This window comes from Rhodococcus sp. P4_F3_2, assembly GCF_056401335.1.
Map to the genome: position 1 here is coordinate 1 of NZ_JBFUJN010000030.1, position 57671 is coordinate 57671.

Consider the following 57671-nt stretch of genomic DNA (forward strand, 5'->3'; position numbering starts at 1 on the left):
GTACACGAACATGTTCGTAACGAACATGTTCGTTGAGTCACGTGAAGATGTCACGAATCACATGCTGATGTGAATGGGCTACATGCCCGTACCGCCGGAGAGCATTGCGATCGTCAGCAGGATGCCGCCGACTATGCCCACGAGCGGGCTGTCGCTGTTGAGTAGCCAGTCGTTCAACGATCCCATGAGCGCCTCTTTCGGGTTTCGATCTGCCGACGGTCGAGCTTATCGACAGATCGAACCCGATATGTCACGTTTGTCGGAATTGTCGATCGGACCTGAAGTGATCAGCCGTAGACGTTGTCGGGGCTGATCAACTTGGTGATCGGTACCATCAACGCGCTGGTCAGATCAGTCTCGCCGTCGATGTCGGTGTTGATGAAGACAACCAGGGTGGTGTCCTTCTCGGGCAAGTAGACCGAGACTGTCTTGTAGCCGGGCAGGCTTCCGTTGTGACCGATCCAGCCACCGCTGTTGAACAATCCGAGTCCGTAGCCGGAGCTGTCGTCCCCTTCGCTCAAGTTCACGGTCTGCAGGCGCTGCTTCTGAGTGTCGTCGGTGAGGAGATCGCCCTTGGCCAGCGCCGGAACCCAGATGCGCATGTCGTCCAACGACGAGATCATTGCACCCGCGGCGCCGCCCCACGACGGATTCCAGTCCGTCGCCGCGGTCACGGATTCGTCGAGCGTTTGGTTGGTGTAACCCTGTGCGTGTGGTGTCGGGAACGCGTTGGTCGTGGGAAAGCTGGTGTGCTCCATGCCGAGTGGTGTCGTGATCTTGGTGTCGATGACGTCCGACAGTTTTGAGCCGGAGACCTTTTCGATCACCATTCCCAGCAGAATAGTGTTGGTGTTCGAGTAGTCGACGGTGGTCCCTGGTCGAAGTTGGAGTGGGAGGTCCTTGACGTATCCGACGAGTTCCTCCGGTGTGAAAGTTCGGCGAGGATCCGAAAGATATTCCATCACAAACTGTTCAGACGTCGTGTAGTCCACGAGGCCGCTGCGCATCCCTGCCAGATGACGCAAGCTGATCGCATCACCTTCCATGACCCCGTCGACGTACTGGGAGATCGGATCGTCGAGACCGATCTTTCCCTCGTCGACCAATTGCAGCAGGGCGGTGACGGTAAATGTCTTGGTGACGCTACCGATCCGGTGGTAGAAGTCGGTCTCCATCGGTGCCTTGGTTGCAGTGTCGGCGACTCCTGCAACCTTCACATAGTTGCCGTCGGGTCCCCAAATGCCCACCATCGCACCGGGAATCCCCGTCGAATTCACCGCAGCGTCGATGATCGAATCGAGCTGGCCGGTGATGGCAGAGTCCATGACCTTGTCAGTGGTGGATGTGGGATTGTCTGCGGATTTGTCCGTGCTGCAGCTGATTACAGCGCCGGCAACCATGGCGCTGCACAGGCCGACAAGCATGATGCGTCTTGCTCCGGTTTTCATGAGTCGAACTCTGCCTGTCCGAGGGCACTCACACATCGACCCCGGGTACGGCAGACGCAGTCCCCAGGTACCTCCTCAACCGGTACCGGGGGACTACGGAACCCTGGCCTGAACCCTTGACTTGGGTCAGAGCCCGCCGTCGAAGAACGCCGCCAGCGCCGGTGCGGGGTCTGCCGCGGTGCCCATATTTGCTACGCCGACAACGATCAATCCCAGCGTGAACAGTGCAGTGAAAAGGCCTATCGACCCCGATATGAATCTCGTCCGCCTGTCGGATCGTGCCGTTCTCGCGAAGCGTGCCCACACGACCACAGTCACGGCCAGTGATATTGCTGCCGCGATCAGCGCGATCACCGCCATGGCCAAGTGATACCGCGCGAAGTCGCTGATCATCAGTTCGAGGGCGGGACTTTGCTGATTTCCGGTGGCCGTCGACTGAGCGAGCTGTTGTCGGACCTGCCCGACAGTTTCGGAGAGTGCCCCATCCGTCTGGGCCACGGGCAACATCGAGATCAGCGAAGAGAAGGGTGCGACAACACCTTGGACATTTGCCATCACGAGTACCGAAGAGAACAGCGCGAGGAGCGTGACCAGGCCTCCCGCCGAGACGAATGCGAGTTTCTTTACAACCGTCAGAGAGCCGGCGTTCACGAACGACGCCTTGACCATGCGGCCGAGTGCGAGCAGAACCGTCAGCAGGATTACCGCGATCACAGCCTTGGCCACGTGGTAACGCAGCCAGTAGTCGACAGCGGACTCCAAGCTCGGAGAGAAGGCTTGGACACCGGAACTCCAGTATTCGACGAACGCGGCGCGGACCGTCTCGACGAGTTCCCCCTCGCCTGCGTACCCATCGCCCGGCCTACTCGTCAGCATGCCCGGGGCGAGAACGAAGGCAGCGGAGAAACCGGCGACCAACGCGATCAACGCGGCGATCTTGCGACCGGAGGACTGCGTCGAGCGCGTCGGCCCCGCAGTGTTGTGCAGTGGAGAGTTGTGCAGTGGGATTCCTCCAGCGTGATGAGCGATCATCTGGTCACCGTCCACAAGGTCATGTCAACGAGTGTAGAAATCGGTACACCGGACTTCATCGTTCGAGAGGATGATATTTCCGGTGATGGCGTCCGCCCGCCGTCGCCGCTGCCGTCGACATCCCCTCAGCACTCGACGACATTGACGGCGAGTCCGCCTTCACTGGTTTCCTTGTAACGCACGGACATGTCGTTTCCGGTTTGGCGCATGGTTTCGATGACGGTATCGAGGCTCACTACATGCGTCCCGTCACCCAGGTATGCGAGCTGAGCTGCGGTGACTGCAGTCGAGGCGGCTACGGCATTTCGTTCGATGCAGGGGATTTGGACCAGGCCACCAACCGGATCGCAGGTCAGCCCCAGATGGTGTTCCATGGCAATCTCAGCTGCATTCTCGATTTGTCGTGGTGATCCGCCCATGACAGCGCACAAGCCGGCTGCCGCCATCGCGCAGGCAGCTCCGACTTCACCCTGGCACCCCGCCTCCGCACCCGAGATCGAGGCATTCGCCTTGATGATCGATCCGATTGCGGCAGCGGTGAGGAGAAAGGTTCGAACGTCGTGAACGCCTGCGCCCGTCGCACGTATGTGGTGATAGAGCACCGCCGGCACGATGCCTGCGGCACCGTTCGTCGGAGCCGTTACCACGCGGCCACCTGCTGCATTTTCTTCGTTGACCGCCATGGCATAGACGGTCAGCCACTCGCGTGAGGATGGTGCGCAGTTACGTTGTTCCAGTTGAATGTTCGCAGACCGTGCTCTTCGGCGAACTCCGAGACGCCCGGGCAATACACCTTCGGTCTGGGTGCCGCGTTCGATGCATGCGCGCATCGCGGACCAGATCGCGTCGATGCCGGCGAATGCCCGATCCTGGCCATGCATCGCGATTTCGTCCGACAGTGCCAGCTCGGCGATGGTTCCGGAGCCGCATTCCGCCAGTAGCTCTTTCGCGGTTCGATAGCGTGAGTTGATCGAATGCGCGCTTGCTTGCGTCTCCGTTCCGGCGCGCAGTACGAATCCGCCACCGATCGACAGATATGTACTCGTACAGACGATTTCGTTACCCTTGAAGGCTGTCAGTGTCATCGAGTTGGGGTGCCCGTGACGGCGAACGAGTGGCTCGAACACCATGTCCTCGCGAGTGAACACTACGTGTTCGAGTGAGCCACCGACGAGCATCACCGATCCGCCGTCCGACAGTTCGGCCCAGCGCCCGTGAACGTCGGTCGGCTCGCACGTTTCAGGATCCAACCCACGAAGTCCCGCAATCACCGCGTCGGGAGTGCAGTGACCTATTCCGGTGGCGGCGAGAGAGCCGTGCAGGTTGCAGCGAATTCGGTCGACCGACGCGGTCAAGCCGGCGGCGGAGAGCTCGCCGCCGAAAGTGTGGGCGGCGCGCATCGGACCGACCGTGTGTGAACTGGAGGGTCCGATGCCGATGGAGAAGAATTCGAGAGCGGAAACATAGACGCCGGTGGTGCTCATTCGGCGCTCGTGACGGTGGTCGCTCCTGACTCGCGCTGGGCCGCAATCGTCAGGAGGTTGGAGCGCGAGTCCCCGGTTGCGGCTCGGATCACTGTGCGCGCCATTGCGATTGCTCCGTGCAGAACAGCTTCGTCGCCCGCTGCGGAGCGGGCATCAGCGGCAAATTCGATAGTGTGAGGAACTCCGGTGACGCCGCGCAACGCGATCATCGGGTGGATCGAGGGGACCACCTTCGACACGTTGCCCATGTCCGTCGAGCCGCCGGTCAGGGGAGTTCGGGCGGCCGCGGTGCGGCCCAGGCTCGCGATCTCCTCGTCCCAGATCGTCGCCAGCACGCGATGTTGAACAAGCTCCTCGTAGCGCGGTTCGGCGCGTTCGGTCGACCAGGAGCAGTCGCTGGCCACAGCTGCGCCCTCGAAGCAGGCGAGCATGCGACGCTTGGCGTCCAACAGCACGTCGAGTTCTGCGGCCCGAACTTCCGCTCGCACCAACGTCGAGGCCGGAATGATGTTTGTTGCTTCGCCGCCGTGCTCGACGTAGGCGTTGAGCCTGACGTCGGACGGAAGTTGTTGACGGAGAAGTCCGATGGCGACCAAGGCGATCGTGGCGGCGTCACCTGCGTTGATGCCCTTGTGTGGCGCAGCGGCCGCGTGTGCGGCTCGTCCGGTGTAGGTCACGTCGAACCGGTCGACTGCCTGCGTTCCGGTGACGGTGCAACTGACGTCTTCACCTGCAGCGCCGTGGACCATGATCGACATCGCCGCGCCCTCCCATGCGCCACGTTCGAGCAGCAAGACTTTCCCGCCGCCATGTTCTTCGGCCGGCGTACCGAGAAGGACGACGGTCAGGCCGTGTTCCTCCGCGACCTCTCCGAGCGCGATAGCTGCTCCCAGTCCGGCAGCGGCGATGACATTGTGTCCACACGCATGACCGATGTCGGGAAGGGCGTCGTACTCGGCGCAGACTACGACGCGGAAGGGGCCGGAGCCTCGCACAGCTTCGAATGCCGTCTCGAGGCCGTAGGCGGCGCGAGTAACCGTGAAGCCGGCTTCCTGTGCGGCGTCCGCCAAGAGGGCGGACGCCCGATGCTCTTCGAATGCCAGCTCTGGGTGAGCATGGATCGTGTGGCTGACATCGATGAGGCGTGATGCCCACTTCTCGATCGTGCTCGAAACCGAGTCTGTGTGGGTGAGGGTGTCAGCGATGGACATGGGTATTGCTTCCTTTCAACATCTTTGGTTCTCTGTGTCTTCGGATCGCGGTGTCTTCAGTTCTGAGCGTCTTCGGGTGCAGTTCTAGTGCCAGAGGCCCAGCGCGAACTCCGCGACGACCACGGAAAGTAGGTAAGAGGCGAGGATCGCGACGATTCCGACGGGCACGATCTTCCAGCCGATCGTCTTGAGCAAGGGAAGGTCCTTGCCGAGGCTGAGACCTGCGACAGTCAAGGTGAGGGTGCAGATCGAGAGAAAGTCGACAGTCCCGACGGTGCTCGAGACGAAATCACCGATGGGGGACCACGGTGTTGTCGCCAAGGCGCCGATGGTGATGATTGCGATCATCGCCGCGATCTTGCCGCGCGTCAGGCGGGCCACGCCGACGCCCAGGAGCAACAATCCGGTGAGGATCAGGTAACCGACGATGATCGATCGAGATACGCCACCCGCTGCGATCGAGGAGACGATGACCCCACCGACGAACAGAATCGGAACGATGGTGGTCAGCGGCACGGTGACGCTCGGCGCAACCGCTCGTGGGGCAGTGTCGGCTTTCCGTTCGCTGGTCGACTTCGAGCGCTTGGTGAGTGCGCCGTAGATTCGATCGGCAAGGGGGAGTGCGACATACATGCCGACATACACGCCGAGGAGGCCGGTGATGATGTTGGATGTTGCCGCTACGGCGAGTACCTGGTCGGCCATCTCGGGGTGTGCCGAAACGACGCTGGCGGCAGCGGCAGCCATCATCGAGCCGGATCCGACCCCAGCACCCATCGCCAATGCAAGGGGGTCGAAGATGTTGAAGGATGTCGCCAGCGACGCAATCAGGCTGATCAGCACGGCACCGAACAGAGTGCCGAAGACGTACATCGACAGGACACCACGGTACTGGTCGGAATCGGGACCGTAGCGTTCACTGACCATCGCGAAGGACCCCTCGCGGTCGATGGAGAAGGTGGCTCCGACGGTGGCCGGTCCCATCCGAAGGAGTACCGCCAGCGGGAGTGCGAGAGCGATAGTGCCGAACAAGTGCCCCAGTTCCTGCAGTAGCAGGGCAGGGCCCGCCTCGAACAGCAGTTGGATGTTCGGGCCGATGGTGAAAGACAGTCTTGCGCAAAGCAAGAGAACAGCCAACCCCATGATTGCCGAGGCTGCGGCCTGAAGATCGAGGCCGAGAGGTTTCCACTTCTGACTCGAGACGGCACCGCCGGCAATCAGTCCCCACACCATGGGCAAGATCGTGATGGCGGCAGCGCCGACAGGAATCACTGCGGGGCCGATCAGTTGGGCACCTGCCGCAAGCGCGAGGAGCAGAATCGCCACGATCCACAGGCGTGGCGACCTCAAGGCGAAAACGACCTTTCGCGTCGCGGTTTGATCGCTGACCGGAGAATCGTCATGCGAGACAGGGAATGCTTCGGTCATGTCGGTGTCTTTCTCGAGGGGGCGAACGAACGCAAGAAGCAAGCGTTCTCGAGGTTCAGGATTTGGTGGACTATTGATGTGATGAAGTTAGGATCGATGCGTTTCGATCCTGTTTCGGTGCAGCATTCTTTTGAAAGTGAGGTCCTCGGTGCAGGATCAGGTGCTCAAGGACGAAGATCTTCGGCTGTTGAACGCACTGCAGATCAGGCCGCGAGCCTCGTGGTCCGAGCTTTCACGCGCGATCGGTTCCGACCCGGTCACCCTGACCAGGCGTTGGGAGCGTCTGCACTCGCAAGGGATAGCGTGGATCGCTGCGTACCGTGGGGGTCCCATCGTGTCGGCGACCGCACTGCTCGAGATCGAATGCGCACCGGCACAGACCTTGAGCGTGGCCGAACAGATCGCGCACGATCCCGAAGTTCTCACAGTCGATCTCACAACCGGCAATCGGGATCTACTCGTCACGCTCACCTGCACTGACCTCGATCAATTGTCCAGGTATGTCTTGGAACGAACACGATCGCTGCCGATGGTCACTGCGATGCGAACTCAGATCGTGTCCTCGGCGAATTCCGACGCACGAAACTGGCGTCTACGTGCTCTCGATGCGGAAGAAATTGCCGCGCTCGAGTCGGCCCCGGCGGCGAAGAGTCGTGGGGTACGCGCCAGCGAAGAGGAACAGTCGAAGCTGTTCGACATCCTTTCTCGCGAACCACGAATTACCGTCTCGGCCCTCGCTGCAGCCCTCGGCGTCACGCCGGCTCGCGCCGGGGCGCTCCTTTCTCACGAGCTGTCGACGGGGCGCCTGGTCGTCCGCACGGAGATTGCTCGGCCCTACTCCGGCTGGCCGGTCTACGCCTGGTATTTCTTACGTCTCGAGGGGCGAAAGGAAGCCATTGCTCAGCGCCTTTCCCTCCTGCGTGAGGCGAGGCTTGTTGCTTCGACGATCGGCAGCTACGACATCGCATTGGCGGTGTGGCTGCGCTCGATCGACGACGTGCAGCGTTTGGAAGGTTATCTCGCCGAGCAGTTTCCGGGCGTATCCGTGGTGGACCGGTCGATCGTCCTGCGTACGCCGCATCATCTACATCGAACAATCGATGTGTCGGGTCGAAGCATGCCGAAGCACGGGTGATCCGTAACGCGTTCGCGCGGATCGGGTGCTCTCCGGTTACTGGGGGATCGCCACGTCGACGATCAAGCCGTAGTGATCGGAACCTTCGATCTCGATGCGCTCGAGAGACTTCGCCTGTGCACCCCGCAGAAGTACATGGTCGATGCCGACGATCGCGGGAAATTTTTTGTCCGCCGGGTAGGTGCGAACGATGCCGACTCCCAATTGGTCTGCGGTATCGGAGTAGCCGACGTCGAGAAGGTCACGGAATTGCTTGTGCGTGAAGGTCGTGTTGAAATCGCCACTGACGACGACGGTTCCCTCCGCGGCAGCGGCGTCGAGCGCGTTTCGCAWAGTGCTCAGCTCGGCAGTCCACACGTCGGGCGGGGTCACGTACGCCGGTCCGGGGTGAACCGCCAGAAGGGTGAACGGGGTTGAGAATCCCACTTCGGCAACAAGATTGGTAGGTCCGAAGCCGTTCAATTCCCGAGTTTCCGTCAGCGGATAACGACTGTAAATACCTGCGCCACCCCCGCCGGCCTCGTCCGGTACCAAGTAGTGATGCGGCAGCAGTTGCTCGAGCCCTTGATCTCTCAGAGAGCCTTCGAGTGATGTGGTCAGTTCCTGAACCGTCAGGACATCGACTGCCTTCTCACGCACCGTCGCAGTCAAACTGACGGGGTCTGCCTGCCCGAAGAGAAGGTTCGCTTGCATTACACGCAGAGACGGCCCGTCGATTTCGGAACTGTTTGCTACATACAGTGGACTGATCACCGACGCGCCCACCGCTGTCAGTACCACCGAGATCGCCAGCAGGATCCAGCGGCGAAAAACCAGGCATATCAGGGACGCTGCGAGTGTGACTGCAAGCAGCATCGGGACAAAGGAGGCCACGGCGATCAACGGGTTGATCGGCTTGGTGGAGTACAACGAGATCAGCGCAATGACACCGACGGCAATCCCACCCACCCCGGCGACCTGAGCGATACGGCGAGCCGGAACGTTGTCCGTCGTGAATCCCATACCAAACGGTACCTAATGCAGCTTAGGCTCCCGATTGCCTGGCGTTGTCAGTCGCCGGTTCGGGTGCGGAATGCGTTCACGGCCGCTTCGATGGTCGGGTAGAAGTGCGTCGAATCGAACCTGTCGCCGACCCCGAATCGGATGAGTCGATCCTTGATCGGACCTTTCATCTCCGCGAATGCCAATCGAATTCCTTTGCCCTCCAAAAATGTATCCAGATCGACGAGTTCGTCGACGGCGGTCGTGTCGAGCCCGGTGATCGGCTCGGCGGCAATGACCACCCATTCGACCGGGTCGGGTGCCTTGGCGACGACGGAGCGAACGTACTCGTCGAAGATCTCGCCATTCGCGAAAAACAGTGGTGCGTCAAATCTCACCAACACGAGGCCGGGGATGCGATGTCCGTCCGGGTGGCGTTCGACGTCGTGGAATCCCGCGGGTTCGCCCGTCTCGACGAGTTCGGTTCGATGTGGCTGCCATACCTGCGCGATGACCGCTACGAAGGAGAGTCCGATCGCAACAAGGATGCCTTGAAGCACCCCGACCAGGGCAACGCCCAGAAACGCCGCGACGGCGAGGCCGAATTCCACGGTGCTCATGCGCCACATGCGGACCATGCCGCCCACGTCGATCAGTGCACACGCGGCGACGATGACGACGGCGGCCAGTGTTGCATCGGGCAGATATGCCGTCAGTCCGGGAGCGACGAGGACAAACACCAGGACGGCGAGTGCTCCGACGACACCGGCCAATTGTGTATGCGCCCCACTCTGTTCGGCTACCGGCGTCCGTGATCCGCTCGCCGATATCGGAAATCCGCCGAACRGTCCGCCGGCCACGTTCGCGACACCGATCGCCTTCATCTCGGTACTGCCGTTCACGTCCTCGCCGTGTCGGGCGGCGAAGGTGCGCGAGAGAACGCCGGTGTCGGCGAAGGCAATCAGCGCGATACCGGCCGCCGGTCCGATCAGGTGCCCGACGTCCTGCCAGGTGACTCCACCGAGAGAGGGGAGGGGAAGTCCTTCCGGCAGTGCGCCGACCATGCCGATGTCATCGGTGAGACCGGCGGCGGCGGACAAGACTATTGCCGCGACGACGGCGACCAGCACACCGGGTACAACAGGTACCCAGAGCCGGAAGACCACAATGACAATGAGCGAACCCACGCCGATGACGGCAGCGAGGGGATCGACATCTCCACCGGCCAGAGCCTTTCCGATCTCACCGATTTCACCGAGGAGGCCGGACGCGTCGACGGAGAAACCGAGCAGCTTGGGAATCTGACCGATTACGACGACGAGCGCGATGGCGTTGAGGTAGCCGAGGCGGATCGGTTTCGAGAGGAGTTCGGTCACGAAACCCAGACGCAGGAATCCGCCGATCACCAGGATGAGCCCGACAAGGACGGCGAGAACCCCGGCGAGTGCAAGCGCGTTCTCCGAATCGCCGACCACCGCCAGCGGTATGACTGCGGCGGCGATGAGCGGTGCCAGCGACGAATCAGGCCCGAGTACAAGAATCTTCGACGGTCCGACTACCGCGTACGCGAGCAACGGCACGATGGTTGCGTACAGACCGGCGTACGCGGGCAATCCGGCGGCCTCGGCGTAGCCCATCCCCGCCGGGATCAGCAGGGCCGTCAAGACGAGCCCTGCTGTGATGTCGGTTCGCAGCCATTCGCGGCGGTACCCGCGGGCAGTCGCGATCCCCGGTAGCCGACCTAGACCCTCCGTCCACGTCATCGTGTGATTGTCCCTCCCTCAGCGGAGTGACGGGCGCGCTCGGGGGCAACTGCAGTGGTCGCGGTGATGGCGACAGGTGTCGATGAGAGGCGGCGGCGTCGGATCGCCTTTTCCAACTCGACGAGAACCGGGATGATCAGCGACCAGCCTAGGCAGACGAGCCACTGGGCGCCGGTCAGTGAGGTTGTCATGAGGAGATCCTGGAGAACACCCGCCTCGACGGCAAATACGGTCACGACCGTGGGGATGGTCAAGATCTTGATGGCACCGAGAACCGGCGGAACAAGGCCGGACTCGGGATCACGCCGCATGGTCAACCCAGCGAATATCGAACCGAGAGAGAGCACTACGAATGCGGTGGTCATGGGGACATTCGCCTCAGTAGTGCTCATTTCGCCGGGTGCGAGAAGCATCGCTGCGAGTGTCACGGCAAATTGCAAGACGCCGTACGCGAGCCACTGAGCGACTGCGCTTCGATGTGCGATCGGCATCTTGGGATCGCGTGGCGGCTTGTTCATCAGATCCGGTGGCGGCGGGTCGAGCATGATCACGGCGACGGGGAACAGTGTGATGAAGAAGTGCTGGAACAGCACCATCAGCGGTGTCAGTGCCACACCCTCGTTGATGTTGAAGATGCTCGCAGCGAGGAAGAGGAGTACCAACGAGAAGAGTTTCGACATCTGGTAGCGGATGTACGAGACGATCTTCCCGTAGATGTTGCGGCCCAGGGTGATCGCGGTGATGAGGGTTCCGAAGTTGTCGTCGGTGAGCACCATCTTGCCCGCCTGTTTGGTTACCTCACTGCCCGAGCCCATGGCGACGCCGATATCGGCCTTCTTCAACGCGGCGGCGTCGTTGACAGCATCTCCGGTCATCGCGACCACGGCGCCACCGCTCTGCATGACATCGACCAAGCGAAGTTTGTCCTGCGGAGTGACTCGGCCGAACACGTGCAGGTTCGGCAACGCGGCCGAGAGTTCGTCATCGGTCATCGCTTGCAATTCGGCTCCGCCGACCGCGCCCGGGCCGAGTCCGAGTTCGGCACCGATCGCGGCGGCGGTGATGGCATGGTCACCGGTGATCATGCGGACCTCGATGCCGGCCCGGTGTGCGGTTCGCACCGAATCGACCGCCTCCGGACGCAGCGGGTCGATGATGCCTGCCATACCGACAAACGTCAGGTCCTCGACAAAGGACATAGGGTCCGCCACGACAGCGTCTTCCCGTCCGTCGAGTCGTCTGACCGCGAATGCCAGCACCCGAAGACCCTTCTCGGACATGGACTGATTTGCTGCCGTGAGTTCGTCTCGGACTTCCTCGATCGGTACCTGCCGGCGGCCGGGGAGAAAGGCCGAAGAACAACGAGCGAGGACGACATCGGGTCCGCCCTTGACCAATCCGACGAACTGACTTGAGCCGTCGACTTCGAGATGGTGGTACGTGGCCATGAACTTGTACGCGGAATCGAACGGAACCGTCGCCACCCGCGGGTAGGTCCGTCTGGTGAGTGGGGCGTCGGCACCGATCTTTGCCGCGAGCACCACGAGTGCGGCCTCGGTCGGGTCGCCGACAACTTCCCCGGAATCGGAAACCGTTGCATCGCTGTCGAGACACAGTCCGTATGCGAGAAGGGTGAAGTCGGGCGGTGCCTCGCCGGCAACCTGCGTGATCCTTCCCGCTTTGGCGTAGCCTTCGCCGTCGACTGTGTACCAACGGCCGTGGACGTACAGCGATCGGACGGTCATCTGGTTCATGGTCAGCGTGCCGGTCTTGTCCGAGTTGATTGCACTGGTCGCGCCGAGAGTTTCGACGTCGGTCAGGTTCTTCACGACGGCCTTGGCATCGGCCAGTTGACGGGCCCCGTAGGCCAGCATTGCCTGGACGAAGGTTGGCAGGCCGGTCGGAATCGCGGACACTCCCATCGCGATACCAAGGAGCAGAAGCGTTGTCAGGTCCTGACCACGAATGAGTCCGATGACGACGATGACGATCACGGCCGTCCACGCGATGATGCCGAGAAGTTTGGTGAGAGAGTCCAATTCTCGTTGCAGTGGCGACTTGCCAGGGGCGACGGCCGACAACATCGACGCGATCTGGCCGATCTGCGTCTGCATTCCGGTCTCGGTGACCACCATGGTCGCTGTGCCGCGGGTGACCGAGGTGTTCTGGAACACCAGATTGCTGCGGTCTCCGAGTGGAATATCCTCATTGCTCAGCGTTTTCGGGTCCTTCGGGATCGGCGCGCTTTCCCCGGTCAATGCGGCTTCCTGTGTCTCCAGGGTGGTCGAGGCGAGCAACCGCCCGTCGGCAGCGATGATGTCTCCTGCCTCGACTTGGACGACGTCACCCGGCACCAGTTCGGTAGCGTCGAGCTGAATCAGGTTCCCGTCACGAATGACACGTGCTTGGGGTGTCTGCATCTTGGCGAGCGCGTCGACGCTGGCCCGTGCCTTCAACTCCTGTCGAGTTCCGAGGACGATGTTGAGCACGACGAGCACCGCCACCACGATCGCTGTCGGCACTTCACCGATGGCGATGCTGACCGCGGCCACGGCGACGAGCATCAAGTTCATCGGATCTTTCAGTTGCAGCAGTGCGATCGACCACGTCGACGGCGGTGGCGTCGAGGTGATTTCGTTCGACCCGTAGCGTTGTCGACGTTGGTCGGCCTCACTCGATTGCAGTCCGCGCTGCTGGTCCGACTGCAGTACGGACACGACTGATTCGCCACTCTGCGCATGCCACGGCGTGGGGCTCATGACCGCACGTCCTTTCCTTGGCGATCGTCAATACCGGGTCGGAATCCAGTGAAGCGGTTGTTTGGGCGTCTGGTAGCCGTGGGCCTTCTGCCGTTTCGGCAGGGTGATGTCAGTGGATTGCACGGGCTCGTAGGGGATCTGACTCAAAATGTGACTGATGATGTTGAGTCGTCCGCGTTTCTTGTCGTCGTTGTTTGCGACATACCAGGGCGCCCAGCCGGTGTCGGTGAAGCGAAACATCTCGTCGCGAGCACGCGAGTAGTCGTACCAATGACTGAACGACTTCAGATCGAGATTCGACAGCTTCCAGATCTTTCGAGGATCGTCGATCCGGCTTTGCAGACGTAAGAGCTGCTGTTCTTCGCTGACCTCGAGCCAGTACTTGAGCAGGATGACTCCCGATTCCACGATCGCGCGTTCGACGGTCGGAATGAGCTGGAGAAATTGATGAGCCTGTTCTTCGGTGCAAAAGCCCATCACTCGTTCGACTCCGGCACGGTTGTACCAACTTCGGTCGAAGATGACGATCTCGCCCGCCGCCGGGAGATGTGGGACGTAACGCTGGACATACATCTGCGAATGCTCTCGCTCGGTCGGCGCCGGTAGAGCAACCACCCGGAACACTCGTGGACTCACGCGTTCGGTGATGGCTTTGATTACTCCGCCCTTCCCCGCGGTATCTCGGCCTTCGAACACGATGCAGACCTTGGCGCCAGACGATTTGACCCACTCCTGCAAAGCCACGAGCTCACCGTGCATCGGCTTGAGTTCGTGGCGGTATACCTTGTTCTTCATCGGTTTTTCTGCGACGAGTGCCGCGTCGTCGTGAAGAATCCGAGCGTTCTTTCCCACTTCCACTCCTTGGAGACGTGAGCGCGCGGGGCATCGTCCGCTCGTATGTGTATGCCCCGTATTCGGTCAACCTATTCTCTCCGGGATCGCGACTCGAATCGTGTTGTTTTCGAGCCCGTTTCGAGTCTTGACGGTGTCAGCGATCGGCGCGAGTATTAATTGATGACTGGCGACGAAGAGTTGCTCCACGTCGAGCGGGTGATCACTCGCCTGATTTCCCGGTATCCGAATGTTCCTCCACCGGAGATCGAAAACAGAGTGCGAACAATTCACCAACGTTTTGCGGGGTGTCGGATACGTGATTTCGTGCCTCTCCTTGTCGAAAAGGCGGCCAGACACGAGATCTCGAACCGGATGATCGTGATTCCGATAATGGATGAACGGTCCGCAGTGCTGAACCCTCTCGAACTGTAGCCGGAACGGACGTCGTCGGCGCATACTGAAATGACCTTGGACCAGGGAGTTTTGGCCGACTGCAGATTTCAGGCGCGGAATGTCAGCCTCCCGAACTCCTTATGTGTAAACCGAGTACAGGGAGCGTTGACATGGAAGGTTTCTGGGAATTCTTCTGGTTCATCTTCGTCTGCTTTGCCTTTGTGGCGTATTTGAGCGTGTTGTTCTCGATCATCACCGACTTGTTCCGTGATCACGAGACTTCGGGTTGGGCCAAGGCGTTGTGGATGATTTTCCTCTTCGTCATTCCATTCTTGTCGGCGATGATCTACGTGGTTGTCAAGAATGACGGAATGACTCGGCGGTCGATGGAGGCCGCTCAACAGCACATACACGCGCAGAGTGACTACATTCGAACCGTCGCCGGCAGGTCTCCGACTCAGCAGATTGCCGACGCCAGAGAGCTTCTCGACTCCGGCGCGATCAACGAAGAGGAATTCCAGGCAATCAAGGCAAAGGCGCTGGCGTAGTTTTTGTATCTTCTGCCCCAGGCCTGGCGTCGTCGGTTCCGGCGTCGTCAGGCCGGGCGTCCTGCGCGGCGGCGCGTGCGGGACGAACCAGCACTTCGAGAGCTACGAGTGCAACCAGCGCAATGATGACGATCCAACCCACGACCAGACCGGTGGGGTAGCGCCAGAAGAGCAGCAACAGTGCGGCGATGCCGATGATGGCGCAGCGCAGCGGAACACGAAGCTGATTGGCCCACCGCTCCACCTGATTCGGCGTACGGCCGCTTGAAGAATGCCGGACGAAGTCCAATGCCTGCCCGTAGCCTCGTCGAACGGCGATCGCCGACGACGACCCACCGACCAGGTAGGCCCCGAGCCCTATCACCACGCCGAGGACCGCGACCGCTCGCAGGCTCGTGCGCAGTGGTACCAGAACTGTGTCGATGACGGCAGTCGCGGCGTCTGGCGAGAGGATATCGGTGGGCACACTGTCGAGGTAGATTGCGCGTCCGATGAGAATTCCGATCGCGAGAACCAGCATTCCCAACGCAATCGACAGGCCGACCAGGGACAGTGCGCGGAGCCTGCGACCGGTTGGCGCAACGGCGACAGCGGCTGCCGCGCAAGCGATTCCCAACCACGGCAGCACCGCTGAGACCTTGTCGAGTGCCGAGACGGCTCGCTGAGCCTTCACCAGCTCGGGGGACTGGAAGAGAACAAATTCCTTGTCCACGGAGGGGATTTTGTCTGCGAAGGCGAAGCCGCGGTCGATCAAAGCTGCTTTGACCCTGTCGATGATCGTACTGAGCGAAATGCTGACGGTTCCGCTCTGATCGACTTCGACGGAATTGGGGCCGTAATCTCCGGTCATGACCGAGACCAGTGCGTTGTGCGCCGATCGGTTCGCTTGAATCCACAAGTCCTCGAACTGTTGTGACCGAACGAGCGAGCCCACCGTGTCATGAACAAAGCTCTTTGCCTGGCCGGCGATCACCGGTGCCAACCCCACTACGGCTTGATCCAGACGCGGCGCGTTGGCCGCAAGATTCGACACGTCGGTCAGTGCGGTGAGTGCGTCGGTGGTGAGCCCCTCGACGTCGACACGATCGAAGATCTCGTCGGTGATCTGATTCGTGATCTCGGCCTGAACGGCGGGGTTCTCGCCCAGTGGCGCGACCGTACTGACGTAGCGGTCCGTGTCGAGTATCTGACTACGGGTGAAGCGGGTGGTCACGGACAAGACGGCAAGGAGCGCGACCAACACCAGCAGTATCGCCACGGCAGTCCACCGCAGTCCGTGTCGAGGTGGCCGGGAGACTTGCTCGACGGTCGTTTCGCGGGCGCTGGGAGTCTGCTCGCGGAGCGTTGCAACCTCTTGCCGCAACCTGGATAGTTCGGCACGTTCGTCCTCCTGGAGTGGGCCGTCGTTCGTGCCGTTTGCCATCATGTTCCTCTCCGGAGGGAAACTGCTGCCGCACAGATGAAAACGCTGAATTCGATGGGTGGATCCGGAGTCGAGACCTCAGATCACGTCGGGATTCCATGTCGCGACAGCCCAGATGACGAATACGTCGAGCGCGATGATGGTGATCGACCACCACGGAGAGTGGGGTAGCCACAGGAAATTCGCGAGGATCGACAGCGAACAGAAGATTATCGCGCCTACCCGTGCCCACGTCGCGCCGGTGAAGAGCATGATTCCGACAGCGGTGACGAGCACGCCGAGTACGAGGTGAATCCATCCCCAGGAGGTGAGGTCGAATTGGTACGCGTATTCAGGGCCGACGACGGTCACATCGTCTTTGGATATCGCCGAGATGCCTTGGAGAATTTCGAGCACGCCGACGGTGACGAGAAGAACGGCTCCGCCCAGCGCGCTTCCTTTTGCCACACCTTGCTTGACCAGTGATTCCTCGGCCATGACCGCCCCTTGGTATCAAGTGCGAAATTGCCTGGCGTAACTCCGTATTGCGACTATTTACGGTGGTGAAGTATCCCGCCACGGGGCAAATCAAACATTGAGCGCTGAATATCCTCGCGATATTCGCTCGCCCACGAATCCGAGAGGATCTACCGTGACGGCATGGATGTGGAGGACGCAGGCATGACGCCGACGACTGCGCCGGTAACAATTCGGACGGATCGACTGGTGCTTCGTACCTACCGTCCCGGCGATCATCAGGACCTTCTCACCTTCTACGGGCGTAGCGACGTGTGCCGGTATTTGTTCAACGAACCCTGGAGCCCGGACGATGCGCGAGAGGCAGTGCAGACCAGAATGTCTCGCCGCGACCTGGCAGCGGGCGCGGTGGCTCTTGTTGTCGGATACGAGGGCCGGGTTGTCGGAAGCGTGAGTGCATGGCTAGTCGACGAATCAGGGGACGCTGTCGACACCGAGCGCACCGCCGAAGTCGGGTGGGCATTCTCGCCCGACGTCGGCGGCCGAGGGTTCGCGACGGAAGCTGTGACCGCTCTGATCGACCTGGTCTTCGCGACACCCCGATTGCGCCGCGTGGTCGCGCAGATGGATGCGAGAAACGAATCCTCGGCGCGACTCGCGCGGCGAATCGGGTTGCGGCGAGAGGCGCATTTTCGGCAGAACGCGTGGATCAAGAACGAGTGGACCGACACTGTGGTTTTTGCAACGCTGCGCAGTGAGTGGCCTACAAGTCTCTGATCAGGACGGCCGAGCTGCTACTTCGCAACCAGTTCGGTCAACTGGGGGACCAGCTCGTCAGTTGCCCATGGAACGCTCAAAACGCTGACGTACATGGTGGCGGCTGTCAGGCGATTGTCGGTGATCCACAAGTCCTTCCCGTTGGCGATAACCGGCCACCGTGCGAACAGGGTGTTGGCCAACGTGCTGTCGACTTCCGACTGATCGCTTGCCCATCCGAGATATACGTCGGTGTTTATCGTGTCGAGCTTTTCCATGCTGATGCCGAACAGGAACGAGTCGCCTGCAAAGTTCTTGGCACCGTTGACCACGTCGGGAGCAACTGTGAGCCCGAGGTTTTCGACGAACTTCACGCGCGGATCGTCCGGGCCGTAGATGGCGGTCTCGGTTTCGCCTTCGCGGATGTAGGACCCGAAGGCGAACGTGACTCCATTGAATTCAGGATGGCTGGTCTTCGACTCTTCCACCGTCTTTTCGACGGACTTGATCAAATCCGCGGTCTGGGCCGGGCGCCCCAAGGCCTTGCCGACATCGGTGGCGAGGTTTTGCCACGAACTCGGCTGGTACGGCTTGGTGTCGTAGGGGAGTGTCGGGGCGATCGAGCTCAGGCGCTGATAGTCCTGCTCGGAGAAACCGGAGTACGGGGCCAGAATCAGGTCGGGTGCGGCATTGAGGATTTGCTCGAACAGAAGCTCACCGCTGTCGGAGTAGTACGGCGCCGGTGTGGGCAGCGGCTGGCCCGACTTCTCGAGTTCCGCGCGCGTCCACGGGAGGAAGCCGTCGGCGTCGCCGGCCCACGAGTCCTTCTGCATTGCAATCGGAGTGACGCCAAGGGCGATGACAGTGTCGGCCGCTGCGGAATCGAGGGTGAGGATCCTGGTCGGTTCCTTGTCGATGGTGGTGCCGCCGAATGCGTGCTCGATCGTGACGGGGTATGCGCCGTCCTCGACAGCAGATGCCGACGAACTATTTTCCTGGGCGTCCGATGACGACTGCGTGCAGGCGGTCAGAGGCAGTGCGGCCGCCACCATCAGCGCAACGACAATTCGCCTCTTCCGTTGGGGACGAATTCTCTGACGGGCAGATCTGAACACGCGAAACTCCTCGGGATTGATCGGGGAAGTGCTTGCACGACTCAGTGCGGTAAGCACATGAGAGCAGGCTTACCTAAGTGAATGTAGGGCGCGTGCGTGTAGCGAAGGGGCCAGCAGATGTCGACAACAGGTCAGGCTCGAGTCAGTTGACAGCGGCGAGCGCATTGCCAGGGGTGTAGCCGACCGTCTTACGAAAAGCAGCGATGAACGAGCTCGACGTCCCGTAGCCGACTCGACGGCTGACGGCGTTCACACTCATCCCGGTCCCGAGCATGCCCAGTGCTGTGCTCATGCGAACCAGAGTGCGCCATTGCGCAAAACTGAGCGCAAGTTCCGCGGCAAAAATCCGGGTGACCGTGCGTCGGCTGAGGTTGAGAACGTGCGCCCACTGGTCGAGTGACCGATCGTCGGCGGGATCCGACAACACTTTGTCGACGAGTTGTCGAAGCCGGGGATCGCGGGGGATCGGTACGTCGAAGTGAGGTGCCGATGCCGGGGTGAGGAGATCGACACAGACCTGCTGTGCCCGAAGGCGTTGTTCTGCAGGCATTCCGGTATGGGCGAGGTGTATCAGCAGTACCCGGGCTGCCTCACTCAAGGTCACGATGCACGGTTCGTTCCAGGTGGGAGTCCACAACTCGGGGGTGAAGAGAGTGGCGCGGAATGCGACGTGGGGATTGGCTTGACCTTCGTGGAGGACCCCGCGAGGGATCCACAGGCCGACGCCGGGCGTGACGGTCCAGAGTTGATTGTCGATGATCATGTTGACGACGCCGCGGTCGGACCAGATGAGTTCGTGCTCGGCATGAGCGTGCTGTGGCCACTGGGTGATGTGGTCGGTCTCGACGATGTACGTCGTCAGTTGGAACGGCGCCGGGACGGCGCGCGCCATCGGAGTGTGGCGGTCGGAATCCGACAGGTGGAGGCCACCGTCGATTTCACGAAGGGCAGGGATCGGCACCGCGGACTACCTCCAAAGCAAAGTTAGGTAAACCTTACACCCTGTTTGCTGGGCTCAGTGGCCCGCACCGAGTTCGATGAGAAGCACGCCTGCCGCGATAAGGCCGATCCCCACGATCATGAGCTTGGTCAGCGGTTCGCGAAAGAGAATGCGGGATGCGATTGCCGTCAGCGCCACCCCGCAAGCAGTCCAGATGCCGTACGCAACGCCGATCGTCAGGCCCGCGTCGAGTGCGAGCGTGAGGAAAGCGAAAGCGGCGAGGTACCCCACGGTGACAACCGCGAGCCATCGTTTGTCGCTGCCGTCCTGCGACGCCATCCGTAGTGACAACGTCGCGGTGACCTCGGAAATAATTGCAGCGATCAGAAATACGAAGGTCATGCCGGGTCCGCCGGCCCGCTGTCGGCAGCAACCTGGGAACCGAGTTCAACGCAGAGGACTCCGCCGATGACCAGGGCAATGCCGACGCCCATGGTGGCTGTCAGGGGGTCGCCGAAAAGGAAAGTCGCGAACACCGCGGTCAGGACAACTCCGGTTGCGCCCCAGATTCCGTATGCAACACCGAGTCCCATGCCCTCCCGCAGGACGAACGACAACGCGGTGAATGCTGCGAGATATCCGCCGACGACCACGACGTACCAGGCGGGGTGATCGAGGGCCGCGCGCAGAGCCAGAGTCGCAGACACCTCGGTCAGGATCGCGGTGATCAACAGCAGCCATTTCTTCACGGTTCGGATTCTGTCAGGCTCCACCGATTCCGGTCGCGCACTACGGTCGAGACATGACGTGCGTGCTGCTCGGCGGAATCCGCGAAGGTGACATCCGCCACGATGTGTCCGGTGGCGATATAACCGCGACGCCGATTCTCGACTGGGGCCACGATGACGTGGCTCGCCTCTACGAGGACATTGCAGAAGGTGCGATCCAGTCGGCGCAGGAGTTCCTGGTGTCGGCGCATCGCAGCGTCGCTGCAAATATTCGGCCGGTGTACGGCCTCGACGACCGGCAACCCGTCTCGGTGACATTGAGCCGAGGACGCGGATCATGCAGTCAGAGACTGGCTATCGTCGAAGCGTTGGCTCGCCGCCGAGGTATCGCCACCCGAGTTCGCGGTCTCGTACTTCGTGGGGAGTTCTGGTACCCGAGATTTCGGCGTCTACATGCGGTGATTCCGAAGTCAGTGCTGCTGGCGTGGCCGGAATTTCTGGTCGACGGGCGCTGGCAGGACATCTCCGAGATCGTTTCACCTGCGGTGGTCTCAGCGCTCGAACCGTTCACGAATACCGGCGAGGAGACACTGTTCGACGCGATCGGACGCGCTCCGATCAGTTGGGGCAAATCAATTTCGTGCGATTGCTTGGACTTCTCCGAATTCGTCGACCGTGATCTGGGCACCTTCGAATCTCGCGACAAGCTCTTCGAGGAATTCGGACAGACGATGTCGACCCCCATCAGAATTCTCGTCGATCCGGTTTTCCGGAACTGGAGTGCATCCGGCTGACGCGCGACGCGAGGTCTAGGCTGTTCTGCATGTCTGTGCGTACCCCATTGGTCCCTGGAACCGTCTCTCCCGTCCTCGCTGTGCCCTCGAAGATCGAGCGGCCCGAGTACGCGTGGAAGCCGACCGCCAAAGAGGGCAACGAGCCCTGGGTTCAGACGCCGGAGACGATCGAGGCGATGCGCATCGCCAGCAAGATCGCTGCCGGCGCGCTGCAGGAAGCCGGCAAGGCTGTCGCTCCCGGTGTCACGACCGACGAGCTCGACCGCATCGCACACGAGTTCATGCTCGACCACGGCGCATACCCGTCGACGTTGGGCTACAAGAGCTTTCCCAAGTCGTGCTGCACGTCTCTCAACGAGGTGATCTGCCACGGAATCCCCGACTCGACCGTGATCCAGGACGGAGACATCGTCAATATCGACGTCACCGCATACATCAACGGAGTGCACGGGGACACCAATGCGACGTTCCTCGCCGGTGACGTGTCCGAAGAGAACCGCTTGCTCGTCGAGCGCACACACGAGGCAACGATGCGGGCCGTCAAAGCCGTCAAGCCCGGCCGCGCGCTCAACGTGATCGGACGCGTCATCGAGTCCTACGCCCATCGGTTCGGGTACGGCGTCGTCCGGGACTTCACCGGACACGGAATCGGCGAGACCTTCCACAACGGCCTCGTGATCCTGCACTACGACGAGCCCGCGGTCGAGACGATCATCGAACCGGGCATGGTCTTCACGATCGAACCGATGATCAACCTCGGTGGTATCGACTACGAGATCTGGGAGGACGGCTGGACCGTCGTCACCAAGGACCGTAAGTGGACGGCGCAGTTCGAGCACACCTTGGTGGTCACCGAGACCGGTGCAGAGATTCTCACCCTGCCTTGAGTTCGGCGATGCGCGGCGCTCTGCTGGTAGCCGGCACTACTTCCGACGCAGGCAAGAGCGTTCTGGTAGCCGGATTGTGTCGCATGTTGGCGCGTCGAGGCGTCCGAGTGGCGCCGTTCAAGGCGCAGAACATGTCGAACAACTCCGTGGTCACGCTGGACGGCGGAGAGATCGGCCGTGCGCAGGCACTTCAGGCGCGGGCATGCGGTCTGGAGCCGAGTGTTCGATTCAATCCCGTGCTGCTCAAGCCGGGGAGTGATCGCACTTCGCAACTGGTCGTTCGGGGCAAGGCGATGACCACGGTGGGTGCTCGCGATTACATGCAGCATCGGCAGTGGCTTCGCGCCGTCGTGGCCGAAGATCTCGAATCGCTTCGATCCGAGTTCGACGTCGTGATCTGTGAAGGCGCCGGTTCACCGGCCGAAATCAACTTGCGCGCAACGGATCTTGCCAACATGGGATTGGCTGAGGCTGCGCAGATTCCGGTCGTCGTCGTCGGTGACATCGATCGCGGCGGCGTCCTGGCCCATCTGTTCGGGACCGTTGCTGTGCTCTCGCCGAGCGACCAGGCATTGATCGCGGGATTTGTGATCAACAAATTCCGCGGTGACGTTGCACTGTTGGAACCCGGACTGGATCAACTGCGCAGCCTCACCGGTCGACCCACTCTCGGAGTGATCCCGTTTGCCGACGATCTTTGGCTCGACGCCGAGGATTCGCTTGGCGTCACCGGCAACGCCCCGGTAGGGCGCCCTGGCCCACCCGTCGGTTCGGCTTGGCTCACCGTTGCTGCGGTCCGGCTCCCGCGCATCTCCAACTCGACGGATGTCGAGGCGCTGGCATGTGAACCGGGCGTGGCAGTTTCGTGGGTGACCGATCCGTCGCGGATCCGCGACGCAGACCTCGTGGTGATTCCCGGTAGTAAGTCCACCGTGAGTGACCTCGAGTGGTTGCGTAGTACCGGCCTGGCTGACGAGATCATCGCCCGAGCGGGCCGCGGGCAGGCAGTGCTGGGAGTCTGCGGCGGATACCAGATGCTGGGTAACTCCATCGTCGATGACGTCGAATCAGGATCAGGGATCACCGCAGGACTCGGTCTGCTGGACCTCGACATCGAATTMGCTCCGGACAAAGTGCTGGCGCAGGTAACCGGTTCCGCCGACGGTATCTCGGTGTCAGGGTACGAGATTCATCACGGACGCGTCGTGCGCAACGGGGACCGCCCATTGCTGGCGGACTCGAGCGGTGTGCCGGAAGGCAGTGTGCGAGGGTCTGTTCGAGGGACACACTGGCATGGTCTCCTGGAGAGTGACGACTTTCGGCGCAGCCTGCTGCGTGAGATCGCGGTTCCCGGTTTTGTTGCTGCACCCGACACCTCGGTTGCCGCGGTGCGAGAACAACAACTCGACCTTCTCGCTGATCTCGTCGAGCAGCACCTCGATCAGGATCTACTCGAGAAACTGATCAACGGTGGGGCGCCTGTCGGGCTTCCCGTCATTGCCTCCGCACTCGAAGCCTGAGAGCGCTCCCGCGGGCGTCGGCGTGCACGCGGTAGAATAGCCAGGCCTCACTCCCGCGACGGCTCCCTAGTAGGAGTGTGCGCGGTGACAGATCAATTCGACGGCTTGCTTACCGACTTCAGTGACGAGGTGCTGGTCGACTCGGCAATGCTCGGCGATCATGCGGCCTTCGACGTCATCGTTCGCCGATACGGCCCGCACTTGTATCGATTTGCCCGTCGACTCGTCACCAGTGAGAGTGACGTCGACGACATCGTCCAGGAAACCTGCGTTGCCGCCTGGCGCCAACTTCCGGGGTTTCAGCGGCGCTCGAGCATCAAGACCTGGTTGTTCGCGATCTGTTCTCGCAAGATCTCGGATGTCCATCGAAAAGTCGGCTCCTGCGCCGCCGATGTCGACGGACTTCGGGACGAAGTCGATACTCGATTGCGCGATCCGAGCGAGGAAGTATGCGGCACAGCATTTCTCGACGCCCTTGAAGCCGAACTCGATCGTCTACCGCTGCGTCAGCGCGCCGCCTGGGTCTTGCGGGAAGTGGAGGGCATGACGTATCCACAGATCGCAGTTGTCCTGGAACTGAGTCCGGACGCGGTGCGCGGCCAACACACTCGCGCGAGGCGGAATCTGGGTCTCGCGCTCGACCGATGGCGATGACGACTCGGCGGTTTGCCGGGTTCTGTCACCGAACTCACTCTCCTGACGGCCCGGGTAGCTGGAAGAATGCTTCGTCGTGGATACCGCTTTCGACCCCAGAGGCTTCGACCCGAGAACCGAGGATTCGGTGCCGTCGGTAATGCCGGACGATGCGACGGCAACGGGTGCTGACGTCGCCGTCGAGGCTGCGGAAACTCGGCTGACTGCAAGCGCGGTCCGGGAGTTGCTGGCAGCGCTCGGAGGAAGTATCGGCGACGAGGACGAACTCGTGGTTTTGCTCCAGCGCGCCGTCGAAATCGCGAACGACGCCATCGAGGGCGCCGACAGCATCGGCGTCACCATCGATCTGGCCGGGCAGACCTACACCGCCGTTCATACCGATTCGCGGACTCTGCGTGTCGACATCGAGCAATACGACGCCGGCGACGGACCATGTCTGCATGCCGCTCGAAGCGGTGAAACCGTTGTCGTCGATGCCGAGACCAGCGCGGAACGCTGGCCGCGGTTCGCGGCGGCGGCGAAGGACGAAGGGATCAAGTCCTTTCTCGCGGCGCCGCTCTTCACGCCGGATCAGCGACTGGGTTCGTTCAACCTGTACGGACGCGACTCAGCGGCATTCGACCGCGTCGACGCGGATGTCATGGAGATTCTCACGACAACGGTCTCACGCGCGATCGGCGACTTCTCTCGTTTCAAGTCCGCCAAGGCGGTGGCTGATGCCTTGCAACGTGCGCTCGAGACCCGGGCGCCGATCGAACAGGCCAAAGGCATGCTGATGGCCATCCATCGGATCGACGCCGACACCGCATTTCACATGCTGCGCAAGCAGTCTCAGACGACGAATACCCGGTTGCGCGACGTGGCAGCCGAGATCGTCGAGACGTATTCGGCGCCGCCTACCGCTGTCTAGTTCGAGGGGGACCGACGTACAGCCTCGAGCGCGACGACGACGCCCGCGGCGACAACCACGTGCATCAGCGCGAGCATGACCGTGCTGGCGGCGTCGAAGTCTGCGGCAATGGTCAAAGCGATGGTGCCGAGCGCCACGACTGCACCCACGATCTGGGCGATGCGGATGATCGGCTCCCACTTCAGTGAGATCAACATTGCGACCGACAAACCGACCAGCAGTGGCACCACCGTCAATGTGATGACCCCACCAGGCGCGACGCTCGCCGGCTTTCCCTGATCTGTCATCTCGAAGGATCCGCCCAATGCGAGGCCGATCAACCACAGGATCAGATTGACGACGAGAGCAATTACCGTGGCGCCGAGTACGGCACGTGGCTTGGTGACGTGGAGGTTGTGTGCGGTTGACGTGATTGCAGACATGGTGTTCTCCCGGCTCGATGCGATGGTCTTGTGACGTCGCTCTGGTGAATAGACCCGCCGGCGGGCAGAAACTCATCGCTGAGGTTGACTATTGCCCGTCGACGACGGGCACTGCGGTGCCGGTGACCGAGATACCGCCGTCGACTGGGATGTCGACCTCGAGCACACTGGGACGCCCGACGTGTCGGCCCTGGTGGATGGTGATCCGCCGCGGAGTGGCCGCGGGTTCGAGTTTGCGCAGGTAACCGCCGGTCGACGCCGCTGCGGACCCGGTTGCAGGATCCTCGACGATGTTTCCCACCGGAAACAGATTTCGGGCTTCGAAGGTGTTGTCGTCGAGGGGGTGCAGGATTGTCACCGTGCCGGCCCACCCCTGCGCGTCCATCAGAATTCGCATTGCGGATGGATCGAAGGTGAACTCGTCGAATGTCGACTGATCACGAAGTACGACGATCGGGTGAGTGTTGCCGGCGTACGAAAGCATTGCGGGATACCGCGCGTCGAGCGCAGACGAATCGACGCCGATGAGCCCGAGCAGCGCTGTCAGCACGGCGTGATCGATCGGCGAGACCGACGGTTCGACGCTGGTGAAGGTCGCGGTCGACCTTCCGTCCTCGTCGGTCGCCGTGTCGATGGATACCGGTCCGATCGGTGTTTCGAATGTGAAGGTTCCGTCGCCGTCTCGCTCGGTGAGAGCGATGGCCGTCGCAATAGTGGCATGACCGCAGAACGGTACTTCGGCGATAGGGGAGAAGTACCGGATCCGGCTGTGGCGCGGGTTGCCTCCGAGTTCCGGTTCGATGAGGAACGCCGTCTCGGCATACCCGACTTCGGCTGCAACGGATTGTAATTCGGGGTCGTCGAGCCCGCGGGCGTCGAGCAGCACGCCGGCGGGATTACCGCCGGCCGGATCCGAACTGAACGCAGTCAGTCGGAGGATGTCGTGAGAAGTTGCCATGCCGACCATCTTTGTCCGCTGTCGTCCATCGGGGGAAGAGACATCGCGCGATTGCGGTCCGCGATCTTCGAACTGGACTGCCTCCGGAACAAACCGGCCGCACGGCGTCGTTGGTGCAGATATGAGCAATGACACAGACACCGCCGAAGCGTTGTTCGCACTCGTGGCCCAGGGAAAACAAGGCGTGCTGGCAACCGTCAAGCGTGACGGCCGCCCACAGTTGTCCAACATCATTTACCGCTGGGACGTCGAGTCGAAGACGGCTTCCGTGTCCATCACAGCCGATCGCGCCAAGAGTAAAAATGCGATCCGCGATCCGCAGGTTTCCCTCCACGTCAGCGCGCCCGACTTCTGGAGCTACGCCGTGATCGAAGGACTTGCCGTGGTGACACCCGTCGCGGCCGATCCTCACGACGAAGTGTCTGACGCACTGGTCGAGCTGTACCGGGACATCAGCGGCCAGGAGCATCCTGATTGGGAGGAGTACCGCGAAGCAATGGTTGCGGAGCGTCGACAGATCCTCACGGTGCGCGCTGATCACGTCTACGGAATGACGAGGCTCCCCAAGCCGTCCGGCACCTGAACTGCGTTCGTTCAGGTAGGAGATAACGTTACGAGTTAATATGTAATGGTGAAAACCGAGTCTCCCGCCCGTATCGGACGACCGCGCGACCCAGGCAAGGACGAGGCTGTGCTGCTTGCAGCTCGCACACTGCTGGCCGAAGTCGGGTATCAGCAGACGACCATTTCGGCGATTGCCAGGACTGCCGGTGTCAATACGCCGGCCATCTACCGTCGCTGGTCGTCACGGGAAGCCCTGATCGAAGAAGCAGTGCATGGACCGGGCGGACATCCATTGCCTCGGTCGACCGGTGATTTGCGGGTGGATCTGACGACGTGGGTGCACATCTTCCTGGTCCGCGCTGCCCGCCCCGCGGCGCGGGCCGGAGTTCCTGGCCTGCTTGCCGATTCGCGGACGGCAGAGGCGCGACAACGTCTGTTGGCTATCGGTGCGCCGGTTCGTGCAGCGTTTCAGGATCTGCTGGACGACGCGGTGAGGCGTGGTGAGATCYCGGCAGGTGCAGATGCGATGTTCTTGTWCGATCTGCTGGCCGGAACGACGACAATGCAGGGGCTGACCCGTGGGCTCGAGGGTCAGGACGGCTTTGTAGATGCCCTCGCACGATCTCTGTACGTCCTGGCTGCGCATCCGGCCGACGCCGTCGGGACGGAAGCGGTGGGGCAATGATCTCGGTTTCGGTGGACGGCGGCGTTGCCGTCGTGACCCTCGACAGGCCTGACAAACGGAATGCCTTCAACAAGCACATGGGTCGAGAATTGGGGCAGGCGTACCGAAAGCTCGACGAAGACGATTCCGTTCGCGTGATCGTGCTGACCGGTGCGCCACCAGCATTCTGCGCGGGTGCAGATCTTGGCGACGGCGCCGGCACCTTCGATTCACCTGACGGCGAGGAGTTTTCGTCATCACCGGTGGATCCGCCGGCGTTCGAGTTGCGAAAGCCGGTCATCGCAGCGGTGAACGGACATGCGATCGGAATCGGCCTCACCATCGCGATGCAGGCCGATATCAGAATCTTTGCAGCTGACGCCAAGTATGCAATTCCGCAGGTTCGCCTCGGTGTGTTGCCGGATGCGATGGCGCATTGGACGGTTCCGCGCATCGCCGGAATGGCTGTGGCCGCCGACATCCTTTTGACTGGAAGGACGTTCGACGGAGCCGAGGCAATCGCGCTCGGGTTGGGTAGCCGTTGCCTGCCCGCTGACGAAGTGCTTTCGGCGGCGTTGGTGATCGCCCGAGACATTGCGACGAACACTGCACCGATGTCGGTGGCACTCTCGAAGCGACTGCTCTGGCAGAGCCAGAGCAGCAGCTGTCGACCGGAGACGGTGGCGGCCATCGAAACGGACCTGCATCTACGCGTCATGGGGAAGCCGGACGCGGCGGAAGGTGTTCGTGCATTCATGGAACGGCGCACGCCTGTGTGGGTTTCGCGCTTGTCCGCCGAGTGGCAGGAAATCCCGTCGGAATGATTCGGGAGCCTTGCGGAGAATCACACGCGGACGACTACGCGTCTAGCAGCAACTGTTCGAGACGATGTTTGCAGAACGCGGTGATATCCGTATGTTCGCCGAGTTGGAGGTGCGTGGACAGGCGCAGGAGCGGAACAGCGAGCAGAACCGCAGCGAGTACCTCGTTGAACAAAAGGTTCTCGACCCTCCAGCCGGTCAGTTCCTCGTAGCGGGCAATGGTCTCTTCTCGGCTGGGAGTGCCTGGCAAAGGTGTGTGTCCCTCGAATTCGCTACACGCCCAATCGAGAAACAACAGCCAGGCGAGGTCGGCCTCGTGATCGCCGAGGTACGCCATCTCCCAATCGAGAACCCCGGCGATCGACTGGTCCGGGCCGTAGAGGATGTTCGACATCCGGGCATCGCCCCAGCACAGTGTCACGTGTTCGGGTTGGTAGATGTTCTCCCTCAGCCAGGCCAGTGCTTTGTCGAATATCGGCGGTAGGTCCGGCGATGCCCAACGAACGGCCCAGTCGAGGTAGTTCACCGCCTGTTCGACCGGATGGGTGCCGAACTGGGGGTAGGAGAGGAATCCGAGTTCGAGCTTGTCCGGGTCCAAGCGATGAATCTGCGCAATCGTCTCGACGCATCCCCACCACATCTTCGCTCGGCCTGCCTCATCGGCTTCGAAGTATGTCCCGGCACTGTGATATGACGGAAAGTCGCTGGGCGCCTCGGCATTACCGATGCGGTCCATGACGTAGTAGGGGCTGCCGAGTGGGTTGTCACCGCTGTCGATCCACCGAACGTGGGGGACTGCGAGGTCGGACTTCGCGAGCCTTTGTGTCACGAGGAACTGGCGGCGGAGATCGTAGTCGGGGAACAGCGAAACCTCCGGTGGACGCCGGAAAACAAAACCACTCGACTCGCCAGTGGCGCCATCGAGGTCGAACAGGTATGTCTCCGTCGAGAATCCGCGTTCGGTGCGCTTGAAGTTGACGATCTTGGCGCCTCGAGTACCCGGAATGTGCTCCCGGACAAGTGGTTCAAGGGCGGGTGCGATGTCTTCTGCGGCTGTTCGGTCAGTCATTGTTCGTACCTGTCCGTGTGTTGCTCCAATCGGTGTACCCGTAGCGGGGATTCACGCCCATGAAGACCATTTCCACGAGCCCGTATCCGACTTTGTCTCCCATGCGGACCTCGCACAGCGTCTCGCTGAGCATGCTCACCTGCCGGATTTCGTCGAGGTTCGTGATGTCGACGGTGAAGCTGTCGCTGAAGTCCTTGCCGCGGTACATGCCGGAGGCGTACCCCCGGTACTCGTCGTAACCGGCCAGTCCGGGCCAGAAATCGCACACCGGATTCACCTCGATCACGTCGGTGGTCCGGTCCGCTCGGTGCACGGTGAAAGTGCCGGATTCGACCACCCGCATGTCGTCACGGAATTTCAGGTCGTGTTCCACGTCGATGATCGGTAGCGCGTCCTTGCCGGAACCGATCGGGAAGAGGACCTCGCCCTCGAACTGCCAGCGCGCGCCGGTACTGGTTTCGCGCTGCGCGAAATGCACTACCTCGTCGTCGAATTGGAATATCCCCATGTAATAGAGGACTCCGTCCGGAACCTCGGACGGCTGCAGGTTCGCGCCCTCGGACAGACTGCCGCCGCCACCGCCGTGTCGTACGCCCCACGAGTGATCGCGGCCGAACCACCAGTTGTCGGGATCGATGTCGATGCGGGTGCCGTCGATTTCGATCCAACCCGTGACGGTGCCGTTCTGGTAGAAGCGTCGGGCGTCTTCGCGAACGCGGCCGCGCGTGCGATGGAACGCTGCCGTCTGCTCGTACACCGGGAAGTCGCCGTGGAAGTCGAGTTGCAGGCTCAATCCGTGTTCGTTTGCGTCGACCGTGGAACGTACCTGGCGGAGTGGTTCGACGATTTCATAGGTGTACGGCCCCACACTCCACGCTGCCAGTCCTCCGGTCTGAGGGTTCAACTCGGTGGACAGGCGCACCACGCGGGCTTCCTCACCCTTGCGCGTCACCATCGCGTAGGCGTCGAGGACGTTGCGGTTCGGGTATTTGGCCAGTCCCGTCATGATGCTGATCTCGCCCGTTTTGTCGAAGCCGTACATCACGATGCGTTCGGTCCAGCGCAGGTCACTTTGGGAGACGTGGTCGAGTGTCGTCGGGAGTTGATGAATGAGTAGTTCGTCGTGCGGTGTGATCACAGTCGGTCCTTGTGTCGACGGAGTGGGGTGTTCACAATCTATTACGGAGCGCTACGCAACGTAATAGTTTTCGCGAAACCGGTCGGGTACTGTCCGCAGTTGTGGACGAACGCAAAGATCGACGTATCGGCACCGTCGGAGTGGGGCGCCCTCGAGATCCGCAGGTGGACGACGCCATCCTCACCGCCGCCCGCGAGTTACTGGCGGAGCAGGGTTACCAGAAGACCACGATCACAGCCATCGCGCGAAGGGCCGAACTGGGCACCGCGGCAATCTATCGGCGCTGGGCGACCAAGGAATCCATCATCGAGGATGCGGTCTTCGGAATGCAGGATGCGGCGCTACCGGTGACCACGTCGAATTTGCGTGACGACATGCAGGCCTGGACGAGATGGTTCCTCGCGAGAGTTGCCGAACCGGCAACGCGCGCGGCGATTCCCGGCCTGCTGTCGGCCTACCATCAAGAAGACGGCGCCTACGAACAACTGGTTCGGAGATCGGAAGACCCGGCCCGGCTCGCGCTCGCCGAGCGCGTGCGTGTCGAATTTCCCGAGCGGTCCGACACGGAAATCGTGTCGACCGCCGATGTGGCCTTCGACATTCTCGTTGCAACCACCATCGTGCGGGGCCTCACGAGTGGCCTCGCCGACGGTGACGCGTTCTGCGCGCGCACTGCGGACGCACTGGTTCTGCTGGTTACGTCGACGGGAACCGAGATCAGCCGGCACCGAGATCAGCCGGCAATGAGGGGCTGACCGAGGCGCTTCCTCCGGTCAGGCGCTCGGCGCTTCGCCCACCCCCCACTCGAGCGAACGGTACGTCCGTCGCCTCAGATGCGCCGAAAGCCACTTTCGCTCAGGGGAGAGGCGGTGCAGAGCGAACAAATCGGACTCGCCGGCGGTGGTGAGAATGTATGAGTGGTCATACTTCTGTCGACTCCAGGGTCCTCCACAGTGTGGATCGCGTACCGTTTCCAGACATGGAATTGACTCGAGTTGCGGTGGGCAGTGGTTCGTGCACCGTTCGGATCGACGGGCCGGTCAGCAAGCATGCGGTACTCCTGCTCCCCGGCAAGGGCGACCCCGTCGACTTGTACGACGATGTGTGTGAGCGACTGCATCATTCGGATCTGCGGACCGTCGCGGTGGAATCGATCGAGAATCTCGACGAGACCTCGGCAGTGGTACTTCTGGACGAGTTGAACATCGCCTGGGTGAACCTGGTCGGTCACCGGGAGGGCGCCGATCTCGCGTGGCTGTTGGCTGCACGTCAGTTCGGCCGCTTCGCGAGTTTGATCGCCGTGGACCGTGGACATCCGTCGGCCAGCGATATTGCCGGCGTACCGCCGGTCGAGGTTCCGACCACCGTAGTCGTGGGCAGTGGAGGTCGGGCCATCGCCGACGCCAGCGGTCGTTTCGTGTACTCCGACTTCCGCGTGACGGAACTTCCGGGTGTCGACGACGTCGTCAAGTCGGCACCGGCCGAACTCGCAACCGAGATCGTGCTGCGTACCAGCCCCTGGTGAAACTCTGACCTACGAAAAGGCGGGCACTCCCACTGTGCGGAGTGCCCGCCTTTTCGGCGTCATTAGGGCTGCGGGGCTCAGATGTCGAGGCCGAGCAGCGCGTTCTCGACCACTTCGGCCAGGGCCGGGTGGATCCAGTACTGGCCACGCGCCATGTCCTGAGCTGACAAACCGAAGCTCATCGCCTGGATGAGGGGCTGGATGACGGTCGGAGCCTGAGTGCCCATGACGTGGGCACCGAGGATGCGTCCGGTGCCGCGCTCGGCGATCACCTTGCAGATGCCCTCCTGATCCTCCATCGCCCAGCCGTACGCGACGTCGCCGTATGCCTGCACCTTGACGGTGATGTCGAGTCCGGCGTCGCGAGCCTGCTTCTCCGTCATTCCGACGTCGGCGATCTGCGGGTCGGTGAACACGGCTGCCGGCACGAAGCGGTGATCGGTGCTGCGAAGCTCGGACGTGTCCTTCCAAGCGTCCTGAAGCAGGTTGTGCTGAACAACGCGCGCTTCATGGTTGGCGACGTGCTTGAGCTGGTACGGCGACGAGACGTCACCGAGTGCGAAGACGCCCTCGGCGGTGGTGCGTTGGTATTCGTCGACCACGATCGAGCCCTTGTCGTCGAGTTCGACGCCGGCCTTGTCGAGACCGAGTAGATCGCCGTTGGGCTGGCGGCCCACTGCTACGAGAAGGACGTCACCGGAAACGACTGTGCCGTTTGCCAGTTCGACGGCAATTTTGTCGCCGTCGCCGCGTACCGACGTGAGGGGGGAGCCCAGATGGACGTCCCACTTCTGTTCGGCCAACTCGGTGAAGCGCTCGGAGATCTCGTCGTCGAGGTGCCGCAGCAGTCTCTGGCTGCGACCGATGATCGAGACGCGAGAACCCAACGCGGAGAACACGTGTGCGAACTCGGTGGCGATGAATCCGGAGCCGACGATCACCAGGTGCTCGGGAAGTTCGGGCAGTCGCATGATGTCTTCGTTGGTGTAGTACTTCACACCGCTCGACGCGATCTCTTCCGGGATGATCGGACGCGAACCGGCAGCGATGACCACCTGGTCGGCGGTGATCGTCTCGCCGGTTCCGGTGTCGATCGTCTTGTCTCCGGTGAACGTGGCGTGGCCGCGGTAGACGGTGGTGTTGGGACTGTCTTCGCTGCGGTACCGCTCACCACCTGCGGAAATGGGATCGATGCGGCCGAAGACGCGCTTGACGATGTCGGACCAACGGACGCCGTCGAGCGTGGCGTCGACGCCGTACTTCTCGGCAGTGGTGATGGTGCGTGCCACCTCGGCGGCGTAGACGAACATCTTGGTCGGGATACACCCGACATTGAGACACGTTCCGCCGAAGGTGCCCTCTTCGAGGATTGCGATCTTCTTGCCGTCGAACCGCTCGTCGGGCAGCGAGTTTCCGGATCCGCTGCCGATGATTGCAAGGTCGTAGTGCGTCACTGCGCGATCTCCTGTGTGTTGCTTGCTGTGCTTGCCGAACTTTCTGCGGCCGGAGTGAGGTGGCCGTCGAGCCACTCCAGCCACAGGTCGAGTTCGGAAAAGGCTGTGGCCAAGGGCTTCTCGGTCGAAAGAAACACGTCGTGACGGGCGCCGTCGATCGGGACGATGGTGGTGCGATCGCCGAGGCAACCCGCCCAGCGTGCGATCTGCTTGACGTCGAGAACGGAATCGGCGAGGTCGACGCTCGGGTTGTACGCCTTGGCGAACTGCGACTTCTTCGAGCGCAGAATCAGCGCGGGCACTCCGATATCGAGGCCGCGGTGAAGTTTCGCGTGACCCGCTCGGACGGCCCGCATCCAGCCGAAGGTGACGGGGCAGCCGGCCAGCGGCTTCCAGTCGAGGTTGTAGTCCCACACTCCGTTTGCCGAAACATGAAGGCTGGAACCGTAAGTCGGTAGTCCGGTTCCCGGAATCACCGTCTTCGCCGATACCCGTCCGAGGGCGTCGATCGCGGTGGTTCCCACGTTACGCACCACCGAGGGGCCCTGAAGATCGAACCAGGGACTGTTGAGCACCAGCCCGCAGATTCCGGCGCCGTCGCTGCCACCGGGCTTGCGCTGCAAACGGTTCAGCCACAGCGGGACGATCAGACCGCCGGTCGAGTGCGCCATGAGCAGCACCTCGCTCCCGTCGGTCTCGCTGCGGACGATGCGCAGCGCCTCGTTCAGTTCGGCGTCGTAGAGCGCAAGGTCGGAGACGTAGTGCGCCGTGTGTCCCGGCTTGAGGGATCGCCCGCACTTGCGCAAGTCGAGTGCGAAGAATGCGTAGCCCTGCTCGGCAAAATGCTCGGCCAGGTGCTTCTGGAAGAAGTAATCGGTGAATCCGTGCACGTACAAGACGGCACGACGTGTCTTCACCGCCTCCTTCCGCGGTTGGTAGCGGACCAGTGTTGCGTCCACCTCGCCTTCGCCGTCCGGATCCGTTCCGAGCGGGATCGTCAGCTGCTGATATCCGTCACCGAGGACGTCTGGAACCCAAGTAGTCACAAATCACAATCTAATCGTCGTTTCGGGTGCGCGTTGTAGAGCACAATTGGGGGTGGTGAACCGCGCGAGTACGCACGGGTAACCTATTCGGCGTAACACAGCAGGCGGATGCGCGCACGGCTAATGACAAGGAAGTCGATTCTCCAGTGTCGAATCAGAACGCGGTAGAGACGAAGACGGATGTAGTGCTCGTGGGCGCAGGCATCATGAGCGCCACGCTGGGTGCATTGCTGCGCCAGCTGCAGCCCGATTGGTCGATCTCGACCTTCGAGCGGCTCGATGCCGTCGCAGCCGAGAGCAGCGACCCCTGGAACAACGCGGGAACCGGTCACTCCGCCCTGTGTGAGCTCAATTACACCCCGGAGAACTCCGACGGCACGGTCGACATCAAGAAGGCCGTCAACGTCAACGAGCAGTTCCAGGTGTCCCGCCAGTTCTGGGCACACGCGGTCGAGCAGGGCGTCCTGACTCAGCCCAAGGAATTCATCAACCCCATCCCACACGTGAGCTTCGTTCACGGTGAGGCCAACGCCAAGTACCTGCGTGCTCGCTACGACGCACTTGCCGGCCACACGCTCTTCCGCGGCATGGAGTACATCGACGATCCGGCCGAGTTCAGCGAGCGTTTGCCGCTCATGGCCAAGGGACGCGACTTCTCCGATCCCATCGCCCTGAACTGGAGCCAGGACGGCACCGACGTCGATTTCGGAGCGCTCACCAAGCAGCTCATCGGCTACATCGGTAAGACCGGCGGCAAGATGTACTTCGGCCACGAGGTCACCAACCTGACCCAGAACTCGGACAAGTCCTGGACCGTCAAGGTCACCAACCGTCGCACCGGCGAAAAGCGCACCGTTCGCTCGCGCTTCGTGTTCGTCGGTGCTGGTGGCGGCGCCCTGCACCTGCTGCAGAAGTCCGGCATCAAGGAAGCCAAGGGCTTCGGTGGCTTCCCGGTCAGCGGTGCTTTCCTGCGATGCACCAACCCCGAACTCATCGACCAGCACAGCGCCAAGGTTTACGGCAAGGCTGCCGTCGGCGCCCCGCCCATGTCGGTGCCGCACCTCGACACCCGTGTCATCGGCAACAAGCCGGGTCTGCTGTTCGGCCCGTACGCCGGATGGTCGCCGAAGTTCCTCAAGCAGGGTCGCGTCACGGACCTGCCCGGCTCGGTCAAGCCGAACAACATCCTCTCGATGCTCGGCGTCGGCGTCAGCGAGCTCGGCCTGGTCAAGTACCTGGTCAGCGAACTCGCCAAGAACGAAGCCGGTCGCATCTGGGATCTGCGTGAATTCGCGCCCAAGGCGCAGGCTCAGGACTGGGAGCTCATCACCGCGGGCCAGCGCGTCCAGGTGATCCGCCGTGCCAAGGGCAAGGGCGGCGTCCTCGAATTCGGTACCGCTGTGGTCGCCGCTGAGGACGGCTCCATCGCCGGCCTGCTCGGCGCTTCGCCCGGTGCGTCCACGGCCGTCCCGGCGATGCTGGACGTACTCGAGCGCTGCTTCCCGACCGAGTTCCAGGGTTGGAAGGGCAAGCTTCGCGAGATGGTTCCGTCCATCGGCGTCAAACTCACCGACAACGAAGGCCTGTTCAACCAGGTCTGGGATTGGTCCTCGAAGGTTCTCGAGCTCGATTCCGCTGGTGCTTCCGAATCGGCTCCGGTCGCGGATACCGTCGCGACTGTGTGATAGTCCAACCCATGACGGCAACAGCAGCTTTGAAGCGTTCATGGGCACTCGACCTCGACAACAAGACGTTCTACGAGTTGTTGAAGCTTCGAGTGGAGGTCTTTGTCGTCGAGCAGGCCTGCCCGTATCCCGAGTTGGACGGGCGGGACCTGCTGACGGAAACACGCCACTTCTGGCTCGAGCAGGACGGCCAGGTGGTGTGCACACTCCGTCTGCTCGAAGAGCACGACGACGGAAACAAGAGCTTCCGAATCGGACGCCTCTGCACGTCGCGTCAGGCTCGCGGCCAGGGCCACACGACCCGCCTCCTGCAGGCCGCACTTGCCGAGGTCGGCGAAGCGCCGTGTCGGATCAACGCCCAGACCTACCTGGTCGAGATGTACGCCAAGCACGGATTCAAGGCTGACGGCGAAGAGTTCATCGAAGACGGCATCCCGCACACCCCGATGCGCCGTGGCGGGGGAGAGCCTTTCGTGGCTGTCAGCTAGTTTGTCGGAGATTTGACCCTGGTCGGCTCGTGGAAAAGCGAGCCGACTAGGGTTTTTTCGATACCGAATGTTCGCGGGGAAGTCCTGTTCGATCCAGGCGCGGTCCCGCCACTGTGAAAGATCTCTCCTCTACCGACTGACCGGGAGATCTCAGCCAGGTTGCCGCGACATTCGAGTGCAGCCAAATTCTCGGCGAGGAAACCGAGAGGTGGAGGGATATCGACGTGCGAAGTGAAGAAGATCGACCAGTGGCGGGCTTCCCGTTCAGTGCTGTGGTCGGCCAGGATCAATTGCGGTTGGCGCTGATTCTGTGTGCTGTGCATCCGGGGATCGGTGGAGTCCTGGTCCGCGGTGAGAAGGGAACTGCCAAGTCGACGGTCGTGCGCGCGCTGACTGCGCTGCTGCCCGCGGTCGACGACGCCGGAACGACACGACCGGCCCGCTTGGTGGAACTGCCCGTCGGCGCCACCGAAGACCGAGTGATCGGGTCCATCGACCTCGAGAAGGTTCTCCGCGACGGTGAGCGCGCTTTCCAACCTGGACTGCTCGCCGCGGCTCACCAGGGAGTTCTGTACGTCGACGAGGTGAATCTGCTTCACGACCACCTGGTCGACGTGCTTCTCGACGCCGCGGCGATGGGTCGCGTTCACATCGAGCGTGACGGAATCTCCCATTCGCACCCGGCCAAATTCGTACTCGTCGGCACGATGAATCCCGAAGAGGGAGAACTGCGTCCACAGTTGTTGGACCGTTTCGGACTGGCGGTCGATGTCGCAGCTTCCCGCGACGTCGACGTACGCATGGAAGTGGTGCGTCGCCGGCTCGACTACGAGCGCGACCCCGAGGCGTTTGTCGCTCGGTACGAATCCGCCGATGAGGAGCTCGCGGCCGAAATCCTCACGGCGCGTGAGAAACTGGACTCGGTCGAGCTGAGCAACCGCGAGCTGCGTCGAATCGCCTCACTGTGTGCGTCGTTCGACGTCGACGGTATGCGCGCGGACCTGGTGCTGGCGCGCACCGCGACTGCCCACGCTGCCTGGCGAGGCGACAGTGAGGTCACTGCGGAGGACGTGCGAGTGGCTGCGGAACTGACGCTGCCGCACCGCCGCCGCCGCGATCCGTTCGACGAGCCCGGCTTGGATCAGCAGCAGTTGGACGATGCACTCGAGCAGGCCGATCAGGACGCCCAGTCGCAGGTAGAGGACGACGCGCGCGACGGAGAGCCCGAACCTCCCGAGAATCCCGAAGACCGTGGCCCTGACGAAGACCGTGGCCCGGAAGATGGTGGCCCCGAAGACGGCGGTCCGGACGACGAGGGTCCGGACGACGACGGCCCGGAAGACCCTGACGGACCTGGTGGGGGAGTACGCGCTACCGATCGCCCCTCGGCGCCACCGGCCGGCGAATTCAAGGCCAAGCTCCTCGAGGTTCCTGGTGTCGGCGAAGGTGCACCGGGACGCCGCTCGCGGTCCATGTCGTCCCGTGGACGAGTCGTGCGGTCCACGCGGGAACGTGGCCACGGATTGCATCTGACGAGCACGGTCTTCGCCGCAGCCGAGTCTCAAGTTGCGCGCGGCCGCACTGCTGGACGGCTGCGGCTGGCACCCGCTGATCTCCGCGGCGCGATTCGTGAAGGGCGAGAAGGCAATCTGATCGTCTTCGTTGTCGACGCGTCGGGGTCGATGGCAGCACGCGACCGCCTCTCCGCGGTCACCGGTGCGGTTGTCTCGTTGCTCCGCGACGCCTATCAGCGCCGCGACAAGGTCGCGGTCATCACTGTCCGTGGTCGTGAAGCAGAGCTCGTACTGCCGCCGACCTCTTCGGTGGACATCGCCGTCCGTCGCCTGCAGTCGATGCGGACCGGCGGCAAATCCCCACTCGCAGAGGGATTCCTGCGTGCTCGCGAAGTGGTTCTGCGGGAACGGCTTCGTGACCCGCAGCGCCGCGCCCTCGTCGTCACGCTCACCGACGGCCGGGCTACCGGGGGCAAGGACGCGCTGCACCGCGCCCGCGTCGCCGCGCATCTTCTTGCCGACGCGTCCGTCGCTTCCATCGTCGTCGACTGCGAGACCGGCCTCGTGCGTCTGGGGCTGGCAGCCGAGTTGGCCCGAGAACTACGTGGCGGTTACGTCCGCCTTGCCGAATTGTCAGCGCAGCAGGTCGCGGGTGTCGTCCGCGCCGCAGCCTAGATCCCAGCTCAGGAGTTCACGATGCCCAAGGGTGTTCCCGAGACAGTTCCCGACGACGGTCTGACCACGCGTCAGCGTCGTAACGCGCCGGTACTTGCCGTGCACACCGGCCCGGGAAAGGGTAAGTCCACCGCAGCTTTCGGCATGGCGCTGCGTGCCTGGAATCAAGGGTTCGACATCGGCGTGTTCCAGTTCGTGAAGAGTGCCAAGTGGAAGGTCGGCGAGGAAGCCGCGTTCCGCGCGCTCGGAAACCTGCATGACGAAACCGGCGTCGGTGGGCCGGTGCAGTGGCACAAGATGGGCGAAGGTTGGTCATGGACACGCAAGGCCGGTAGCGAGGAAGATCATGCTGCTGCCGCTGCGGAGGGTTGGCAGGAGATCGCGAGAAGGCTTGCAGGCGAAGAGCATCGATTCTATGTCCTCGACGAGTTCACGTACCCGCTCAAGTGGGGTTGGGTGGACGTGGACGAGGTAGTGCAGACACTGCGCGATCGCCCAGGCAACCAGCACGTCGTCATCACGGGGCGTGATGCCCCGCAGGCGCTGATCGACGCCGCCGACCTCGTGACCGAAATGACGAAGATCAAGCACCCGATGGATGCCGGCCGAAAGGGTCAACGGGGCATCGAATGGTAAGTCCTTCCACTCCGGCCGTGGTGATCGCCGCTCCTGCCTCGGGTAGCGGAAAGACCACGGTGGCAACGGGATTGATCGGCGCGCTGCGACGGTCCGGAAGCAGCGTTGCACCCTTCAAAGTGGGGCCGGACTACATCGACCCGGGTTATCACGGACTCGCGGCAGGGCGGCCCGGACGCAACCTCGACACTGTTCTGGTCGGCCCGGATCGCATCGGACCGCTCTACCGGCATGGAACCGCCGGCTGTGACATCGCCGTGGTCGAAGGCGTCATGGGTCTGTTCGACGGAAAGATCGACGAGGCCAACTCGCAGCCGTCGGCGGAGGGATCGACGGCGCAGGTCGCGTCGATCCTCGGTTCGCCGGTAATCCTCGTGATCGACGCCCGTGGGCACAGTCAGAGTCTGGCCGCCGTACTCCACGGCTTCGCGACCTACGACGCAGGTGTGCGCATCGGCGGCGTCATTCTCAATCGCGTCGGGAGCGCTCGTCACGAGCAGGTGTTGCGTCATGCGTGCGACAAGGTCGGCGTCGCAGTGCTCGGAGTTGTGCCACGGTTGACGGAACTAGAAGTTCCCTCCCGGCACCTCGGTCTGATTCCGGCGGCCGAGCACGGCGCCGCCGCTGTGGCCGCAGTGGACGCGATGTCCGACTTGATTGCCTCGCACGTCGAACTGGACGCTGTTCGCGCACTGGCCGCCTCGAACGTGGGTGCAGCTGCATGGGATCCGGTTGCCGAGGTCGGCGCACATGCCGAGTCTCGTCCCGTGGTTGCCATGGCGGGCGGCCCTGCCTTCACCTTCGGCTATGCCGAGCACCGTGAACTCCTGACTGCTGCCGGCGCGGACGTGCAGGTGTTCGACCCGTTGCGGGACGAGCTTCCCGCGGGAACTGCTGCTCTTGTCCTTCCTGGCGGGTTCCCGGAAGAGCATGCGGTGGACCTCGCGGCCAATACCGTTCTGCTGCAGCAGGTTCGTGACCTGGCGGACGGCGGCGCACCGATCCACGCCGAGTGTGCCGGTCTGCTCTACCTCGCTCGCAGCTTGGACGGTCACAGCATGGCCGGTGTTGTCGGGGTGGATGCCACATTCGGGAAACGCCTGACCCTCGGGTACCGCGAAGCAGTGGCGATCAGCGACTCCACCCTCTTCGACGCAGGCTCCCGCGTCACCGGTCACGAGTTCCACCGAACGTCTCTCGTCTCGGCAGACGCGGACGGTTGCGGAAGTGCGTGGGGATGGCGGCCCTGGGACGGCGGCAGTGTCCGCGAAGGATTTGTTCGCGGCGGCGTCCACGCGTCGTATCTCCACACTCATCCGGTGGGGCAGCCCCAATCGATCGCGAAGTTCGTCGATGCCGCACGGGGATGACCTCTGTATAGGCGTTGGATTCACGACGAGCGCCACCGCGAAGGACATCGTCGCTGCGGTGAACGCGGTGCTGCAGGAGCGAGCGAGGATCGTGGTCCTCGCCACTGCGACCGGCAAGGCGGCGTCTGCAGCTCTGCTCGCTGCCGCCGATGAACTGAACGTCCCGATTGTGAGTTTCGACCCGGACGTACTTGGGCGAGTTCAGGTTCCGTCACCGTCGACTCGCGTCGAGCACGCGATCGGGACGGCAAGCGTCGCGGAAGCGGCGGCGATCCTCGCCTCCGGGGGCGGGCCGCTCCTAGTGGCCAAGACTGCCAGGGATGGAGTGACCGTGGCGGCGGCCCGTAAAGTTCCCTCCAGCTTGAACAATTCTGACGACGAAACGGAGTGCGAGTGAGCGAGTCCACCGCAGACGAGACCAACTACTTGGTCGGCCTCAACCTGACCGATCGACGCGTGGTCGTGTTCGGTGGCGGCACTGTGGCTCAGCGCCGACTCGGACTGCTGGTCGCCTCTGGTGCCCGTCTTCACGTCATCAGTCGCGCGTTCACTCCAGCCGTCGAAGGTATGGCCACGGCCGGGCAGATCACGGTCGAAGAGCGCCCGTACGCCGACGGCGACCTCGAAGGTGCGTGGTATGCCATCGCCTCGACCGACGAGCCGGAAACCAATGCAGCGATCGTCGCCGAAGCGGAGCGTCGCCACATCTTCTGCGTGCGCGCCGACAACGCGAAGCACGGCACCGCGGTAACTCCCGCCAGCGCCGAGTACGACGGTATGAGTATCGGAATTCTTGCCGGCGGCGATCACCGTCGTTCGGCAGCAGTCCGCACCGCGGTCGTCGAAGGTCTTCAGTCGGGCGTGCTCGCCGATACGGCCGAGCCGGCCGCTGCGGGCGTTGCTCTCGTCGGTGGTGGCCCCGGTGACCCCGACCTGATCACCGTGCGCGGACGCCGTTTGCTCGCACGCGCTGACGTCGTCGTGGCCGACAGATTGGCTCCGCCGGAGTTGCTCGCCGAACTGGGTCCCGACGTCGAGGTGATCGACGCCGCGAAGATCCCGTACGGCCGTGCCATGGCTCAGGAGGCCATCAACGCCGCGCTGATCGACAACGCGAAGGCAGGCAAGTTCGTGGTCCGCCTCAAGGGCGGGGACCCGTACGTCTTCGGGCGGGGATACGAAGAACTCGAAGCGTGTGCCGCTGCCGGCGTTCCCGTGACCGTAGTGCCCGGAATCACGAGCGCGATCTCGGTCCCGTCGGCCGCGGGCATCCCGGTGACCCACCGCGGTGTCACCCACGAGTTCGTCGTCGTCAGTGGGCACGTGGCTCCGGATCATCCGGATTCGCTGGTCGACTGGTCGGCACTGGCCAAGTTGCGCGGCACGATCGTGCTGCTCATGGCGGTCGAGCGCATCGATCAGTTCGCCAAGGTACTCGTCGACGGTGGACGCCCGGCAACCACGCCGGTCACCGTCATCCAAGAGGGCACGCTGCGCACTCAGCGTGAACTTCGGGCCGATCTGGCGACCGTTGCTCAGCGCGTCAAAGACGAGGAGATCAAGCCTCCGGCGATCATCGTGATCGGGCCGGTCGCGGGCTTTTCCGTCGACGCTGGGTAACGTGAAGTCTTGTGTCTGATTCCCCAACATCTGAAACCGCTTCGGCGAATGCCCCGGTAGCCACTCGAGTCATCGGGCTCGCCATCATCGTCCTGAGTGGTTTGCAGATGATGGTGGTGCTCGACGGCACCGTCGCGAACCTCGCGCTGGCGCCACTGCAGGCAGACCTCGGGCTGAGCGACAGTGGTCGTAATTGGGTGTTGACCTCGTACGCGCTTGCGTTCGGTGGGCTCATGCTCCTCGGCGGTCGCCTCGGTGACGCGTACGGGCGCAAGAAGATGTTCATCGCGGGAGTCTCGCTGTTCACGGTGGCGTCGTTGCTCTGTGGTCTCGCCCTGAACGAGGGCATGTTGATCGCAGCGCGGGCGCTTCAAGGTGTCGGCGCAGCCGTAGCGTCGCCCACCGCCTTCGCCCTTGTTGCCACGACTTTCGCCGCGGGTCCGGCTCGTAATCAGGCCATCGCGATTTTTGCCGCCATGACGGGCGTCGGATCGATCGCCGGTCTGATCATCGGCGGCGCATTGACCGAGGTGTCGTGGCGTCTGATCTTCCTCATCAACGTCCCGATCGGCATCGCGCTCGTCGGCATGGCGTTCCGCGCCCTTCGCGAGACGAATCAGACGCGTCTGGCTTTGGATGTCCCCGGCGCGATCCTCGCGACCCTCGGTTGTACCGGTGTTGTTTTTGCTCTCACCGAAGGCCCGGAAATGGGATGGGGGAGTATCGCCGTCATCGGTGCATTGGCGGCCGGATTGGTCGCCCTCGCCGCCTTCCTCTTCGTCGAGCGAACTGCAGACAACCCGCTCTTGCCCTTCTCGTTGTTCGCCGATCGCAACCGTGTCGCGACGTTCCTCGCCATCTTCTTCGTCGGTGGCGCGATGTTCAGCATGACGGCCTTCGTCGCACTGTTCGTGCAGGACATCATGCAGTATTCGCCGTTGCGTGCCGGTATCGCGTTCATTCCGTTCGCGTTCGGATTGGGCGCCGCCGCGTCGGTTGCTTCCAAGCTCGCCGTAAAGGTTCAACCCCGTTGGCTGGTCCTCACCGGCGTCGTGATCATGATCGTCGGACTCCTCTACGGGTCTACTCTGGATTCGGATTCCACCTACCTGGCCAACTTGTTCGTGCCCGTGATCGGGATCGGATTCGGTATCGGCCTCGCGATGGTGCCCTTGCCACTGTGCGCGATCGCCGGTGTGCCGGAGACCGAGATCGGCCCGCTGACGGCCATCGCTCAGGTTGCCCAGACGCTCGGTGGACCACTGGCGCTGTCGGTGATCGGTGCGATGGCGACGTCGAAGACGCTCTCGCTCGGGGGCACTTCGGGCAAGGCCGCGGACATGAATCCGGCGGAATTGATCGCACTCGGAGAGGGATACACCTTCGCACTTGTGGGCTGCGCGGTCTGCGCGGTGTTCGCCGGTATCGCGGCGCTGTGCATCAGGTTCACACCTTCTCAGGTAGCCCAGGCTCAGGCTGCGGAGAAGGCAGCTCAGGGAATCGCCTGATCAGTCCTGTTTTTCCGCTTCGCTAGCCGATACGATCGTTGCAGGACGTGCCGAGAGTCTCGACGAATCGGGGTGCCGTGATGCGGATCGCGGACATATTGCGAAACAAGGGCAACAGCATCGTCACGATCGACGCCCACACGACGGTCAACGGGTTGCTGTGCGATCTTGCCCGCCACAACATCGGAGCCATGGTGGTGGTCGACGACGACGCGGTGGTCGGCATCATCTCCGAACGCGATGTCGTTCGACGCCTGCACGAGCGTGGCCCGGACCTTCTCGGGATCCAGGTTTCCGAGGTCATGACCGCTCTGATGTACACGTGCGTTCCKGCAGACGCAGTGGACAGCATTGCCGCGATCATGACCGAGCGTCGAATCCGGCATCTGCCGGTGATCGAGGACGGCAACCTCCTCGGCATCGTCAGTATCGGTGACGTGGTGAAGAGCCGCATCGACGAGCTCAAGAGCGAACGCGATCAGCTCGAGTCGTACATCGATCAGGGCTGATCGATAGGTTGTCGCACGGTGACTACTCTCGTGTGATGGCCGCATTCCAGGAATCCACAGCAGAGACGGTCACCATCGTGGCCGGCCTCGAGAGCACCTTCGCCGACGAACTCGGCGCTCTGACGGTGCCGTGGCAAGGTGCTGCCGCGCCCGACCCGCAGTTGCTCGTGCTGAACGAGCAGCTGGCTGCGTCGTTGAGATTGGACGTAGAAGCGCTGCGAAGTGTGGACGGGATCGGCGTCCTGTCCGGTTCGACGGTGCCGGTCGGGGCCACACCGGTGGCGATGGCATATGCGGGTCATCAGTTCGGTGGGTACGCGCCAATTCTCGGGGACGGTCGGGCGTTGTTACTCGGCGAACTCGTCAGCAGTGACGGGCAGCGTGTGGACTTGCATCTGAAGGGCTCTGGGCGCACCCCGTTCTCTCGGGGCGGCGACGGGTATGCGGTCGTAGGGCCGATGCTGCGCGAATATCTCGTCAGCGAGGCGATGAATGCCCTCGGTGTCCCCACTACGCGCGCGCTGTCGGTGGTGGCGACGGGCCGAGACGTTCGCCGCAACGGCGCAGAACCCGGTGCCGTGCTTGCACGGATCGCGTCGAGTCACCTACGCGTTGGGACCTTCGAGTTCGCGGCCCGGCAGGGCGAGGTATTGCAGCCGCTCACCGATTACGCGATTGCCCGGCACTACCCGGAGCTGACCGAACTTCCGGCAACGGGTACACACAATCGCTACCTGAAGTTCCTCGAGGCGGTGGTTGAGGCGCAGGCATCACTGGTGGCGAGGTGGATGCTCATCGGTTTCGTGCACGGGGTCATGAACACCGACAACACGACAATTTCGGGGGAGACCATCGATTACGGTCCGTGCGCCTTCCTCGACGCGTTCGATCCGGCGGCAGTGTTCAGCTCGATCGACCACGGGGGCCGCTATGCATTCGGCAATCAGCCCGCTGTACTGAAGTGGAACCTGGCGCGCTTGGCAGAAACGCTGTTGCCACTGATCGATTCCACACCCGACGAAGCAATTTCCGCGGCGTCAGCAGTTCTCGAGACCTTCGACGAGCGCTACGAGGGTCACTACGCGGCCGGTCTCGCGGCAAAGCTCGGTCTGGCCCAGCCGTTTGTCGATCGGGCGCTCGTCGACGATCTGCTGACGTTGTTGGCGGAACACGGTGCTGATTGGACGGGCAGTTTCCGCGCTCTCGCCGACGAATTGCGCGGAAATTCGGTGCCTCTCGACAACCTCGTGCCACGGGAGCACATCGCGCCCTGGTTGCAGCGGTGGCAGGGAGCCCTGACCGAAAACGGACACGCGGCCGCGGAGACCGCGAGCGCGATGGATCGCGTCAACCCGCTGTACATTCCGCGTAATCATCGGCTCGACGCTGCCCTGCGCGCCGCGACCGACGGCGACCTCGCTCCCTTCGAGAAGCTGCTGGAGGTGGTCACGCATCCCTTCGACCGACGCGACGAGTGGGCTGACTACACCGAGGCGGCTCCGCAGTCTTTCAGCGAAACATTCCAAACCTTCTGTGGCACTTGACAGACGAAGCCATCAATCCGTCAGGATGATCAATTCACGCTCCGACGCGATTTCGACGCGCAAGCCCGCCTTCGACGCCACCCGCGCAACCCCCTTGATGTCGGTCGGTTCGGCACGCGAGACCACCAGCGCACGGGCGAGCAGACCTTTGTGGTGCTTGTTGAAGTGACTGACGACAGTGCGGGTGCCGTCCGGCTTCTCGGTGAGGACCGTTGCGATCAGTGCGTCCGGAACCGGTCCGAGGTCTTGGTAGGTGCCGGACCGTAGATCGATGACAAGGCCGTCGGCTTCGGCCGCCAAGGCCTTCGGCAACTCCGGCTTCCACAGTGAGCGGAGCGTGTCCATCCCGGGCAGCTTGGACCCGCCGGAAAGGCGGTAGGCGGGGATCAGATCTCCCGCACGGACTGCACCGAACAGAGCGGAGCCGATCGCGATCCGATCGAGAGCCTTGGCCTTCTGGGCACGGGTGAACGACTTGGCGTCGAGGGCGTCGAAGAGCACCCCGGTGTAGCGCTGCAGTGCGGGCCGCGTCGCGGACACCCACAGCTTGGCGTTGCGTTCCACTTCGTCTGCTTGCGTCGGACCGAGCCCGAGCGCTTCGCACGACGCCTCGACGTCAGCGGCCAGATCGACCAGCGTCTGAACCAGCAATTCGCGCGTTTCGGTCAACTGTGGCATCGACAGTTCGGCCAGATCGAGGGGCGCATCCTTGCCGCCGTCGGACTTGGTTTCTGAGGGAGGCAGCAGTACAAGCACGCTGTAACCGTACCGAGGCCCGCTCGGCCGACTGCGGCGACTATCCTTACACCTCGTGATTACCCGTCTGTCCCACCTGTTCCTGCGTACCCTGCGTGACGATCCCTCGGACGCCGAAGTTGCCAGCCACAAATTGCTGGTTCGTGCCGGCTACGTGCGTCGTATCGCTCCAGGCGTCTACTCGTGGTTGCCGCTGGGATTGCGGGTGCTGCGCGAGGTTGAGCGTGTTGTCCGCGAAGAAATGAATGCCATTGGTGGGCAGGAAATTCTGCTGCCTGCTCTGCTCCCGCGCGATCCGTACGAGGCGTCGAACCGCTGGACCGAGTACGGCCCCAACCTGTTCCGCCTCAAGGACCGCAAGGGCAACGACTACATGCTCGGCCCGACCCACGAGGAGCTCTTTGCTCTGACGGTCAAGGGTGAGTACAACTCGTACAAGGACTTCCCGGTCACCCTGTACCAGGTGCAGACCAAGTACCGCGACGAAGAGCGTCCGCGTGCGGGCATTCTGCGTGGTCGCGAGTTCCTCATGAAGGATTCGTACTCCTTCGACCTCAGCGACGAAGGCCTGACGGAGTCGTACCAGGCGCACCGCGGTGCCTACGAGAAGATCTTCACGCGTCTGGGCGTCAAATACGTCATCGTCTCGGCGACCTCCGGTGCGATGGGCGGCAGCGCGTCCGAGGAGTTCCTTGCCGAGAGCGAGATCGGCGAAGACACGTACGTGCGCTGCCTCGAATCCGGGTACGCYGCCAACGTCGAGGCCGTCAAGACTGTTGTTCCCGACTCGATTCCGTTCGACGGGCTGCCCGAAGCGAAGGTGTACGACACCGCGAACACACCCACCATCGACACCCTCGTGGACTGGGCGAACGGTGCCGACCTCGGCCGCACCATCACCGCCGCCGACACCCTCAAGAACATCATGGTCAAGACCCGCCTGCCCGGCGGCGAGTGGGAACTGCTCGGTATCGGCATCCCCGGCGACCGTGAGGTCGACGAAAAACGCCTCGAAGCTTCGCTGGAGCCGGCCGAGTTCGTGATGATCACCGAGACCGACTTCAAGAACAACCCGTTCCTGGCAAAGGGTTACATCGGCCCGAAGGCTCTGCAGGCCAACGGCGTTCGCTACCTTGTCGATCCGCGCGTCGTCGACGGCACCAGCTGGATCACCGGCGCCGACGAAGACGGCAAGCACGTGGTCGGCCTCGTTGCCGGTCGCGACTTCACCCCTGACGGAACCGTCGAAGCCGCCGAGGTTCGTGACGGCGACGCCTCTCCCGACGGAGCCGGCACGCTGGTCTCGGCTCGCGGTATCGAGATCGGGCACGTCTTCCAGCTCGGCCGCAAGTACACCGACGTCTTCACCGTCGACGTCCTCGCCGAGAACGGCAAGCCCGTCCGCCCGACCATGGGTTCGTACGGCGTCGGCGTCTCGCGTCTGGTGGCCGTCATTGCCGAGCAGCATCACGACGAAAAGGGCCTGCGCTGGCCTGCCGAGGTTTCACCGGCCGACGTCTACCTCGTCATCGCGAACAAGGACGAGACCGCGCGCGAAGGCGCCGAAGGCCTCGCCGCGCAACTCGACCGTGCCGGACTCGAAGTGATTCTCGACGACCGTAAGGCGTCGCCTGGCGTGAAGTTCAAGGACTCCGAGCTGATCGGTGTTCCGCTGATCGTTGTCGTCGGCCGTGGTTGGGCCGACGGCAAGGTCGAGATTCGCGACCGCTTTACTGGCGAGAGCCGTGAGATCGACGCCGACTCGGCGATCGAGGAGATCATCAGCGCAGTTCGCGGCTGATTCGAATAGTCGTCAGGGCCGCCGCAGCCACCTTCCGAGGTGTCTGCGGCTTGGGCAGAAGTCGACGGCTATCTCGTTTCCACGTTGGTAGGTGAAGATCCGGTTCTCGACGCGGCACTCGCCGCCAACTCCGAGGCCGGTCTCCCGCCCATCGACGTGGCGCCGAACCAGGGCAAGCTCCTCAACCTTCTGGCGCGAATGTGCTTGGCGCGCAATGTCCTCGAGATCGGAACGCTCGGCGGATACAGCACGATCTGGCTCGCTCGCGCGGTCGGCCCCTCGGGCCAGGTCATCACGCTGGAATTCGATCCCACTCATGCGGATGTCGCTCGGGCGAATATCGAGCGCGCCGGCTTGGCTGACCGTGTCGACGTCCGCGTCGGGGCCGCGCTCGACAGCCTCCCGTCGATCGCGAAGGAAGAGTTGGGACCTTTCGACTTGGTCTTCATCGACGCCGACAAGGAGAACAACACCGAGTACGTGCGGTGGGCGTTGGCCCTTTCGCATCCCGGAACCGTCATCATCGTGGACAACGTGGTGCGTGGGGGACATGTGTCCAACCCGGATATCGACGACGAGCGCGTCAAAGCGAGTCGAGCGGTGTTGGAGATGATCGCGGCCGAGCCGAAACTCGACGGCACCGCCATTCAAACCGTGGGTTCGAAGGGGTGGGACGGGTTTGCCGTTGCAGTAGTGAACGAGTGAGCGCAGACTCGAAGCGGTGAGGATGCTGGGGGCAGCAAAGGCGGCATGGCGATGGGTGCGCAGTGCTCCCGGTACCTATGTCTGGTTGCTTGCCCTGCTGTTCACCACACTGTTCCTGCGGCATCTGCCTGACAATGTCGAGGAGCGTTTTCTCGGCAAGCGCTCGACCAATCTGCATCACCTGGCCGAAGACCCGCTACGAGTCCTGTTCTCGAGTGCCTTCTGGCTCGAAGGTGGCGGTTGGTTGGGATACCTGGTTCTCTTCACCATCTTTCATGCAACGGCTGAGCGTTGGCTCGGGACGTGGCGGTGGCTGTGTGTTGTCGTCATCGCCCACGTCGGAGCCACGTACATCAGCGAAGGTGTTCTGTACGAAGGTATTCGGCACGGATACGTGGCGGAGTCGGCGGTCAATACTCTCGACGTGGGAGTGAGCTACGGTCTGGCCGGCATCATGGGGATTCTGGTGTACCGCATCGTCGATCCGTGGCGATACGTCTATCTCGCGGGGCTGTTGCTCTTCTACGGTGTACCTCTGATTTTCGCCACCAATTTCACCGCCATCGGCCACATGTCTGCGTTGTTGCTGGGATTGGCGTGCTATCCGATCACGCGTGCTCGGGCGGGCACGTGGAATCCGATGGACCTGTGGCATTCGCGAAGAATCGCAGGTCTTCCATGAATCGCACCGCGGAAAGTTACCCGCTGGTAGTTTAGCGTCATCGACGAAAGGTAATGACGTGTCTGGCACCGATGGATTGCTCTTCAACCCCCATACTTACGACCCCGCTCAGTTCGATCCGGAGACCCGCCGTTTGCTGCGAGCCACCATCGAATGGTTCGAGAGGCGCGGCAAGAAGCAACTGCTTCAGGACGACCTCGACGCAGTGTGGGTCTCCGACTTTCTCGAGTTCGTCGGAAAGGAGAAGTTGTTCGCGACGTTCCAGACTCCGGCGGCATTCGCCGACGGTGACGAGAACCGTCGTTGGGACGGTGCCCGCAACGCGGCCTTGAGTGAGATCTTCGGTTTCTACGGACTCGCTTACTGGTACGCCTGGCAGGTCACGATCCTCGGACTCGGACCGATCTGGATGAGTGACAACGACGCAGCGAAGAAGCGTGCAGCGCAGGAACTTGCCGACGGCGGCGTCATGGCGTTCGGCCTCTCCGAGCGTGATCACGGCGCCGACGTGTACTCCACCGACATGCTTCTCACTCCCACCGACGGCGACGTCGCCTTCCGCGCGAGCGGCGAGAAGTACTACATCGGAAACGGCAACGTAGCCGGAATGGTGTCTGTGTTCGGGCGTCGTACCGACGTCGAGGGTCCCGAAGGCTACGTGTTCTTCGTCGCCGACAGTGCACATCCGAACTATCAGCTTGTGGACAATGTCCTGCGCGGGCAAATGTACGTCAGCAATTTCCGCCTCGACGACTACCCGGTGCGCGAGGAAGACATTCTGCACACCGGCGTCGCCGCATTCGAGGCCGCGCTCAACACGGTCAACGTCGGAAAGTTCAACCYGTGCACCGGCTCCATCGGGATCACCGAACATGCGTTCTTCGAAGCAATCACCCACGCGCAGAATCGAATTCTCTACGGTAATCCGGTCACCGACTTCGCCCATGTACGCGCCGCCTTCGTCGACGCGTACTCACGTCTGATCGCGATGAAACAGTTCAGCGCGCGAGCAGTCGACTACTTCCGCAGCGCCAGCCTCGAAGACCGTCGCTACCTGCTGTTCAATCCCATGACCAAGGCCAAGGTCACCTCGGAAGGTGAAAAGGTCGTCGGGTTGCTGCACGACGTGATCGCGGCAAAGGGGTACGAGAAGTCCACGTACTTCCGTGAAGCAGCGCAGATGATCGGCACGCTGCCCAAGCTCGAGGGCACCGTCCACGTCAACGTCGGACTGATCCTCAAGTTCTTGCCGAACTACCTGTTCAACCCCGCGGAGTTCCCGGAGATCGTCACGCGCGACGACGCAGCCGACGACGAGTTCTTCTGGAATCAGGGACCGACCCGCGGCGCTGCGAAGATCCAGTTCCACGAGTGGAAGCCCGTCTACGAGAAGCACTCTTCGATCCCGAACGTCGCTCGTTTCTACGAGCAGGCGATCGCACTCACCGAATTGCTCACTGCCGCAGCGCCGGACGCGCAGCAGCAGAAGGATCTCGATTTCATGCTCAATGTCGGGCACCTGTTCTCCCTCGTCGTCTACGGTCATCTGATTCTCGAGCAGGCCGAGATCAGCGGACTCGACGCCGACGTTGTCGATCAGATCTTCGACTTCCAGATTCGCGACTTCTCGGGATAYGCGATCGCACTGCACGGAAAGCCGTCGTCGACGCCCGAGCAGCAGAAGTGGGCCTTGGCCGCAGTGCGGAAGCCTGTTGTGGACAGTGAACGCTTCGACCGGGTGTGGCAGCAGGTCAAGGCGTACGACGGTGCATACGAGATGCGCGCATGACCGCGCCGGTGGTACGTGAGCAGTTGATGGCCGTCGTGGAGGGATCCCCGAAAGCCGTCGGCGCGCATGATCGCTCGACCTGGGTTGCGCTGTTTGCCGAAGACGGCCAGATCAACGACCCTGTAGGTTCACGTCCGCATAACGGGCAGGCGGCGATCGAGAGTTTTTACGACACGTTCATCGCCCCCAATTCGATCACCTTCCACGTCGAGCGCGATATCGTGTGCGGCCGCACAGTGTGGCGCGATCTGAGCCTCGCTACCGAGATGTCGACCGGAGTCGTCCTCGACGTGCCGATGCATTTGCGCTACGACTTGGTGGGGGAGCCCGATTCCTTGCGGATCGGAACCCTCTATGCGCATTGGGAATTGGCAACGATGCTGAGCCAGCTCGCTACCGCCGGCGTTGCCGGGGTGAAGGCTGCCGCGAAATTGACCCCGCAGCTGCTCTCGAACCAGGGGATCGGCGGAGCGCTCGGATTCTCGCGCGGCATCTTCGGAGTCGGAGACAAAGGCAAGAAGGCGGCTTCGCGGTTCCTCGATGCGGCCGCTGTCGGTCGAACGCCGCCGGTACCCGTCGAGCTTCCGGCGGGGACGCAGTTGTCCAATGCTGACGTCAACGCTCTGCTCACCGGCGTGACGAAGAGCAAGATGCTGGTTGCCGGTCGAACTGTGACGGCGAGCGTAATCGTGTGCGGGGAACCGGCCATCGCCCTGTTCGGCTTCGAGGCGAGCGGTCATCGCCTCAATCGGGTGCGCTTCTTCACCGAGAGCTGATACCGAGAACACTCGAACGCAGGTCAGGCTCGGCGCGCCACTCCATCCGCAGACAGCCAGTGCTGCGGATTCATGTAGATCGCTACCTGCTCGCCCAACTGCGATCGCGCGAATTCGAGATATCCGTCGACCTTGTCCGGGGTCAGGTATCGCCGCGAGACTTCGACCAGCATCTCGTCGGTGCCCGGAACGATCTTGTCGACGGATCCGCTGACGCTGACGTAACGGATTGTCGGATCGAGCCTTTCGGCCATCAACGAGAAATGCCCGGCCGACTCGATGAGTCGAGCCTTTCGTGAATCCTTGCCGGTGAGGATCCATGGTTTGCCACCGGGCGAGTACAGGTACCAGATCGGGACGGTCAACGGACCGCGTTCGGTGCCGTCCGCTACGGACAGCGCCCCGATGTGGGGTTCGGCCAGGAACTGTTCACGCTCATTTTCGGAGAGTGCCATTCCTCGAGATTACCGCGACGTTTGACATGGCGTTGTGACTCCGTACACAATCGATGTGCTCATTATGAACATGCGTTCGCAATGCGAACAGATCTCGATCTGGACTACTGGATCTGAACCGGTAGCGAACGCCCACAAGCAGTGAATGTCGAGGATCCGATGACCGCACCGCATACGCAATCGAGTTCGATCACCGGTTCGCCTGGGGCGCGTGCCGCAATGTGGGTAGCACCGTTGTGTTGGATAGCTGTGCTTCTGGACGGATTCGATCTGGTCGTACTCGGCGCGGTCATTCCTTCACTTCTCGACTACGACGCGTGGGGATTGAGTACCGGCACGATCACGATGATCTCGACCTTCGGGCTCATCGGCATGACCATCGGCGCCCTCGTCATCGGCACTCTCACTGACGTCATCGGTCGACGCCGCGCGCTGCTGTACGCCGTTGCCGCATTCTCGATTCTGACTCTGTTGTGCGCAATTGCGCCCAATCCGTTCATCTTCGGTCTGCTGCGCTTCCTCGCCGGGGTGGGACTGGGTGGCGCCCTTCCGACGGCATTGGCTCTGGTCAACGAATTCTCGAAGAAACAAGGCGGTGGATCTGCGTCGACCATGCTGATGACCGGCTATCACGTCGGCGCCGTTGCCACCGCCGCGCTGGCGCTCGTCGTGATCGAACCTTTCGGTTGGCGAGCGATGTTCGTTGTCGGCGCACTTCCTGCCGTCGTCCTGATTCCACTCATGTTGCGGTATCTGCCGGAATCCCCGTCGTACCTTCTCGCTCACGGAAAGCGTGCCGAGGCCGAGGAAATCGCTGCCCGCTACGGTGTCGAGCTCGAGGCTGCGCCTACGTCCGAAGCTGGGCGCGCCGAAGCCGCCAATCCCGTTCGCGCACTGTTCTCTTCGAAGTTCCTGCGTAACAGCATCGCCATCTGGATCACCAGTTTCATGGGCTTGCTGCTCGTCTACGGATTGAACACGTGGCTTCCGACGATCATGCGCGAGGCCGGATACAACCTCGGAGCGTCGTTGACGTTCCTTCTGATCCTCAATGCCGGAGCAGTCGTCGGACTGTTGATCGCCGGGGGTGTCGCGAACAAGATCGGCCCGCGTACCGCAGCCATCGTGTGGTTCACGGGAGCGGCGTTGTTCCTGGCGCTTCTGAGTGTGAAGGTGTCGTTCGGAATCTACGTGATGGTCTTCCTCGCCGGATGCTTCGTTTTCAGTGCACAGGTACTGGTCTACGCCTTCACGAGCGCCAATCACCCACCGCAGATTCGCGCGACAGCGCTCGGATGGTCGGCGGGTGTCGGCCGGGTCGGTGCGATCTGTGGCCCGATTCTGGGCGGAGTTCTCCTGGGTGCGGGTTACGCCGTGCCGTGGGGCTTCTACGCTTTCGCGCTCGTCGGACTGCTCGGTGCAATTTCGATCTCCTGCACACGGGTTCGCACCTGAAATACCAGTTTCGCAGGTTGGTGCGCTACTGCTATCGTTGAATATGAGTATGAAGAGTAGCGCTATCGTCACGTCACGGGCACCGCTACCGATGCCATCGTCTCGATCCGGTTTGTGGTGGGGCTTGCTCGGTGTTCTGGCGTTCTCGTTCACCGTTCCGCTCACGAGGGTCGCCGTCGCGGATCTCGACCCCCTGTTCGTCGGCGCGGGCCGCGCCGTCGTTGCCGGGGCCCTTGCGATTGTGATGCTGTCGGTTACTCGCGCGACGCTTCCGACGCTTCGGCAGTGGTTTCGCATCGCACTCGTGACCGTTGGCGCGGTACTGGGGTTTTCACTGTTCACCACGTTTGCGTTGCAGACATCGCCGGCGAGTCACGCGGCAGTCGTGATCGGACTACTTCCCGCTGCGACCGCGGTATTTGCCGTCGTCCGAGGAAAAGAGCGTCCCAGTAAGGGATTCTGGTGGGCAAGCGCCGCCGGCGCGGTATCGGTCGTAGGGTTCGTGGCCGTCGCAAACGGCGGACTCGGCTCGTTTCATCTCGCTGATCTTCTTCTGTTCGCCGCGGTTGTGTGTGCAGCGCTGGCATATTCGGAAGGTGCGTTGCTGGCCCGCGAGATCGGGTCGTGGCAGACGATTGCCTGGGCATTGATTCTCGGACTGCCGGTCACGATTGCGTTGACGGTGGCGTCCATGGCCCAGGCTCCGGTCTCTGCCGATGTGAATTCGTGGCTTTCGTTTGCCTACCTGGGATGCGTGAGTATGTTTCTCGGGTTCTTTCCCTGGTACCGGGGTCTGGCGATCGGTCCCATTTCCACTGTGAGCCAAACACAGTTGGTTCAACCGGTGCTCAGCATTGCCTGGTCGGCGCTGATACTCGGTGAGGCGTTGTCACCCTCGATCGTGGCCGGCGGCGTCGTCGTCATCGGGTGTGCCTGGCTTGCCCTGAAGGCGCGAGTGGCAGCGCCGCGTGCTGTGCCGGCACGCGACGCGACCACCGCCACCGATGATTCAGAAGAGCGGGCCGCCACCGAAGGCACTGCGGTGTGACGCAGGTTGTTTCCCGTTGGCGTCGGTGATTCCGTACTCGACGGCCGTCTCGGCGGTGATCAGTGTGTGACCGCTGCGCGCGTTCACTTCTGGATCGTTGGCCAATGCAGTGATGACCTGGCCGACGAATTCCGGGGTTTCGGCCTCGGCCAGTGAGAAGCCTTCGAAGCTCTCGATCCCACTGGCCTCCATCCGCTCGTTGCGGATCAACCCGAGCCAGAAGGAAAGTGCGGTGACGCCGGTTCCCTTCAATTCGACAGCCATGTCGGCGGCCATCTTGTCCAAACCTGCCTTCGACATCCCGTACAGGACAGAGTGCAGGTACCCGCGGGTGCCGAATGACGAGATATTGCCGATCACTCCACTGGCCCGGGGGACCATCAACTTCGCCGCTTCTACCGAAGCAACGTAGTGGGCGCGCAGTCCGATTCCGATCAGCGAATCCCAATCGTCGATCGGCCTCTTCCAGAACGGATCGGCGAAGCCGGCATATCCCGCCGGGTTGGCCCAGACGTTGTTGACCAGAAGATCGAGGCGGCCTGACTGTTCCTCGGCGATGCGTGCAAACAGGTCGACGATCTGTTGATCGTCGGCGTGATCGCACTGCACGGCAATGCCGTGACCGCCGCGCTCGGTGATCTCCGCCGCGGTGCGATCGAGTGGGCCGKCGGCGCCGACGGTTCCTCGCGCCGTCACGTACACCGTCCATCCGTCGCTTCCCAGTGCGAGGGCAATGCCTTTTCCGACGCTCCTACTCGCGCCGGTCACGAGCGCTACTTTGCCGTTTGTCGACGTGGTCATCGGGGACCTCCCAACGAACCCTCGGCGATATCAGTGTCGGGGGACAGGGGAGTGGTGATCGACCACGTCTCCGTGAAGTGGCATTGACTCATTTTCCACACACCGTCCTCGATCACGTATTTGTCGTCGTATTCGCCGGTCATCAACTTCTCGGTGCGTCCGACAGTGTCGACCTGGCGGAACTTCAGAGTCCATCGCCCCACCGCCGACGTCTCCGAGGTCAGTGTGATGTCGGGATGCAATCCGTGATGCATGTCGAGTACCGCGTACCGGCCGTCGACCTTGCGAAGAGCGATCTTCTCGAAGATGTCCGCCATCGGCCCGGCGTCGTCGAACGCGCCGAGACGGCCGTAGTCGATCGACGCTCCTGAACGGATGAAGCTGTTGCGGAACCGAACCGGATCCTTGGCGTCACATGCTCGCCAGTAGCCATGTTTGAGCTTCTTGATTTCCTCGACCTGTTCGAGCGCGTCGAGGCGTTGTGCGAGATCCACCGTCGGTCCTTTTCGTCTGGGTTTCCCGGAGACATGTCGGATCGACTGTAGGGTGTCCTCAGTCACATGTGTGTAGTTTTTCCCAGTGACCGGTCAGGAAACGGTGTCGGTTTCGCTCGAGGATTCGTCGCCGGTGAGAGTGATTGCAGTCGAGTCGCTGAAGACGCTGCCCCAGAGTTCGCCGAGGGCCGGATCTTCTTCGGCGTGTTCGGGTGCCATCATTGCGAGCAGATTGTTGATCAGCATGCCGTTCGCGATGAACAAGCGTGCTTGCTCGGGCGTGCAACCGGTGCGCTCGCGCAGCAAGGTGTAGATGCCGGACATGGCGGTCCGGGACACGGCGGCGACGTCGTCGGTGCTGGTTGCGAAGCCGTGCAACATGACGAGCAGCAGATCTCGATCGAGGACCAGCTCGCCGTAGGCGGATCCGAGTTCGGCCCAGAACTGCGGATTGCTCGGATCGATTGTGACGGTGTCCAATTTGTCGTTGAAGGTGCGGA

57 protein-coding genes (1 of these 57 running past the window's edge) are annotated in these 57671 nt (G+C 62.4%); 31 read left to right on the forward strand and 26 right to left on the reverse strand.

All coding sequences use genetic code 11. From position 1 onward, the window contains the following. Positions 1-287 precede the first annotated feature (287 nt). From AC1DWA_RS25840 to AC1DWA_RS25860, 5 genes are all read right to left on the reverse strand, one after another. Positions 288-1448 carry a serine hydrolase domain-containing protein gene (locus tag AC1DWA_RS25840; RefSeq protein WP_047888828.1) on the reverse strand — a complete coding sequence of 387 codons (1161 nt, stop codon included), beginning with the start codon at positions 1446-1448 and terminating at the stop codon, positions 288-290. A 126-nt stretch (positions 1449-1574) separates the two neighbouring features. Next, positions 1575-2480, reverse strand: a complete 906-nt coding sequence (locus AC1DWA_RS25845; RefSeq protein WP_477845906.1) for a hypothetical protein — start codon at positions 2478-2480, stop codon at positions 1575-1577. Between the two features lie 125 nt (positions 2481-2605). Beyond that, entirely contained in the window at positions 2606-3964 is a 1359-nt protein-coding gene (locus AC1DWA_RS25850; protein ID WP_477845907.1) for an L-serine ammonia-lyase, read from the reverse strand. Next, positions 3961-5175 carry an amidohydrolase gene (locus AC1DWA_RS25855; RefSeq protein WP_046378407.1) on the reverse strand — a complete coding sequence of 405 codons (1215 nt, stop codon included), beginning with the start codon at positions 5173-5175 and terminating at the stop codon, positions 3961-3963. Before AC1DWA_RS25855 ends, AC1DWA_RS25850 begins: the two co-directional genes overlap by 4 nt. Positions 5176-5259: 84 nt before the next feature. Next, positions 5260-6603 carry a DUF3100 domain-containing protein gene (locus AC1DWA_RS25860; RefSeq protein WP_046379884.1) on the reverse strand — a complete coding sequence of 448 codons (1344 nt, stop codon included), beginning with the start codon at positions 6601-6603 and terminating at the stop codon, positions 5260-5262. Positions 6604-6739: 136 nt separating this feature from the next. On the opposite strand from AC1DWA_RS25860, the gene AC1DWA_RS25865 reads away from it, so the two are divergent. Beyond that, entirely contained in the window at positions 6740-7738 is a 999-nt protein-coding gene (locus AC1DWA_RS25865; protein ID WP_223257884.1) for an Lrp/AsnC family transcriptional regulator, read from the forward strand. 36 nt (positions 7739-7774) lie between these two features. Here AC1DWA_RS25865 and AC1DWA_RS25870 read toward each other — a convergent pair whose 3' ends face one another. From AC1DWA_RS25870 to ppk2, 4 genes are read right to left on the reverse strand one after another with little or no spacing between them, the layout of a single operon-like run. Continuing rightward, on the reverse strand, positions 7775-8740 hold the full coding sequence (locus tag AC1DWA_RS25870; RefSeq protein WP_477917199.1) for an endonuclease/exonuclease/phosphatase family protein: 966 nt from the start codon (positions 8738-8740) through the stop codon (positions 7775-7777). A 47-nt stretch (positions 8741-8787) separates the two neighbouring features. After that, the gene (locus AC1DWA_RS25875) at positions 8788-10482 is read right to left on the reverse strand and encodes a SulP family inorganic anion transporter (protein WP_477917201.1); all 1695 of its coding nucleotides are present in this window, start codon (positions 10480-10482) and stop codon (positions 8788-8790) included. Beyond that, positions 10479-13241 carry a cation-translocating P-type ATPase gene (locus AC1DWA_RS25880; protein ID WP_477845908.1) on the reverse strand — a complete coding sequence of 921 codons (2763 nt, stop codon included), beginning with the start codon at positions 13239-13241 and terminating at the stop codon, positions 10479-10481. The genes AC1DWA_RS25875 and AC1DWA_RS25880 overlap by 4 nt, the downstream gene beginning before the upstream one ends. Before the next feature lie 27 nt (positions 13242-13268). Beyond that, positions 13269-14036, reverse strand: a complete 768-nt coding sequence (gene ppk2, locus AC1DWA_RS25885) for a polyphosphate kinase 2 (RefSeq protein ID WP_153212522.1) — start codon at positions 14034-14036, stop codon at positions 13269-13271. Between the two features lie 219 nt (positions 14037-14255). Here ppk2 and AC1DWA_RS25890 point away from each other — a divergent pair, with 219 nt between their 5' ends. After that, positions 14256-14507, forward strand: coding sequence for a three-helix bundle dimerization domain-containing protein (locus AC1DWA_RS25890; RefSeq protein ID WP_019748020.1), 252 nt, complete (start codon positions 14256-14258; stop codon positions 14505-14507). 131 nt (positions 14508-14638) lie between these two features. After that, positions 14639-15016, forward strand: coding sequence for an SHOCT domain-containing protein (locus AC1DWA_RS25895; protein WP_020969370.1), 378 nt, complete (start codon positions 14639-14641; stop codon positions 15014-15016). On the opposite strand, the gene AC1DWA_RS25900 is transcribed toward AC1DWA_RS25895, so the two are convergent. Then, entirely contained in the window at positions 14994-16439 is a 1446-nt protein-coding gene (locus AC1DWA_RS25900) for an ABC transporter ATP-binding protein (protein WP_046379885.1), read from the reverse strand. The two genes, AC1DWA_RS25895 and AC1DWA_RS25900, sit on opposite strands and share 23 nt — an antisense overlap. A 78-nt stretch (positions 16440-16517) precedes the next feature. Further along, positions 16518-16916 (reverse strand): DUF7144 family membrane protein, encoded by a 399-nt coding sequence (locus AC1DWA_RS25905; RefSeq protein WP_019748023.1) that lies wholly within the window; start codon positions 16914-16916, stop codon positions 16518-16520. Between the two features lie 162 nt (positions 16917-17078). On the opposite strand from AC1DWA_RS25905, the gene AC1DWA_RS25910 reads away from it, so the two are divergent. After that, positions 17079-17672 (forward strand): GNAT family N-acetyltransferase, encoded by a 594-nt coding sequence (locus AC1DWA_RS25910; RefSeq protein ID WP_477917203.1) that lies wholly within the window; start codon positions 17079-17081, stop codon positions 17670-17672. A 17-nt stretch (positions 17673-17689) separates the two neighbouring features. Here the strand turns inward: AC1DWA_RS25910 and AC1DWA_RS25915 are convergent, their stop codons facing one another. The 4 genes from AC1DWA_RS25915 to AC1DWA_RS25930 form a co-directional block, all read right to left on the reverse strand. After that, on the reverse strand, positions 17690-18766 hold the full coding sequence (locus AC1DWA_RS25915) for an ABC transporter substrate-binding protein (protein ID WP_020907401.1): 1077 nt from the start codon (positions 18764-18766) through the stop codon (positions 17690-17692). A 142-nt stretch (positions 18767-18908) separates the two neighbouring features. Then, positions 18909-19727, reverse strand: coding sequence for a helix-turn-helix transcriptional regulator (locus AC1DWA_RS25920; RefSeq protein WP_020907402.1), 819 nt, complete (start codon positions 19725-19727; stop codon positions 18909-18911). 54 nt (positions 19728-19781) lie between these two features. Beyond that, positions 19782-20108, reverse strand: a complete 327-nt coding sequence (locus tag AC1DWA_RS25925; protein WP_019748027.1) for a DMT family transporter — start codon at positions 20106-20108, stop codon at positions 19782-19784. Continuing rightward, positions 20105-20455: a DMT family transporter gene (locus AC1DWA_RS25930; RefSeq protein WP_046379886.1), complete on the reverse strand. Its 351-nt coding sequence runs from the start codon at positions 20453-20455 to the stop codon at positions 20105-20107. The genes AC1DWA_RS25925 and AC1DWA_RS25930 overlap by 4 nt, the downstream gene beginning before the upstream one ends. Positions 20456-20508: 53 nt before the next feature. Between AC1DWA_RS25930 and AC1DWA_RS25935 the strand changes: the two genes are divergently transcribed. The 5 genes from AC1DWA_RS25935 to AC1DWA_RS25955 all read left to right on the forward strand — a co-directional run bounded on the left by AC1DWA_RS25935 (position 20509) and on the right by AC1DWA_RS25955 (position 25199). Continuing rightward, positions 20509-21228: a transglutaminase domain-containing protein gene (locus tag AC1DWA_RS25935; RefSeq protein ID WP_046378409.1), complete on the forward strand. Its 720-nt coding sequence runs from the start codon at positions 20509-20511 to the stop codon at positions 21226-21228. A 29-nt stretch (positions 21229-21257) separates the two neighbouring features. Then, positions 21258-22115, forward strand: coding sequence for a type I methionyl aminopeptidase (gene map / locus AC1DWA_RS25940; protein ID WP_042951658.1), 858 nt, complete (start codon positions 21258-21260; stop codon positions 22113-22115). A gap of 8 nt (positions 22116-22123) precedes the next feature. Further along, on the forward strand, positions 22124-23635 hold the full coding sequence (locus AC1DWA_RS25945) for a cobyric acid synthase (RefSeq protein ID WP_477917205.1): 1512 nt from the start codon (positions 22124-22126) through the stop codon (positions 23633-23635). 84 nt (positions 23636-23719) lie between these two features. Further along, entirely contained in the window at positions 23720-24289 is a 570-nt protein-coding gene (locus tag AC1DWA_RS25950) for an RNA polymerase sigma factor (RefSeq protein WP_021333021.1), read from the forward strand. 76 nt (positions 24290-24365) lie between these two features. Then, entirely contained in the window at positions 24366-25199 is an 834-nt protein-coding gene (locus AC1DWA_RS25955; protein WP_477845910.1) for an ANTAR domain-containing protein, read from the forward strand. Here the strand turns inward: AC1DWA_RS25955 and AC1DWA_RS25960 are convergent. Beyond that, the gene (locus tag AC1DWA_RS25960) at positions 25196-25621 is read right to left on the reverse strand and encodes a DUF6069 family protein (protein WP_029255162.1); all 426 of its coding nucleotides are present in this window, start codon (positions 25619-25621) and stop codon (positions 25196-25198) included. The two genes, AC1DWA_RS25955 and AC1DWA_RS25960, sit on opposite strands and share 4 nt — an antisense overlap. Before the next feature lie 88 nt (positions 25622-25709). Continuing rightward, positions 25710-26579, reverse strand: a complete 870-nt coding sequence (locus AC1DWA_RS25965; RefSeq protein ID WP_230091136.1) for a PhzF family phenazine biosynthesis protein — start codon at positions 26577-26579, stop codon at positions 25710-25712. A gap of 121 nt (positions 26580-26700) precedes the next feature. On the opposite strand from AC1DWA_RS25965, the gene AC1DWA_RS25970 reads away from it, so the two are divergent. The 3 genes from AC1DWA_RS25970 to AC1DWA_RS25980 are packed head-to-tail and all read left to right on the forward strand — an operon-like array spanning position 26701 to position 28631. Next, positions 26701-27162, forward strand: a complete 462-nt coding sequence (locus AC1DWA_RS25970; protein WP_099698180.1) for a PPOX class F420-dependent oxidoreductase — start codon at positions 26701-26703, stop codon at positions 27160-27162. A gap of 45 nt (positions 27163-27207) precedes the next feature. Continuing rightward, the gene (locus AC1DWA_RS25975; RefSeq protein WP_477917208.1) at positions 27208-27828 is read left to right on the forward strand and encodes a TetR/AcrR family transcriptional regulator; all 621 of its coding nucleotides are present in this window, start codon (positions 27208-27210) and stop codon (positions 27826-27828) included. Next, a complete protein-coding gene (locus AC1DWA_RS25980; protein WP_477845911.1) occupies positions 27825-28631 on the forward strand; it encodes an enoyl-CoA hydratase/isomerase family protein in 807 nt (268 codons plus the stop codon). Before AC1DWA_RS25975 ends, AC1DWA_RS25980 begins: the two co-directional genes overlap by 4 nt. A gap of 34 nt (positions 28632-28665) precedes the next feature. Here the strand turns inward: AC1DWA_RS25980 and AC1DWA_RS25985 are convergent, their stop codons facing one another. Continuing rightward, the gene (locus AC1DWA_RS25985; RefSeq protein ID WP_477845912.1) at positions 28666-29697 is read right to left on the reverse strand and encodes a phosphotransferase family protein; all 1032 of its coding nucleotides are present in this window, start codon (positions 29695-29697) and stop codon (positions 28666-28668) included. After that, positions 29690-30835, reverse strand: a complete 1146-nt coding sequence (locus AC1DWA_RS25990; protein WP_477845913.1) for an Rv3169 family protein — start codon at positions 30833-30835, stop codon at positions 29690-29692. Before AC1DWA_RS25990 ends, AC1DWA_RS25985 begins: the two co-directional genes overlap by 8 nt. A 101-nt stretch (positions 30836-30936) precedes the next feature. Here AC1DWA_RS25990 and AC1DWA_RS25995 point away from each other — a divergent pair, with 101 nt between their 5' ends. After that, entirely contained in the window at positions 30937-31590 is a 654-nt protein-coding gene (locus AC1DWA_RS25995) for a TetR/AcrR family transcriptional regulator (RefSeq protein WP_477845914.1), read from the forward strand. 224 nt (positions 31591-31814) lie between these two features. After that, positions 31815-32360, forward strand: a complete 546-nt coding sequence (locus AC1DWA_RS26000) for an alpha/beta fold hydrolase (RefSeq protein ID WP_003942671.1) — start codon at positions 31815-31817, stop codon at positions 32358-32360. 77 nt (positions 32361-32437) lie between these two features. Here the strand turns inward: AC1DWA_RS26000 and mtr are convergent, their stop codons facing one another. Both mtr and AC1DWA_RS26010 read right to left on the reverse strand, forming a co-directional pair. Continuing rightward, positions 32438-33814 carry a mycothione reductase gene (mtr, locus tag AC1DWA_RS26005; RefSeq protein WP_211916905.1) on the reverse strand — a complete coding sequence of 459 codons (1377 nt, stop codon included), beginning with the start codon at positions 33812-33814 and terminating at the stop codon, positions 32438-32440. Further along, entirely contained in the window at positions 33811-34860 is a 1050-nt protein-coding gene (locus tag AC1DWA_RS26010) for an alpha/beta hydrolase (protein ID WP_020907416.1), read from the reverse strand. The genes mtr and AC1DWA_RS26010 overlap by 4 nt, the downstream gene beginning before the upstream one ends. A 146-nt stretch (positions 34861-35006) precedes the next feature. Here AC1DWA_RS26010 and mqo point away from each other — a divergent pair, with 146 nt between their 5' ends. From mqo to AC1DWA_RS26060, 10 genes are all read left to right on the forward strand, one after another. Beyond that, on the forward strand, positions 35007-36545 hold the full coding sequence (mqo, locus tag AC1DWA_RS26015) for a malate dehydrogenase (quinone) (RefSeq protein ID WP_020907417.1): 1539 nt from the start codon (positions 35007-35009) through the stop codon (positions 36543-36545). A gap of 11 nt (positions 36546-36556) precedes the next feature. Further along, complete coding sequence (locus tag AC1DWA_RS26020; RefSeq protein WP_003942808.1) at positions 36557-37033, forward strand: GNAT family N-acetyltransferase; 477 nt, start codon at positions 36557-36559, stop codon at positions 37031-37033. 224 nt (positions 37034-37257) lie between these two features. Beyond that, positions 37258-39222 (forward strand): magnesium chelatase subunit D family protein, encoded by a 1965-nt coding sequence (locus AC1DWA_RS26025; protein ID WP_046378419.1) that lies wholly within the window; start codon positions 37258-37260, stop codon positions 39220-39222. 21 nt (positions 39223-39243) lie between these two features. Then, a complete protein-coding gene (cobO, locus tag AC1DWA_RS26030; RefSeq protein ID WP_019748043.1) occupies positions 39244-39858 on the forward strand; it encodes a cob(I)yrinic acid a,c-diamide adenosyltransferase in 615 nt (204 codons plus the stop codon). Further along, positions 39852-41228, forward strand: a complete 1377-nt coding sequence (locus tag AC1DWA_RS26035) for a cobyrinic acid a,c-diamide synthase CobB (RefSeq protein ID WP_047888845.1) — start codon at positions 39852-39854, stop codon at positions 41226-41228. Before cobO ends, AC1DWA_RS26035 begins: the two co-directional genes overlap by 7 nt. Beyond that, entirely contained in the window at positions 41212-41625 is a 414-nt protein-coding gene (locus AC1DWA_RS26040; RefSeq protein WP_041814958.1) for a cobalamin biosynthesis protein, read from the forward strand. The genes AC1DWA_RS26035 and AC1DWA_RS26040 overlap by 17 nt, the downstream gene beginning before the upstream one ends. Next, the gene (gene cobA / locus AC1DWA_RS26045; protein ID WP_477845915.1) at positions 41622-42848 is read left to right on the forward strand and encodes a uroporphyrinogen-III C-methyltransferase; all 1227 of its coding nucleotides are present in this window, start codon (positions 41622-41624) and stop codon (positions 42846-42848) included. The genes AC1DWA_RS26040 and cobA overlap by 4 nt, the downstream gene beginning before the upstream one ends. Before the next feature lie 11 nt (positions 42849-42859). Further along, positions 42860-44356 carry an MFS transporter gene (locus tag AC1DWA_RS26050; RefSeq protein ID WP_019748047.1) on the forward strand — a complete coding sequence of 499 codons (1497 nt, stop codon included), beginning with the start codon at positions 42860-42862 and terminating at the stop codon, positions 44354-44356. Between the two features lie 80 nt (positions 44357-44436). Continuing rightward, positions 44437-44865, forward strand: a complete 429-nt coding sequence (locus AC1DWA_RS26055; protein WP_007735005.1) for a CBS domain-containing protein — start codon at positions 44437-44439, stop codon at positions 44863-44865. A 35-nt stretch (positions 44866-44900) separates the two neighbouring features. Beyond that, on the forward strand, positions 44901-46409 hold the full coding sequence (locus AC1DWA_RS26060) for a protein adenylyltransferase SelO (protein WP_283384482.1): 1509 nt from the start codon (positions 44901-44903) through the stop codon (positions 46407-46409). A 12-nt stretch (positions 46410-46421) separates the two neighbouring features. Here AC1DWA_RS26060 and yaaA read toward each other — a convergent pair whose 3' ends face one another. Then, positions 46422-47165, reverse strand: coding sequence for a peroxide stress protein YaaA (yaaA, locus tag AC1DWA_RS26065; protein ID WP_477845916.1), 744 nt, complete (start codon positions 47163-47165; stop codon positions 46422-46424). A 55-nt stretch (positions 47166-47220) separates the two neighbouring features. On the opposite strand from yaaA, the gene AC1DWA_RS26070 reads away from it, so the two are divergent. From AC1DWA_RS26070 to AC1DWA_RS26090, 5 genes are read left to right on the forward strand one after another with little or no spacing between them, the layout of a single operon-like run. Beyond that, the gene (locus AC1DWA_RS26070) at positions 47221-48966 is read left to right on the forward strand and encodes a proline--tRNA ligase (RefSeq protein ID WP_211916897.1); all 1746 of its coding nucleotides are present in this window, start codon (positions 47221-47223) and stop codon (positions 48964-48966) included. 39 nt (positions 48967-49005) lie between these two features. Continuing rightward, entirely contained in the window at positions 49006-49671 is a 666-nt protein-coding gene (locus tag AC1DWA_RS26075; protein WP_477917210.1) for an O-methyltransferase, read from the forward strand. A gap of 22 nt (positions 49672-49693) precedes the next feature. Next, the gene (locus AC1DWA_RS26080) at positions 49694-50353 is read left to right on the forward strand and encodes a rhomboid-like protein (protein ID WP_021343988.1); all 660 of its coding nucleotides are present in this window, start codon (positions 49694-49696) and stop codon (positions 50351-50353) included. A gap of 58 nt (positions 50354-50411) precedes the next feature. Then, positions 50412-52142, forward strand: coding sequence for an acyl-CoA dehydrogenase family protein (locus AC1DWA_RS26085; protein ID WP_477917212.1), 1731 nt, complete (start codon positions 50412-50414; stop codon positions 52140-52142). Then, positions 52139-52918: a nuclear transport factor 2 family protein gene (locus tag AC1DWA_RS26090; protein ID WP_021333004.1), complete on the forward strand. Its 780-nt coding sequence runs from the start codon at positions 52139-52141 to the stop codon at positions 52916-52918. The genes AC1DWA_RS26085 and AC1DWA_RS26090 overlap by 4 nt, the downstream gene beginning before the upstream one ends. Positions 52919-52941: 23 nt before the next feature. On the opposite strand, the gene AC1DWA_RS26095 is transcribed toward AC1DWA_RS26090, so the two are convergent. Beyond that, positions 52942-53373: a pyridoxamine 5'-phosphate oxidase family protein gene (locus AC1DWA_RS26095; RefSeq protein ID WP_477917214.1), complete on the reverse strand. Its 432-nt coding sequence runs from the start codon at positions 53371-53373 to the stop codon at positions 52942-52944. Positions 53374-53532: 159 nt separating this feature from the next. Between AC1DWA_RS26095 and AC1DWA_RS26100 the strand changes: the two genes are divergently transcribed. Next, complete coding sequence (locus AC1DWA_RS26100; protein ID WP_020907429.1) at positions 53533-54828, forward strand: MFS transporter; 1296 nt, start codon at positions 53533-53535, stop codon at positions 54826-54828. A 91-nt stretch (positions 54829-54919) separates the two neighbouring features. Next, positions 54920-55876, forward strand: coding sequence for a DMT family transporter (locus AC1DWA_RS26105; RefSeq protein WP_052740938.1), 957 nt, complete (start codon positions 54920-54922; stop codon positions 55874-55876). On the opposite strand, the gene AC1DWA_RS26110 is transcribed toward AC1DWA_RS26105, so the two are convergent. From AC1DWA_RS26110 to AC1DWA_RS26120, 3 genes are all read right to left on the reverse strand, one after another. Next, on the reverse strand, positions 55838-56677 hold the full coding sequence (locus tag AC1DWA_RS26110) for an SDR family NAD(P)-dependent oxidoreductase (RefSeq protein WP_477917216.1): 840 nt from the start codon (positions 56675-56677) through the stop codon (positions 55838-55840). The genes AC1DWA_RS26105 and AC1DWA_RS26110 overlap by 39 nt on opposite strands. After that, positions 56674-57171 carry a nuclear transport factor 2 family protein gene (locus AC1DWA_RS26115; RefSeq protein ID WP_477845918.1) on the reverse strand — a complete coding sequence of 166 codons (498 nt, stop codon included), beginning with the start codon at positions 57169-57171 and terminating at the stop codon, positions 56674-56676. Before AC1DWA_RS26115 ends, AC1DWA_RS26110 begins: the two co-directional genes overlap by 4 nt. 93 nt (positions 57172-57264) lie before the next feature. Next, positions 57265-57671, reverse strand: partial view of a TetR/AcrR family transcriptional regulator gene (locus AC1DWA_RS26120; RefSeq protein ID WP_020969397.1) — the 3' portion only. It continues 229 nt past the right edge of the window; 407 of the gene's 636 nt are visible here — the last part of the coding sequence; the start codon falls outside the window, past its right edge; it ends in the stop codon at positions 57265-57267.

Coding starts and splice junctions, on each gene's coding strand:
- AC1DWA_RS25840 (WP_047888828.1), bottom strand. CDS start 1,448: ATGAAAACCGGAGCAAGACGCATCATGCTTGTCGGCCTGTGCAGCGCC.
- AC1DWA_RS25845 (WP_477845906.1), bottom strand. CDS start 2,480: ATGATCGCTCATCACGCTGGAGGAATCCCACTGCACAACTCTCCACTG.
- AC1DWA_RS25850 (WP_477845907.1), bottom strand. CDS start 3,964: ATGAGCACCACCGGCGTCTATGTTTCCGCTCTCGAATTCTTCTCCATC.
- AC1DWA_RS25855 (WP_046378407.1), bottom strand. CDS start 5,175: ATGTCCATCGCTGACACCCTCACCCACACAGACTCGGTTTCGAGCACG.
- AC1DWA_RS25860 (WP_046379884.1), bottom strand. CDS start 6,603: ATGACCGAAGCATTCCCTGTCTCGCATGACGATTCTCCGGTCAGCGAT.
- AC1DWA_RS25880 (WP_477845908.1), bottom strand. CDS start 13,241: ATGAGCCCCACGCCGTGGCATGCGCAGAGTGGCGAATCAGTCGTGTCC.
- ppk2 (WP_153212522.1), bottom strand. CDS start 14,036: ATGAAGAACAAGGTATACCGCCACGAACTCAAGCCGATGCACGGTGAG.
- AC1DWA_RS25890 (WP_019748020.1), top strand. CDS start 14,256: ATGACTGGCGACGAAGAGTTGCTCCACGTCGAGCGGGTGATCACTCGC.
- AC1DWA_RS25895 (WP_020969370.1), top strand. CDS start 14,639: ATGGAAGGTTTCTGGGAATTCTTCTGGTTCATCTTCGTCTGCTTTGCC.
- AC1DWA_RS25900 (WP_046379885.1), bottom strand. CDS start 16,439: ATGGCAAACGGCACGAACGACGGCCCACTCCAGGAGGACGAACGTGCC.
- AC1DWA_RS25905 (WP_019748023.1), bottom strand. CDS start 16,916: ATGGCCGAGGAATCACTGGTCAAGCAAGGTGTGGCAAAAGGAAGCGCG.
- AC1DWA_RS25910 (WP_477917203.1), top strand. CDS start 17,079: ATGGATGTGGAGGACGCAGGCATGACGCCGACGACTGCGCCGGTAACA.
- AC1DWA_RS25925 (WP_019748027.1), bottom strand. CDS start 20,108: ATGACCTTCGTATTTCTGATCGCTGCAATTATTTCCGAGGTCACCGCG.
- AC1DWA_RS25935 (WP_046378409.1), top strand. CDS start 20,509: ATGACGTGCGTGCTGCTCGGCGGAATCCGCGAAGGTGACATCCGCCAC.
- map (WP_042951658.1), top strand. CDS start 21,258: ATGTCTGTGCGTACCCCATTGGTCCCTGGAACCGTCTCTCCCGTCCTC.
- AC1DWA_RS25960 (WP_029255162.1), bottom strand. CDS start 25,621: ATGTCTGCAATCACGTCAACCGCACACAACCTCCACGTCACCAAGCCA.
- AC1DWA_RS25965 (WP_230091136.1), bottom strand. CDS start 26,579: ATGGCAACTTCTCACGACATCCTCCGACTGACTGCGTTCAGTTCGGAT.
- AC1DWA_RS25970 (WP_099698180.1), top strand. CDS start 26,701: ATGAGCAATGACACAGACACCGCCGAAGCGTTGTTCGCACTCGTGGCC.
- AC1DWA_RS25980 (WP_477845911.1), top strand. CDS start 27,825: ATGATCTCGGTTTCGGTGGACGGCGGCGTTGCCGTCGTGACCCTCGAC.
- AC1DWA_RS25985 (WP_477845912.1), bottom strand. CDS start 29,697: ATGACTGACCGAACAGCCGCAGAAGACATCGCACCCGCCCTTGAACCA.
- AC1DWA_RS26000 (WP_003942671.1), top strand. CDS start 31,815: ATGGAATTGACTCGAGTTGCGGTGGGCAGTGGTTCGTGCACCGTTCGG.
- AC1DWA_RS26020 (WP_003942808.1), top strand. CDS start 36,557: ATGACGGCAACAGCAGCTTTGAAGCGTTCATGGGCACTCGACCTCGAC.
- cobO (WP_019748043.1), top strand. CDS start 39,244: ATGCCCAAGGGTGTTCCCGAGACAGTTCCCGACGACGGTCTGACCACG.
- AC1DWA_RS26035 (WP_047888845.1), top strand. CDS start 39,852: ATGGTAAGTCCTTCCACTCCGGCCGTGGTGATCGCCGCTCCTGCCTCG.
- AC1DWA_RS26040 (WP_041814958.1), top strand. CDS start 41,212: ATGCCGCACGGGGATGACCTCTGTATAGGCGTTGGATTCACGACGAGC.
- AC1DWA_RS26060 (WP_283384482.1), top strand. CDS start 44,901: ATGGCCGCATTCCAGGAATCCACAGCAGAGACGGTCACCATCGTGGCC.
- AC1DWA_RS26080 (WP_021343988.1), top strand. CDS start 49,694: ATGCTGGGGGCAGCAAAGGCGGCATGGCGATGGGTGCGCAGTGCTCCC.
- AC1DWA_RS26090 (WP_021333004.1), top strand. CDS start 52,139: ATGACCGCGCCGGTGGTACGTGAGCAGTTGATGGCCGTCGTGGAGGGA.
- AC1DWA_RS26095 (WP_477917214.1), bottom strand. CDS start 53,373: ATGGCACTCTCCGAAAATGAGCGTGAACAGTTCCTGGCCGAACCCCAC.
- AC1DWA_RS26100 (WP_020907429.1), top strand. CDS start 53,533: ATGACCGCACCGCATACGCAATCGAGTTCGATCACCGGTTCGCCTGGG.
- AC1DWA_RS26105 (WP_052740938.1), top strand. CDS start 54,920: ATGCCATCGTCTCGATCCGGTTTGTGGTGGGGCTTGCTCGGTGTTCTG.